Annotated in this window: 49 protein-coding genes, 1 tRNA gene, 1 other RNA gene and 1 pseudogene (1 of these 52 running past the window's edge); 16 read left to right on the top strand and 36 right to left on the bottom strand. The window is 55.6% G+C overall.

Annotated elements, in window-relative coordinates; all coding sequences use genetic code 11:
• The 4 genes from QEP11_RS04045 to QEP11_RS04060 form a co-directional block, all read left to right on the top strand.
• The coding region (locus QEP11_RS04045; RefSeq protein WP_284335341.1) for a beta strand repeat-containing protein at window positions 1–2,592 on the top strand (2,592 nt) is incomplete at its 5' end.
• On the top strand, window positions 2,592–4,094 hold the full coding sequence (locus QEP11_RS04050) for a TolC family protein (RefSeq protein WP_284335342.1): 1,503 nt from the start codon (window positions 2,592–2,594) through the stop codon (window positions 4,092–4,094). The genes QEP11_RS04045 and QEP11_RS04050, both read left to right, overlap by 1 nt.
• The gene (locus tag QEP11_RS04055; protein ID WP_284335343.1) at window positions 4,087–6,285 is read left to right on the top strand and encodes a type I secretion system permease/ATPase; all 2,199 of its coding nucleotides are present in this window, start codon (window positions 4,087–4,089) and stop codon (window positions 6,283–6,285) included. The genes QEP11_RS04050 and QEP11_RS04055 overlap by 8 nt, the downstream gene beginning before the upstream one ends.
• Window positions 6,282–7,478, top strand: coding sequence for an HlyD family efflux transporter periplasmic adaptor subunit (locus QEP11_RS04060; protein ID WP_284335344.1), 1,197 nt, complete (start codon window positions 6,282–6,284; stop codon window positions 7,476–7,478). Before QEP11_RS04055 ends, QEP11_RS04060 begins: the two co-directional genes overlap by 4 nt.
• Window positions 7,479–7,701: 223 nt before the next feature.
• On the opposite strand, the gene QEP11_RS04065 is transcribed toward QEP11_RS04060, so the two are convergent.
• The 8 genes from QEP11_RS04065 to QEP11_RS04100 form a co-directional block, all read right to left on the bottom strand.
• Window positions 7,702–8,184, bottom strand: a complete 483-nt coding sequence (locus QEP11_RS04065; protein ID WP_284335346.1) for a thermonuclease family protein — start codon at window positions 8,182–8,184, stop codon at window positions 7,702–7,704.
• A 215-nt stretch (window positions 8,185–8,399) separates the two neighbouring features.
• Window positions 8,400–8,475, bottom strand: a tRNA-Thr gene (locus tag QEP11_RS04070).
• 18 nt (window positions 8,476–8,493) lie between these two features.
• Complete coding sequence (locus QEP11_RS04075) at window positions 8,494–9,510, bottom strand: class 1 fructose-bisphosphatase (protein WP_284335347.1); 1,017 nt, start codon at window positions 9,508–9,510, stop codon at window positions 8,494–8,496.
• Between the two features lie 61 nt (window positions 9,511–9,571).
• Window positions 9,572–10,564, bottom strand: coding sequence for a tetratricopeptide repeat protein (locus tag QEP11_RS04080; RefSeq protein ID WP_284335348.1), 993 nt, complete (start codon window positions 10,562–10,564; stop codon window positions 9,572–9,574).
• Window positions 10,564–13,251, bottom strand: a complete 2,688-nt coding sequence (gene pepN, locus QEP11_RS04085; protein ID WP_284335350.1) for an aminopeptidase N — start codon at window positions 13,249–13,251, stop codon at window positions 10,564–10,566. Before pepN ends, QEP11_RS04080 begins: the two co-directional genes overlap by 1 nt.
• Window positions 13,252–13,262: 11 nt before the next feature.
• Window positions 13,263–14,367 (bottom strand): peptide chain release factor 2 gene (gene prfB / locus QEP11_RS04090; protein WP_284335352.1). Its coding sequence is split into 2 segments (ribosomal slippage): window positions 13,263–14,285 and window positions 14,287–14,367, totalling 1,104 coding nucleotides; the frame shifts between segments, so codons are not numbered across the junction.
• Between the two features lie 231 nt (window positions 14,368–14,598).
• Window positions 14,599–16,974 (bottom strand): hypothetical protein, encoded by a 2,376-nt coding sequence (locus QEP11_RS04095; protein ID WP_284335354.1) that lies wholly within the window; start codon window positions 16,972–16,974, stop codon window positions 14,599–14,601.
• A gap of 216 nt (window positions 16,975–17,190) precedes the next feature.
• The gene (locus tag QEP11_RS04100) at window positions 17,191–18,219 is read right to left on the bottom strand and encodes a DUF72 domain-containing protein (RefSeq protein ID WP_284335355.1); all 1,029 of its coding nucleotides are present in this window, start codon (window positions 18,217–18,219) and stop codon (window positions 17,191–17,193) included.
• Window positions 18,220–18,386: 167 nt separating this feature from the next.
• On the opposite strand from QEP11_RS04100, the gene QEP11_RS04105 reads away from it, so the two are divergent.
• Window positions 18,387–20,765: a Tex family protein gene (locus tag QEP11_RS04105; protein WP_284335459.1), complete on the top strand. Its 2,379-nt coding sequence runs from the start codon at window positions 18,387–18,389 to the stop codon at window positions 20,763–20,765.
• Window positions 20,766–20,829: 64 nt separating this feature from the next.
• Here the strand turns inward: QEP11_RS04105 and QEP11_RS04110 are convergent, their stop codons facing one another.
• The 4 genes from QEP11_RS04110 to QEP11_RS04125 form a co-directional block, all read right to left on the bottom strand.
• A complete protein-coding gene (locus QEP11_RS04110) occupies window positions 20,830–21,945 on the bottom strand; it encodes an SEL1-like repeat protein (RefSeq protein ID WP_284335357.1) in 1,116 nt (371 codons plus the stop codon).
• Between the two features lie 16 nt (window positions 21,946–21,961).
• On the bottom strand, window positions 21,962–23,398 hold the full coding sequence (locus QEP11_RS04115; RefSeq protein WP_284335359.1) for a DUF4384 domain-containing protein: 1,437 nt from the start codon (window positions 23,396–23,398) through the stop codon (window positions 21,962–21,964).
• A gap of 251 nt (window positions 23,399–23,649) precedes the next feature.
• Window positions 23,650–24,048, bottom strand: a complete 399-nt coding sequence (locus QEP11_RS04120; protein WP_284335360.1) for a hypothetical protein — start codon at window positions 24,046–24,048, stop codon at window positions 23,650–23,652.
• 79 nt (window positions 24,049–24,127) lie between these two features.
• Complete coding sequence (locus QEP11_RS04125) at window positions 24,128–24,610, bottom strand: hypothetical protein (RefSeq protein ID WP_284335361.1); 483 nt, start codon at window positions 24,608–24,610, stop codon at window positions 24,128–24,130.
• A 280-nt stretch (window positions 24,611–24,890) separates the two neighbouring features.
• On the opposite strand from QEP11_RS04125, the gene QEP11_RS04130 reads away from it, so the two are divergent.
• From QEP11_RS04130 to QEP11_RS04140, 3 genes are all read left to right on the top strand, one after another.
• Window positions 24,891–25,643: a response regulator transcription factor gene (locus QEP11_RS04130; RefSeq protein ID WP_284335362.1), complete on the top strand. Its 753-nt coding sequence runs from the start codon at window positions 24,891–24,893 to the stop codon at window positions 25,641–25,643.
• A 14-nt stretch (window positions 25,644–25,657) separates the two neighbouring features.
• Entirely contained in the window at window positions 25,658–26,497 is an 840-nt protein-coding gene (locus QEP11_RS04135; protein WP_284335363.1) for a sensor histidine kinase, read from the top strand.
• A gap of 112 nt (window positions 26,498–26,609) precedes the next feature.
• Window positions 26,610–29,102 carry an AI-2E family transporter gene (locus tag QEP11_RS04140; protein ID WP_284335364.1) on the top strand — a complete coding sequence of 831 codons (2,493 nt, stop codon included), beginning with the start codon at window positions 26,610–26,612 and terminating at the stop codon, window positions 29,100–29,102.
• 32 nt (window positions 29,103–29,134) lie between these two features.
• Here the strand turns inward: QEP11_RS04140 and QEP11_RS04145 are convergent, their stop codons facing one another.
• Entirely contained in the window at window positions 29,135–30,271 is a 1,137-nt protein-coding gene (locus tag QEP11_RS04145; RefSeq protein WP_284335365.1) for an iron-containing alcohol dehydrogenase, read from the bottom strand.
• A 222-nt stretch (window positions 30,272–30,493) separates the two neighbouring features.
• On the opposite strand from QEP11_RS04145, the gene QEP11_RS04150 reads away from it, so the two are divergent.
• Together QEP11_RS04150 and QEP11_RS04155 are read left to right on the top strand one after the other, a co-directional pair.
• Window positions 30,494–31,426 carry an alpha/beta hydrolase gene (locus QEP11_RS04150; protein ID WP_284335460.1) on the top strand — a complete coding sequence of 311 codons (933 nt, stop codon included), beginning with the start codon at window positions 30,494–30,496 and terminating at the stop codon, window positions 31,424–31,426.
• 21 nt (window positions 31,427–31,447) lie between these two features.
• Complete coding sequence (locus tag QEP11_RS04155) at window positions 31,448–32,302, top strand: YbgC/FadM family acyl-CoA thioesterase (RefSeq protein ID WP_284335366.1); 855 nt, start codon at window positions 31,448–31,450, stop codon at window positions 32,300–32,302.
• Between the two features lie 207 nt (window positions 32,303–32,509).
• On the opposite strand, the gene QEP11_RS04160 is transcribed toward QEP11_RS04155, so the two are convergent.
• Window positions 32,510–33,010, bottom strand: a complete 501-nt coding sequence (locus QEP11_RS04160) for a DUF2938 family protein (protein ID WP_284335368.1) — start codon at window positions 33,008–33,010, stop codon at window positions 32,510–32,512.
• Window positions 33,011–33,091: 81 nt separating this feature from the next.
• Between QEP11_RS04160 and QEP11_RS04165 the strand changes: the two genes are divergently transcribed.
• Window positions 33,092–33,514: a helix-turn-helix domain-containing protein gene (locus QEP11_RS04165; protein ID WP_284335369.1), complete on the top strand. Its 423-nt coding sequence runs from the start codon at window positions 33,092–33,094 to the stop codon at window positions 33,512–33,514.
• Between the two features lie 139 nt (window positions 33,515–33,653).
• Window positions 33,654–34,205 (top strand): GNAT family N-acetyltransferase, encoded by a 552-nt coding sequence (locus QEP11_RS04170; RefSeq protein WP_284335370.1) that lies wholly within the window; start codon window positions 33,654–33,656, stop codon window positions 34,203–34,205.
• A 93-nt stretch (window positions 34,206–34,298) separates the two neighbouring features.
• Here the strand turns inward: QEP11_RS04170 and QEP11_RS04175 are convergent, their stop codons facing one another.
• The 11 genes from QEP11_RS04175 to gyrA all read right to left on the bottom strand — a co-directional run bounded on the left by QEP11_RS04175 (window position 34,299) and on the right by gyrA (window position 47,905).
• Window positions 34,299–35,213, bottom strand: a complete 915-nt coding sequence (locus tag QEP11_RS04175; protein WP_284335371.1) for a DMT family transporter — start codon at window positions 35,211–35,213, stop codon at window positions 34,299–34,301.
• A gap of 222 nt (window positions 35,214–35,435) precedes the next feature.
• Entirely contained in the window at window positions 35,436–35,936 is a 501-nt protein-coding gene (locus QEP11_RS04180) for a flavodoxin family protein (RefSeq protein ID WP_284335373.1), read from the bottom strand.
• A gap of 65 nt (window positions 35,937–36,001) precedes the next feature.
• Entirely contained in the window at window positions 36,002–37,159 is a 1,158-nt protein-coding gene (lapB, locus tag QEP11_RS04185; protein WP_284335374.1) for a lipopolysaccharide assembly protein LapB, read from the bottom strand.
• Window positions 37,149–37,454, bottom strand: coding sequence for a LapA family protein (locus tag QEP11_RS04190; RefSeq protein WP_284335375.1), 306 nt, complete (start codon window positions 37,452–37,454; stop codon window positions 37,149–37,151). The genes lapB and QEP11_RS04190 overlap by 11 nt, the downstream gene beginning before the upstream one ends.
• Window positions 37,455–37,536: 82 nt before the next feature.
• Window positions 37,537–37,857: an integration host factor subunit beta gene (locus QEP11_RS04195; protein ID WP_284335377.1), complete on the bottom strand. Its 321-nt coding sequence runs from the start codon at window positions 37,855–37,857 to the stop codon at window positions 37,537–37,539.
• A gap of 101 nt (window positions 37,858–37,958) precedes the next feature.
• Complete coding sequence (rpsA, locus tag QEP11_RS04200) at window positions 37,959–39,641, bottom strand: 30S ribosomal protein S1 (RefSeq protein ID WP_284335378.1); 1,683 nt, start codon at window positions 39,639–39,641, stop codon at window positions 37,959–37,961.
• A gap of 160 nt (window positions 39,642–39,801) precedes the next feature.
• Entirely contained in the window at window positions 39,802–41,838 is a 2,037-nt protein-coding gene (locus QEP11_RS04205; RefSeq protein WP_284335379.1) for a bifunctional 3-phosphoshikimate 1-carboxyvinyltransferase/cytidylate kinase, read from the bottom strand.
• Between the two features lie 9 nt (window positions 41,839–41,847).
• Window positions 41,848–42,750 carry a prephenate dehydrogenase gene (locus QEP11_RS04210; RefSeq protein WP_284335380.1) on the bottom strand — a complete coding sequence of 301 codons (903 nt, stop codon included), beginning with the start codon at window positions 42,748–42,750 and terminating at the stop codon, window positions 41,848–41,850.
• 9 nt (window positions 42,751–42,759) lie between these two features.
• On the bottom strand, window positions 42,760–43,863 hold the full coding sequence (pheA, locus tag QEP11_RS04215; protein WP_284335381.1) for a prephenate dehydratase: 1,104 nt from the start codon (window positions 43,861–43,863) through the stop codon (window positions 42,760–42,762).
• A gap of 137 nt (window positions 43,864–44,000) precedes the next feature.
• Complete coding sequence (gene serC, locus QEP11_RS04220) at window positions 44,001–45,107, bottom strand: 3-phosphoserine/phosphohydroxythreonine transaminase (protein WP_284335383.1); 1,107 nt, start codon at window positions 45,105–45,107, stop codon at window positions 44,001–44,003.
• A gap of 116 nt (window positions 45,108–45,223) precedes the next feature.
• Window positions 45,224–47,905, bottom strand: coding sequence for a DNA gyrase subunit A (gyrA, locus tag QEP11_RS04225; protein WP_284335385.1), 2,682 nt, complete (start codon window positions 47,903–47,905; stop codon window positions 45,224–45,226).
• A gap of 236 nt (window positions 47,906–48,141) precedes the next feature.
• Here gyrA and ompA point away from each other — a divergent pair, with 236 nt between their 5' ends.
• The 4 genes from ompA (at window position 48,142) to ssrA (ending at window position 50,631) form a co-directional block, all read left to right on the top strand.
• On the top strand, window positions 48,142–48,774 hold the full coding sequence (ompA, locus tag QEP11_RS04230) for an outer membrane protein OmpA (RefSeq protein WP_284335387.1): 633 nt from the start codon (window positions 48,142–48,144) through the stop codon (window positions 48,772–48,774).
• A gap of 82 nt (window positions 48,775–48,856) precedes the next feature.
• The gene (gene ubiG, locus QEP11_RS04235; RefSeq protein ID WP_284335388.1) at window positions 48,857–49,570 is read left to right on the top strand and encodes a bifunctional 2-polyprenyl-6-hydroxyphenol methylase/3-demethylubiquinol 3-O-methyltransferase UbiG; all 714 of its coding nucleotides are present in this window, start codon (window positions 48,857–48,859) and stop codon (window positions 49,568–49,570) included.
• Entirely contained in the window at window positions 49,567–50,241 is a 675-nt protein-coding gene (locus QEP11_RS04240; protein WP_284335389.1) for an HAD-IIIA family hydrolase, read from the top strand. Before ubiG ends, QEP11_RS04240 begins: the two co-directional genes overlap by 4 nt.
• 12 nt (window positions 50,242–50,253) lie before the next feature.
• Window positions 50,254–50,631: a transfer-messenger RNA gene (gene ssrA / locus QEP11_RS04245) on the top strand.
• A 134-nt stretch (window positions 50,632–50,765) separates the two neighbouring features.
• Here the strand turns inward: ssrA and QEP11_RS04250 are convergent.
• From QEP11_RS04250 to QEP11_RS04300, 11 genes and pseudogenes are all read right to left on the bottom strand, one after another.
• Complete coding sequence (locus QEP11_RS04250; protein ID WP_284335390.1) at window positions 50,766–51,941, bottom strand: site-specific integrase; 1,176 nt, start codon at window positions 51,939–51,941, stop codon at window positions 50,766–50,768.
• A 410-nt stretch (window positions 51,942–52,351) separates the two neighbouring features.
• A complete protein-coding gene (locus QEP11_RS04255) occupies window positions 52,352–52,696 on the bottom strand; it encodes a hypothetical protein (RefSeq protein WP_284335391.1) in 345 nt (114 codons plus the stop codon).
• 214 nt (window positions 52,697–52,910) lie between these two features.
• Window positions 52,911–53,255, bottom strand: coding sequence for a hypothetical protein (locus QEP11_RS04260; protein ID WP_284335392.1), 345 nt, complete (start codon window positions 53,253–53,255; stop codon window positions 52,911–52,913).
• Window positions 53,252–53,431: a hypothetical protein gene (locus QEP11_RS04265; RefSeq protein WP_284335393.1), complete on the bottom strand. Its 180-nt coding sequence runs from the start codon at window positions 53,429–53,431 to the stop codon at window positions 53,252–53,254. The genes QEP11_RS04260 and QEP11_RS04265 overlap by 4 nt, the downstream gene beginning before the upstream one ends.
• Entirely contained in the window at window positions 53,428–53,607 is a 180-nt protein-coding gene (locus QEP11_RS04270; RefSeq protein ID WP_284335395.1) for a hypothetical protein, read from the bottom strand. The genes QEP11_RS04265 and QEP11_RS04270 overlap by 4 nt, the downstream gene beginning before the upstream one ends.
• A 46-nt stretch (window positions 53,608–53,653) precedes the next feature.
• Entirely contained in the window at window positions 53,654–53,854 is a 201-nt protein-coding gene (locus tag QEP11_RS04275) for a hypothetical protein (RefSeq protein WP_284335396.1), read from the bottom strand.
• Window positions 53,854–54,621, bottom strand: coding sequence for a hypothetical protein (locus QEP11_RS04280; protein WP_284335398.1), 768 nt, complete (start codon window positions 54,619–54,621; stop codon window positions 53,854–53,856). Before QEP11_RS04280 ends, QEP11_RS04275 begins: the two co-directional genes overlap by 1 nt.
• A gap of 470 nt (window positions 54,622–55,091) precedes the next feature.
• A pseudogene (gene ssb, locus QEP11_RS04285) lies at window positions 55,092–55,454 on the bottom strand (single-stranded DNA-binding protein); the annotation flags it as partial.
• Window positions 55,455–55,498: 44 nt separating this feature from the next.
• Window positions 55,499–56,560, bottom strand: a complete 1,062-nt coding sequence (locus QEP11_RS04290) for a coiled-coil domain-containing protein (RefSeq protein WP_284335399.1) — start codon at window positions 56,558–56,560, stop codon at window positions 55,499–55,501.
• Complete coding sequence (locus tag QEP11_RS04295) at window positions 56,557–57,177, bottom strand: lambda exonuclease family protein (protein WP_284335400.1); 621 nt, start codon at window positions 57,175–57,177, stop codon at window positions 56,557–56,559. Before QEP11_RS04295 ends, QEP11_RS04290 begins: the two co-directional genes overlap by 4 nt.
• Window positions 57,158–57,671: the 3' portion of an ERF family protein gene (locus QEP11_RS04300; RefSeq protein ID WP_284335401.1), read on the bottom strand. It continues 302 nt past the right edge of the window; the window shows 514 of its 816 coding nt (coding positions 303–816); its start codon lies off the right edge, out of view; it ends in the stop codon at window positions 57,158–57,160. Before QEP11_RS04300 ends, QEP11_RS04295 begins: the two co-directional genes overlap by 20 nt.

Raw genomic sequence — 57,671 nt, forward strand, 5'->3', positions numbered from 1 at the left:
ACGGTGGACACCACTGCACCGAGCATCACGCTGTCTCTTGCAGTCGACACGGGAACCACTGGTGACGGTATTACTAGCGACGGCACAGTTAATGTGACTGGTCTAGAGCTAGGTATGGGATGGGAATACTCAACCGATGGTGGCGGTAGTTGGGTGCCAGGTACAGGTACGAGCTTTGAGCTCTTAGCTGGAAATTACCCCAGTGGTAATGTGCTGGTGCGACAGACGGACCAAGCTGGTAACCAAAGTGAAATTGCATTGGCTGGCGAGGTCAGTGTGCAGACGCTGTTGGCTGCCAATGATGCTGCAGAGATAGAACTTGGGGGCCGAGTTTCGCAAGAACAGACACCTATTACCAACTCCAATTTGCAGGTCATCGGCTTGCTTGACAACGGTGCAACGACAAACGGCGTTCCCATCACGATTGCAGAAGGCTCAACCGGGGATGTTGTCATCGAGGTAAGCCAAGATGCGTTGCTTTCTGTCGCAGACGCTTTCAATATCGAAATCTACGACGAGACAGGCACTCGTATCTACGTTGCCACTGCGGGCAACAATCCGCTTGTTGGCGATGCGCTTGGGCTGGATATTCTGGGAGTCACTGGTGATGGCACGGTGACGGCCTCTGTGACAGGGCTTGCTCCTGGGGATTACACCATTGTGGTTCGCAAAGGTGAGAGTGCCTTGGGGACCTTGCTGGATGCAGACGGGAATGGAGTTTCTCTGGAGGAACTGGGCGAAGGAGGCGTTGTTCTTGGTGCTGAGAATCAAGCTTTGGTGCTCACTGCTGTAGAGACAGCGTTGAATGGACCTTCATCACCCAGTGGGCTTGGCACAGTTGTTCGTGGGCTCCTTGAAGGGGTGCTTGGCTTAACCACCGAAATTGGAGCCGGTGAACTTGTTGACGTCTTGACTTCAGGTCTTGATAGGCTGGGTTTGACCTCGTCGCTGGATACGGTTCTGGGAGCCGTGGCTGATGCGTTGCTCAACAACACTCTGACGCTGATTCAAAGCACATCAGTGACGGTTAAGGTTACGGAGAATGGCTTTGCCAACGCTGGTGAACCTGTTCAAGGCAACGTTATTGATCCAGATACGACGACACAGGGTGAATCGGGAGAAGATAGCGCGATTCCTGGCAGCACTGTCACCGAGGTTGAAAACTCCAATGGCGACAGCGTCGCAGCTGGTCAATCGATCACGGGTCTATATGGCACCTTGGTCATTGCAGCGGATGGTTCTTACACCTATACGCCCAATGGAGACCCGGCTGCAGTAGGTCAGACCGAGACATTTGTCTACACGATATCGGATGGAACGAATTCCTCACAGGCGAATCTTGTCTTCACCATTGATGGAAGCCGCGTTACCAACGATACAGCGCAGGCTGGCATTGAGTATGACTATGTCACTACGGCTGGCCCTAGTGTGACGGATGCCTTAAGTTATGGCTGGATTCTTGGTGCTCTAGGAATTGTGATACCAACACCTGGAAGCAGTTTGACAGGGGATTCGTTCACAGTTTCTGCCGACACGCTGCAGAACGTCACCCTTAATGTGGATGTTGGTGGCCTGGTTGGCTTAGGTGTCGGCGGGACTCTCTTCGTGGAAGTCAATAACGGGGGAGTGTGGAGCACTGTCAAGTCGTATGACGTAGGCCAGCTGATCGGTTTGTTAGGTCTTGGAGGCACAACAAGCGTTGTGGCCTCAGATCTTGCGGCCGGTGAATATCGAACCAGGGTTGATCTCTCAATCCCGGTGGGCGTTGCGGGCAGTATCTCTGTGGATACCGTGTCTGAGATCGTTCACTTGAATCAGTTTGAAGTGAGCCAGGTTTTCCCGGCTGAGGGCAACCTGTTGGAAAACGATATTCTCATCAGCGGGCAGACTTTGCAGATCAATGACGCAGGCACTTATGTCGATGTTGTGGCTGGTACTGCGCAGACAGTTAATGGTACCTATGGAACCTTGACGCTCAATGCCGATGGCAGCTTCACCTATGAACCGCTGACAGCTGGAAACCTTACCAGCCCAGTGACCGATGTATTTGAGTACCAGTTGGTGAATCCGAATGGGCAGATCGACCAAGGCCAGCTTGAGGTCACTGTTGAGCCTTCCGGTGCGGGCGTCATTTCGGCCTTCTCGGCCATGGCGATGATGCCAAGCGCTTCTGAAATCGTTGGTACATCGGGTGATGATGTTCTCTACGGCACTGCTTTTGATGACATCCTAATTGGAGGAGCAGGAGACGACGTGCTGACTGGCAATGGAGGCAGCGATATCTACCAATGGGAAGAAATCAATGCCAGTGCTTTTGATGGCGGCAATGGCATGGACACCATTGAGGACTTCATGGTCGGCGTGGTCGGTACCGATGCAAATGCCGATGTCATTGATCTTTCCCAACTGCTCGGGACGGTATCGGAGCCTGTCGGAAACTACGTTGATGTGACTTCGTCAAATGGCGATACCGTCATCAGCATTGACCGAGACGGATCAGGTGGAGCCTATGACTTTGTTCAGCTTGCGACCTTGACGGGTGTCACCACGGATCTGGAGTCACTGCTAGCCAACCAGCAAATCATTGTCTGATGTATCTAGGTTCCTTGTCCGTCCGAAAGATCGCGACTTGGTTCCTCCTTCCCGCCAGTGCATCGTCGCTGGCGGGAGGGTGGTCTGTTGCAAGCGATCACAGTGCTCCGAGTCAACCGTTTTTGTTTCAAAGATTCGACGACAGAGCAATTCGCCACACTTCTCCAAACGGTCTGCAACTTTCCACTAGATTGCAGACGGTACCAACACAGGTCACCACCACCTCGGTCTCCTCTTTCTCATTGCCTCATGAAGGCTCTGGAGAGGAGACGCGGGTAATTTCCCTTGATGGCTTATCTCTGTCTGAAGCGATCGGCATTGCCATCGCACATCATCCGGATATCAGCCGTGCCAATGCTGAAGTGGCTCAGCGTAATGCTGAAGTGCAAGTCGCCAAGGCTGCGTGGTATCCAAAGATCGACTATGGCGTCAAGCCCGGCTATGGACGTAGCTACAGCGCTTCATCTTCTGGTAATGCTGGAGCTCTGCGCACGTCTGTCGGGGTCAATCAGCTGATCTATGACTTCGGTGTCACGAGCAATCGCATCAAGGCAGCAGATGCAGCAAGAGAACAGACAGGGCATCAACTGGCTGATGCCATTGAGAGTGTTGCTTACAACACTGCAATATCTTTCGTCGATTTGGCTGCGGCTGAAGACCGGATACTTGCAGCAAAAACGCAAGTTGAAGCACTGAAGGCAACTTATGCCAAGATTGTTGATCGCGTTCGTGCAGGTCTTTCGGTCACTTCGGACAGAACCTTGGCTGAACTTGCGATTCAACGTGCTGAAGCCGAAATCGAGCAGGAAAAAACGAAAAGAGATGTAGCAACTGCGAAACTGGCAGAGCTAATCGGTGTGAGGCCTAAAGAGGTTGCCTCATTAAAAGATACCGTGAACATGATCAGCAGCCTTGACGAACCTGGCGATGATGTTGATCTGCGTCCATCCGTTCAAGCAGCTGATGCCGCTGTGCAGGCTGCAGAGGCCAAGCTCGAGGCTGCGCGTGGTAGCCGTTACCCGTCTATTGGTGTGGGCGCGATGCGAACACTATCGACTGGACCAGCCAGTGCGCTCAACGATACCTGGGTTGGAGTCGCATTGAGTGGCAGTTTCAATTTTGGTGACATGGCAGATCATCAGATAGATGCCGCACAGGCCGCCGCACTGGCAAGCAGAGAGGCACTGGAGAATGAGCGCTTGATCACGCGTAGCGCATTGCAATCCGCGCGCATTGAGGCAATGGGTGCTACTGAGCGCATGGCAAGCTACGAAAAGATTATCAATCTCGCTAAAACTTCCCGGGAACTGTATTGGCAGGAGTACATCCTTAACAAGCGCAGCCTGACGGATGTTCTTAACCCTGAGCGAGATATTTATCAATCTGAAATAGAGTGGATCAATGCACTTGCTGATCGCTCTCTTGCACGCATACGTGCTCATGTAGCGGTGGGGCGTTTTGTACACCAGCTCCGCAATCGCGAAGGAAATATTCATGGCTGACTCCACGAGCCAGAGCACAGCAAGCACTGCTATCAAATGGGTCGAGCCATTGCTGCACGCAGCGCGGCTGCTGGGCCTCTCTGTTTCTCCTCAAAGGGTGCAGGGAGCAGCTTCATGGGCAGGGCATCACAATCCAGAGGCTGCCGTTCTTGACGTTGCTGCTCAAGCAGGACTGTCTGCACAGTTTGTTGAGCTGCCTCTGAATGAGCTGTCTTCCGTGATGCTGCCTGCATTGCTGGAACTTGACGAAGGCCATATTGGCCTGATTACCGCTGCTTCTGCTGGGCGGGCGACTGTTTTGCTCACCCTGGAGGGAAAAACTATTGAGCGCTCTTTGCCGCTCGGTTCAAGTCGCCACCGCCTATTGCTGGTACATGAACGCGCTGCGCCACGTTCTACGCGTGTCAGCGACTATCTTCCAGCCCAACCTAAAGCATGGCTGCGCGATATCTTCACTTCGCATTGGCGATTGCTGCTTGACATGTGCGCAGGCTCGCTATTTGGCAATCTGCTTGCTATCAGCACTGCCTTGTTCGCAATGCAAGTGTGGGATCGTGTCATACCAGCGCGCTCCACCAACACACTGTGGGTGCTTGCTTCTGGCGTAGTCGTGGCCCTGTTGCTGGAGCTTGTTTTACGCACTGTGCGTGTCTCGATTGCGGACCACTTTGGGAAACGAGCCGATCTCAGGCTCTCATCCATGTTTTTCGCGCGCATGCTGGATATTCGTAATGATGCGCGGCCCCGCTCCCCAGGAAGCCTTATTGCTCAGCTGCGAGATCTCGAGCAATTGCGTGAACTGCTGACTTCAAGTGCTCTGGGCGTGTTGATTGATTTGCCCTTCGTGGTGGCTTTTCTTTTCATCATCTGGGTGCTTGGAGACTGGTTGGTGCTGGTTCCTTTGGTCGCGATTCCTCTTTTGGTGCTTCCCGGTGTGTTTGCACAGATTCCTCTCGCACGGTTGTCTCAAGAGGGCATGTCGGAGGCGGCCCTGCGTAACGCAATTCTGATGGAGTCAATCTACCGGGCAGAGGACATCAAGACCTTGCAGGCGGAGCCACGCTTTAGACAGTTGTGGGATAACACGAACCGGGTGAGTGCGGAGATTGGTCTGCGGCAGCGATACCTGTCGGGCTTGCTCGTGAACGTCTCGCAGACAGTGCAGCAACTGGCCTATGTCGGAGTGCTTGTCCTGGGTGTCTATGCCATTCTCGACGGAGATCTGTCGTTTGGCGCGGTCATGGCCTGCTCAATGTTGACAAGTCGAACCATCGCACCGTTGGCGCAAATCCCCGCAGTACTTTCAAGGCTGCAAAATGCACGCATTGGCAAGCAGGGGCTCGACAAGCTGCTTGAATTACCAGTCGATCACGCGACGGACAAAGATGCTTATCACCGCCCGGTGCTACTGGGGCGTTATGAGTTTGAAAATGTGTCCTACAGTTTCGATCCGGATGAAAAGCCTGTACTCACGATCGGGCGCCTTTCCATACAACCAGGCGAGCGTGTGGCGATCTTGGGGAGAGTCGGTGCTGGCAAGTCAACGCTATTGCGAGTGCTTGCAGGCTTGGCAACACCTCAGCAAGGGCGTGTACTGTTTAACGACACACCAATGTCCTTGATCGACGTTGCTGATTTGCGTCGTGACGTGGGCACGGCAATGCAAGAGTCCAGTCTTTTTTATGGCAGCTTGCGTGAGAACCTGCTGCTGGCTCATCCTTTAGCTACAGATGAGCAATTGCTTCAGGCCATGCGCCTGTCATGTGCCGATCAGCTTTTGCTAAAACAACACCATGGTCTTGATCTCATGCTTAGAGAGAATGGAGCAGGGTTGTCTGGCGGGCAAAAGCAATCATTGATCTTGGCGCGTACTTTCCTTCGCTCGCCGAATGTCCTGTTGCTGGATGAGCCAACCGCATCGCTTGATGAAGCAACCGAAAAGACCATCATTGATAACCTGCGGCAGTGGTTGGGGCGGCGTACGCTAATTGTCGCGACGCATCGCTATCCTCTTTTGTCCTTGGTGGATCGCATCATCGTTATTGATGGTGGTCGGGTAGTTCGGGATGGTCCAAGGGAAGAAGTGCTGGCAGCCATGCGTGGCTCCAAGAGTCCCAATCCAGCGCAACAGCAAAATGTTCAACAAGCTCCTCAGACGTTGGTCGCTACAGTCACGAGGACCACAAGATGAACGCCTACATTGATACCCGTGAACCACTTTCCAGCTATTCCCGCAACAGGAATGGCGCTAGTTTTAAGGCGCGCCCGATTCTGTGGATTATTGTCTTTAGCTTTACGATTTTCCTCGTGTGGTCTTACTTCGCCACGCTCGACGAGGTAGCCATAGGCGAAGGAAAGGTCACACCTGCGTCAAAAGGCCAGATCATTCAGAGCCTTGAGGGGGGGATACTGGCTGAGCTTGCAGTGAATGAAGGGGGGGTGGTGGAGCGTGGACAAAAGCTGGCTACGCTGGACCCCGCACTCAGCCGTTCCTCTGTAGAAGAGGCAGCACAAAAAATCATTGCCTTGCAAGCTCGGGCAGCGCGATTGAAGGCTGAAATAGACAATAAGTCAGAGGTTGTCTTTCCACCTGAGTTGCTGGAGGAGAAAGCTGTTATCGAGCGAGAGCAGCAGCTGTTTCGCACTTCAGTGCAAGCATTCAAAGAAAACGTAACACAGCTAAGTCAGCAATTGCGATTGGCCCAGCAGGAAATAGAGATTGCGATCCCGTTGCTCAAAACTGGTGCTACGAACGAAGTCGAAATACTGCGTTTAAAGCAAAAGGCTGCCGAGCTATCGACCAAGCTTGCCGCCACCAAAGGCGAATACCAAGTGGCCTTGAAGTCCGATTACGCGAATACGATGGCAGATTTAGGGCCTTTGCTCAAAGTTCGTGAGGGCCGAGCTGATCAATTACGCCGCACGGTCATTACTTCTCCGGCGCGTGGCATTGTGAAAGATGTGCGAGTGAGCACCATTGGCGGAGTGATTGTGCCGGGCGGAGAGCTCATGGAGATAGTGCCGCTGGATGACCAACTTCTGGTCGAGGCGCGCCTGAGTCCGCGAGATATTGCGTTCATTCATCCAGGCCAAGAGGCGACTGTGAAAATCACAGCGTTTGAGCCCTCAATTTATGGAACGCTAGCTGCAACGGTACAGCATATTTCGCCTGACACCATTGAGGACCAGGTGGACAAACGTGTTTATTACTATCGCGTTTATTTGCTGACCAAGAATTCTTACCTTGAGACGAAAGACGGCAAGCGTCACTCCATCATGCCGGGTATGGTGGCAACAACCGAAATCAGGACGGGGCGAAAAACAGTGCTGGACTATTTGATCAAGCCGTTGAATCGTGCGGCTGAGGCACTGCGGGAGCGTTGACTAAGCTACTTGGGGTTGAATAGCTACGTCTTATCCCACTTCGCAGGGCGTGCCATATGCCACGCCACTGCAGAAAACTATGCTGCAGACTCGACAGAGATGAACACTAGCGCTTGCACTTGCGGTGTTCTCTTTGTCCCAGTTTCTGCGAGAAGAGCTACAAGTTCCACATTGTTCTTATCGAAGATTCATCTCTCAACAATCTTCAAATAAAAAAACTAGCTCATTGTTTGCTTTTGCGCCAGTCCCATGGTGCTGTTGGACTTGGCGTGCTCCAGACACCAAGACGCCGTGCGCGCGCTTCCTGTTCAGCAAATTCATACTGACCACGCTCCTGGATCGATTGCTCATGGGAAAAATGCTGATACCACCACGCCATGCCCATTGTGACCATGGCTAGGCCAACATCCAGTGTTCTATTTGGGCCAGGAGCTTCGTTGGGCTTCACCCAGACACTGCAGACATGGCGCTGGTAGCTGTCAATCTTGTTGCAATGCAGTTCAGCCTCTTTCATATACGCAAGATCGGAAAGTGCCATACGTGCTTGGGTTCCTAATGGCTGCCTGCGTTCTGGTGCATCAATCCCTTGCAAACGAACCTTGATCTGTTGATAAGCGGAAGAAGTGTCCTGTGTGGGGCAGCGGGCAGTCAAGGTGTCGCCATCACTGATCCCGACGATGAGGCAAATTAGAGTAGCTGCAAGCATTTGCTGATGCTAGCTCCAAAAATGGACTTCCCTTGGGATTCGGTTGGTAGAAGCTTTTGAGCGCTGACTTTTGTTGTCTGAGTGGGGCAATAGAAATGAAAAAGGCCTGCAGAGTTGCAGGCCGGGAAATTGGGGGATAAAAGCAAAAAGGGAAATCGCTTCCCAGCAATTCCCCTCCACTTATCACGCGAAACCCGCATGAAATCTAGCAATCTTGGTGCCGGAGACATGAATCGAACACGCGACCTTCTCATTACGAATGAGCTGCTCTACCGACTGAGCTACACCGGCAACATCGCAAGATTATAGTTACTTTTGATCGGCTTCGAGGTGATAGCGCGTCACGCGTTCCACCTCATTTTTGGAGCCGAGAACCACAGCAACGCGCTGGTGCAATTCAGTGGGTTGAATGTCCATGATGCGTTCGCGGCAGTTGGTGGCCATGCCGCCGGCTTGCTCGATCAGCCAGCTCATGGGGTTGGCTTCGTACATCAGGCGCAGTTTGCCTGCCTTGTGCGGTTCACGCTTGTCCCAGGGGTACATGAAAACGCCGCCGCGACAGAGAATGCGGTGAACGTCAGCCACCATGGCTGCCACCCAGCGCATGTTGAAATTCTTGCCACGGGGGCCGTCTTCACCCGCCAGGCATTCGTCGATATAGCGCTTCATGGGCTCATCCCAGTGACGCATGTTGGACATATTGATGGCGAACTCCTTTGTGTCTTCTGGAATCTTGACGTTTTCTTCGATCAAGATGAAGGAGCCTTGTTCGCGGTCCAGTGTGAACATGGCCACGCCGTCACCTACGGTCAGTACCAGCGTTGTCTGGGGGCCGTAAATGCAGTAGCCAGCTGCCACTTGTTGAGAACCGGGCTGCAGAAAGTCGTCGTCATGCACGCCGGGGTGACCTTCGGGCTTCTTGAGCACGCTGAAGATGGTGCCAATCGACATGTTGATATCGATGTTGGAGGAGCCGTCCAGTGGGTCAAACATCAGCAGGTATTCGCCTTGGGGGTAGCGGTTGGGCACCACATAGATGCCTTCCATTTCCTCGGATGCCATGGCTGCCAGATGCCCACCCCATTCGTTGGCTTCAATCAGGGTTTCGTTGGCGATGATGTCCAGCTTCTTCTGCACTTCGCCTTGTACGTTTTCACTGCCGGCGGTGCCCATGACGTCGCCGAGTTCACCCTTGTTCACGGCAAAGCTGATGCGCTTGCAGGCGCGGGCCACAACCTCCAGCAGCAAACGCAGCTGACCGGGGATCAGTCCGTCCACGCGTTGTTGTTCGACCAAATAGCGGGTCAGGCTGATGTTTTTATTCATGTTTCAACTCCTTGATATTCGATGCAGATCTGTAAGAGACAGAGCAGATAAAGCATGTGCCTTACCTATAAAGCCCTGTGGTGCGCTGTTCCAGCTCAGCCAGCAGTTGCTGAGCGCGATTTTGCTGCCCGGCATCATTCTGGGTGTGCGCGTATTGTTCATAGTGGGCCAGCCACTGGCGGGCCTGAGAATCTAGCTTTTGCTCATGGGCGAGTACCATGAGCTGAAAATAGCTGTCGTAAACGGTGGTGTGATCTTGTGCGCTCAAGGCAATTTGCAGACGCAACCTAAGATAAGCCTCTGCCTGTTTCAGGTCGCCCAGCTCGTAGCAATTTTGCGCAACATTGTTGAGCACGCCTCGAATTTGCTGCAACTTGCCCAACGCTTTCAAGCGCTCTTGTGCCACGGGTAGCAACCGCTCATTGACCTGTCTTGCCTCGCGGAAATTTCCTTGCTCATGCAAAACATAGCCCTCGTCTTCGTAGATACCGAGGATTTGTATCTGACTTGGGAAGTCCAGTGCCTGCGCAGGTTTGACGCTTTCATCCCAGCGCATTTCAGCGGGTAACTTGGCAATCTCTTCCAGAGGGTATTGGGTCTGAAAAGCCTTCACCTGCTTGAGCGCTGCTTCATGCAGTCCAGCACTGGCGAGCCAGCGGATACTGGAATAGCGCAAAAAGAAATGGGCGTACTCAAGATCCGGATCTGAAGGTTGGGGTAGTGCCTTCAGTGCCATCAGCGCGGCTTTGCCTGCCTCAGCAGGCATGTCACGGCGGCCATAGACGCTGGCTTGCGTGTAGTAAAGCAGGAAGGTGTCACGTGTGGCAACTCCCGGCTTTTTAAGCAAAGGCTCAAGCGTCTGCAACTCAGCACTCATGGCACTGCCGCTGAAACTGCCGCGTTCGGTGAAGACAGTGGCATACAGCGGTGCAAAGCGTGCTTCAAACCCGGCGTCTTGATCTGAGGCATGAGCAGCCATCAACATGCCAGTCGCAGCAACGGCAAGGGCCTTGAAGCCCTTGGCCGTGCAGTGAGCCAGCATGTTCAGGCGCATCAGTTAGCCAGTGCGCGCGTGACGACTTCACGCACGTCATTGGACAGGTCTGCCTTGGCTGCAACACGCGCAATAGCCTCACGGGCAGCGGTGCGGTAAGGCTCGGCCAGCTTGCTCCAGCGATCCATGGCGCGTGCCAGGCGTGCGGCCACTTGCGGGTTGATGGCATCCAGCTCCATCACGCGCTCGCTCCAGAACACATAGCCCGCTGCGTCACTGCGGTGGAAAGCCCCAGGGTTGGCGCTGCAGTAGCTGAAGATCAGGCTGCGTGCGCGGTTGGGGTTCTTCAGGCTGAAATCAGGGTGTTTCATCAGCTGCTTGACGGCAGGCAGAACGTTGCCACCACGGTCGCAGGTGCCTGCTTGCAAGCTGAACCATTTGTCAATCACCAAAGGTTCGCTCCTGAACAGGGCGTGGAAGCGTTCAAGCGCAGGCTTGGCCAGATCGGCATTGCTATGGACCAGGGCCGACAAGGCGTTGAAGCGGTCTGTCATATTGCCCGCATCCTTGAAGCGCTGGTATGCCTTGCCGGGCCAGACGGTGTCACCCTTGGCCTGCGCGGCCAGGCACAGCATCAGCAAGGCAGTTCCAGACAAAGAACGCTTGCCCGTTGAGATAGGGTCTGGTTGGTACGCGCCAGTGTCTTGGTAGGTCTCATATGTCCATACCCAATCAGCTGAGAGCGCAGTTGCCAGTTGCAGGCGCATGGATTCACGAACCGCGTGAATGCGCTGCGGATCAACTGTGTCGAGCTGCTCGGCCATGTAGGCTTCCGAAGGCAGAGCCAGCACCAGATCCTTGTAGGCAGCATCGAGTGTGTGGCTGCGCAGCACATCACGTAGCGCTTGAATGAATACCTCAGGGAGCACTTCAGCGGATACAGGTCCATCTGTCTGGATAGCCTGCAGGGCGTAGCGCAAGGCCAGGCGTTGGCCCGCCTCCCAGCGATTGAATGCATCGTTGTCGTGTGCCAGCTGTGTCAGCAGCTCAGCATCCGTGAAGTTGTAGTTCAGCACCACAGGTGCGCTGAAGCCGCGCAGCAACGAGGGAACTGGCGCTTGGTTGATGCCTGTGAACACCCAGTGCTGTTCGGACTCGGTCAGCACCAAAGTCTTGCTGGTGCTGGCTGCAGATTCGCCCTCCAGCAGCAAGGGAAGGGCACTGCCATCTTGACCCAACAGGCCCATTTCCACGGGGATGACGAAAGGCTGCTTGTCAGCTTGACCAACCGTAGCAGCGCAGCTTTGCGACAGCGTCAGGGTATAGGTTTGCGCCTGTGCATCGTAAATGCCTACGGCCTTCACGGTTGGAGTGCCGGCTTGGCTGTACCAGCGTTTGAATTGGACCAGATGTTGCGCCAATGCGCTGTCAGGGTTGGCATCTGCCATGGCCTGCACAAAATCATCACAGGTCACAGCCTGCCCATCGTGGCGCTCAAAGTACAGCTTCATGCCCTTGGCGAAGCCTTCACGGCCAACCAGGTTGTGCTGCATGCGAACGACTTCTGCACCTTTTTCGTAAATCGTGACAGTGTAGAAGTTATTGATTTCGATGTAGCTGTCCGGGCGCACAGGGTGCGCCATGGGGCCTGCATCTTCGGGGAACTGTACGGTACGCAGCACGCGCACATCTTCAATGCGTTTGACGGCGCGGGCAGAGGGGGTGCCCGCCATGTCCATGCTGAACTCCTGGTCGCGGAAGACAGTCAGGCCTTCCTTCAGGCTCAGCTGGAACCAGTCGCGACAGGTGATGCGGTTGCCAGTCCAGTTGTGAAAGTATTCGTGTCCGACGACGCTTTCCACGTTGGCAAAGTCCACGTCTGTAGCGGTGGACTGACTGGCCAGCACATACTTGGTGTTGAAGATGTTCAGGCCCTTGTTTTCCATGGCGCCCATGTTGAAGTCGCTGGTAGCGACAATCATGAAGCGATCCAGATCCAGGCTCAGGCCGAAGCGTGCCTCATCCCATGCCACAGAGTGCATGAGCGCGTTCATGGCGTGCTCGGTCTTTTCCAGGTCACCAGGGCGTACAAATACCTGCAGCAGGTGATCGCGCCCAGCGCGGCTCTTGATCTTTTGCTCACGCGCAACCAGCTTGCCGGCCACCAGTGCAAACAGATAGCAGGGCTTTTTGTGAGGGTCAACCCATTTGGCGAAGTGGCGGCCATCTCCCAGATCGCCTTCGTCCACCAGATTGCCGTTGGACAGCAATACTGGGAAGGACTCCTTGTTGGCGCGCAAAGTCACGGTATACATGGCCATGACATCTGGGCGGTCCAGGAAGTATGTAATGCGGCGGAAGCCCTCGGCCTCACATTGCGTGAAGAAAGTCCCTTCGCTCACATACAAGCCCATGAGCTTGGTGTTTTTCTCAGGTGTGCAGGTGGTGAAGATTTCCAGTTCCACGGGGGCATCACCCTCGGGCAGGTTCTCCAGTACCAGCTGGCTACCGTCCATCTTGAACGAAGTGCCTCCACCATTGACCATGACGCGGGCCAGATTCAGTTCGTCGCCATCCAGACGCAGTGCCTGGGTAGGCACTGCAGGGTTGCGGCGAATGCGCATCTTGTTGAGTACGCGGGTCTTGGCGGGGTCGAGGTCGAATGTGAGGTCGACGGTTTCAATCCACCAGGCAGGCGCCTGGTAGTCAGCCCGTTGAATGGCTGTAGCTTGTCCTTCACGCAGCATGAGTGCTTCCCTTAAACGCCTTGCTTGAGCGAGGCTTCGATGAACACGTCCAGATCGCCGTCCAGCACCTTCTGGGTGGCCGAGACTTCGACATTGGTGCGCAAATCCTTGATGCGGCTGTTGTCCAGCACATAGGAGCGAATTTGGTGACCCCAGCCCACATCGGTCTTGGTGTCTTCCAGTTTTTGCTGCTCTTCCATGCGCTTGCGCATTTCAAAGTCATACAGGCGTGAGCGCAGGCGCTGCCAGGCCACGTCACGGTTGCTGTGCTGCGAGCGCCCGTCCTGGCACTGCACAACGATACCGGTTGGAATGTGCGTCAGGCGCACGGCAGAGTCGGTCTTGTTGATGTGCTGACCACCGGCACCAGAGGCGCGGTAGGTATCGGTACGCACATCGGCAGGATTGATGTTGATCTCGATGGAGTCATCAATCTCGGGGTACACGAAGAGCGATGAAAAACTGGTGTGACGACCGCCCGAAGAGTCAAAGGGCGACTTGCGCACCAGGCGGTGCACACCGGTTTCGGTGCGCAGCAATCCGTAGGCGTATTCCCCTTCGACCTTGATGGTCGCGCTCTTGATGCCGGCCACATCACCTGGTGTTTCTTCTTCCACGGTGGCTTTGAAGCCCTTGCGTTCTGCGTATTTCAGATACTGCCGCAGCAGCATGCTGGCCCAGTCGCAAGCCTCAGTACCACCGGCCCCGGCCTGGATGTCGATAAAGCAGTTCAGCGGATCGGCTTCCTGGCTGAACATGCGACGGAACTCCAGCTCCTCGATCAGTGGGCGGAGTTTGGCGGCTTCTGCTTCAATGGTTTCAAGGCCGGCGTCATCGCCTTCATCCTTGCTCATTTCAAACAATTCGGCGTTATCTGCCAACTCGGTGGTGAGCTTTTGCAGCGTCAGCACGACAGCGTCAAGCGACTTCTTTTCTTTGCCTAGATCCTGGGCCTTCTTGGGATCGTTCCAGACGGCAGGATCTTCCAGCGAGGCGTTGACGGTGCGCAGTCGTTCAAACTTTGCATCGTAGTCAAAGATACCTCCGTAGCTCTTCTGTCCGAGTGGACAGATCCTCAAGGGTGGCTTCGATTTGGTTGATGCGTTCGGCTTCCATGGCTAATTCCTGATTTGTTGTTTGAGTGCGCAGTTGGCTGGCCAAACTGCGTAAACCATGATTTTCGCATGTACAGGCAGCTCATGCCTTGAATCAAGCAGATGTGTTGGGGCTAAAGCCTGTCACTGCTGGTAAATACTGTGTCGCAAGTGAGGGTGGCAGGGAGCTTGAAAGAAAACGCCACATCCCAGGAGGGTGTGGCGTCGTTGCTGCGTGTGCAATAGACGTTTGCTAAATATTGCGCGTCGTTGGAAGGTCGCGCTCATCCATTATGAACTCCGCCAATTCCGGGTTAAGTTCATCAATTTCGCTGTTTTCGATTTTTTTCTCAGCGGCAGTTTCAGAAAGCATGAACTCAGCCAACTCTGCATCGAGGTCATAGGTTGCGCTGCTTGGGTCCATTGTTGCAGGACTAGGTACCACGGCTGGCGTGGTTGATACAGGGATCTTGGTGGATGGTTCGTCCGCGTATTCCAGCGAAAGCCCGTCCATCAGCAATTCATCAGGGGCAAAGCGGGTGGAATTGCTAAAGGGCGAATCACTGATTCGAGGCAATGGCTGTAAGGGAGCCTGGGCCGGTGTTGCGCTAAGCAATTCCAAATGTGCATCCTGCATTGCCAATGGCTTTGCTTCAAGTGTTGGGCTGCGTGCTTCGGGGGCGGTCGCTGTCGTTGCGTCTAGCTGTTCTGTTGAGGCGTCATGCCTTGTCTGGTATGGCAGGGCGGACGCCATCGGTGCCTCCGCGGCAAACACCAGTTCCGGCAGCGGCACTTCGGCGGGGGTGGTGCGTTTGCGACCGGGTAGCTCTCCTCGGCTGGAGGCCGGCGTGGTTTGCGCAACGTTATAGAGCATGAGCAAATCGTCAAAAGCCGATAGATCAAAACGTTGGCTGTGGTTCGCTGGATTGCGCACAATCAAGCTGAGCAGCAAAACTTGTACATCATCTGTGGGCCATAGGGCTTCAATTTGTCCCAAAACCTCGGGGTAGCCACTCCAGATGTCATGCCCTTTGCGTGAGAAGCCCAGAAAATCTGGAACCTGCACATTAAAGTGCGTCTGGAATTTTTGGCGTACCTGCTCAAACTTGTCTGTTCGGCTGAGGCGATAGAGCAATTGCAATAGTTCGATATAAGCCAGTGGCGAAGAGGCTTCGTGCTCCGCGATATGCGCCTGCAATATCTCTATGGCTTGGTCATTTTCTCCAATAGATGCGTAGAACTCAGCTTGTTCTTGTACATCAAACAAGGCTTGCGCCGTGAGGACGTCCATCGCGGATTTCGCGGCTGTCGCTGCAGGGGGGGCTGGCGTGTGTGTTTCCAGTTCCTCAAACTCTGCGTATAGATCTTCTGCGAATTGGGTGGGCAGATACGTGTCTACACTGCTCCAGCTGTCTTCCTTAGCCTTGGAAGAAGACGGCGGCACAGTCTCTGGTGCAGACGCTACGTCCATAGCCGCTGCAGGGGCAGTCGCAGGTGTATGCAGTGAAGCTGCAGGTGTGTCATGGGGGTCAATAGAAATGGCCTGTTGGGAGTCATCCACGGCCAATACAGTGTCCGCCCATGCGCGCTGTGCGGTTTGGCGCTCTTGTTTCATACGTTGCAGTAGCCATGCGATGGTCGCAAGTGCCGCAGCCAGCATTACCAACACCAGATAGACCCAAAGAGGCAGTGCCTGGTTTTGAGCTTGGGCCAGCTGGTTTTGCAGACTTACGATCTCCGTGCGGTTGTTGACCAGCTGTGTCTGCAAAGCCTGAAACTGCTTTTCCATGGCTTCCAAGCGTGCGGCATTGGCCTTCAGCACCAGCTGAGTGTTGGGGTCAATGGCTGCGCTTGGGAGCAAAGCTGGGTCTTGAGCGGCAGTGCGTTGTGGATCTGCTTTATCCACTGTTTCTGTTGTCGCTTCAGGTATGTCCAACCCTTCAATAGGCTCTATTCGCAACCGTGGCCTATCGTGCCCAGCTATTGCCGCAGCGCTTGCCGTTGCCTCCGTTGTGGGAGCAGCGTTGCTGCTTGGGCGCATTGACTCCGGTTGGCTGCTTGCTGCAACTGCCGCTGGCGGTGCTTGCGGGGCAATGACAGGGGGGGACGCGGCTGCGGAAGCCGTGGGGGCTGCTCTTTTCACTGCCACAGCACGCTTGGCACGGCGTGGTTTTTTCTTGACCGAAACAGGTTCTACTGCAGTTCGCGAAACTACAGGCAATGCGCCTACTTGAATTTTTTCGAGATCAATCGGTTGTACCGATGCGGCCAAGGTGCTCGGTGGATCAGCAAAAAAGGTATAGCTGCGCGATACGCTGCCCGAGCAACCGGCATGCAGCTTGATAGTGATCAGTGGCTCGTACACAGGGGTGGTAGTTTGTACGCGCACAGATGTTGACGTCGTCGTTACCTTGATCTGGCTGCTGCGCAGCGCTGTGTCGCCCATCCAGACGCCCGCTGCAATACAGCTGCTATCGGCAGTCTGGCCCGGATCAGGTTGCACTTTGAAAACCAGGTCAACAGGTGCTCCCAGGTGAATACGCCCCTGAGAGTTTCCCAGAGATAAAGCACTGGCTTGTGATGCTGCAGCAACACCACTGGCGATGAGGAGGAGGTCGCGAAGTTTCACAATAAATTTCTTTGTTGCCTAGTGTTGTGACAAGTGCTTAGCGCGGCACAAAAGTGCAAGCACCTTTAACGACTGGTTGTTGTTTATTTTTGTAAGAATGTGAAGAATTGTGCTGCTCCTGTCATTGCGTTGGGGCAAGCTGAGGGCGTGTGTTGCCTCAGTGGAACTGAATGTCAAACATTCATAACTTATAGGAAGATGCGGTTTTGAACAGGATTACAGCTGGCGCAACTGCTTGGCGAGCGCTTCGATGGAGCGGGGAGCACAACCTTCTGCATCATTGCTTATTGTTACAAATGCGGTTTTGCCAGCGCCAGTTATGCCTTGAATGGTGCGAGCGAGGATAGCTCTAGTCTGTGGGTCAGGGCTGCGCATGGCATCGAAGGGCTTGTGTGCTTCCTGTGCTGCGGCGTAGCCAAAAGGGCCAAAGCTGGTGTTGAGATTCCAGCGACAGACCAAGGGGGTTGGCCACAGCTGGCGTAACAAGGGCAGTTGCTGCGCAATGGGAGGCATCTTTCCGTGCAAACCCAGACACATGGTGGCCCCGTTGGCTTGCAAGACTTGCACAAAGCGTGCTCCCAAAAGCTCAGGGTCACGAACTTCTACTGACACAATAATTTCGGGACTATGCGCCAAAGCCTGACGCGTAGCAGCCAGCAAAGCGCCGAGACGCGAAAAAAGCCAGCCCGTGCGGTTAAACAGATCCAAGGGCAAAGGGCTCAGTTGGTACACCAGTACGCCCAATTTGTTTCCCAGACCTTGCAAGCAAGGCATGACAAACTGCTTGAGCGCCAAGTTCGCATCGAGAAATGCTGGATTGGGTTGCTGACCTTTGCCTTCTTCATCGCGCACGAGTGCATCCGTCACCACATTGGGGCACTTCACCACGAAGCGAAAGTCATCGCTGACCTGCGCAGCCATCTGCGCGTATTGCTCCGCGCTTAAAGGGCGCCAGAAAGTACGATCCACACAGACGGTACGCATGAGGGGGTGCTGGCTCAGTGTTGCCAGTCCCTTGCGCGAAAGCACGCTGGCATCGTAGTTGCCATCCCAGACCAGACCTTCCCAGCCAGGGTAAGACCAGGTGGAGACGCCCATGCGAAGCTCTGCGGGCATGGCACTGGCGAGGTCAAGCAAAGCCGTTGAAGGTGTAACAGCTTGCACGCCCGCTGGTTTTTTGCCGGCCCTGGCAGGCGCCTGCGCAGGTTGGGGCGTGGCATCGGTGCCAAACAGATCATCTTGCATGCTTGCAGCAGTTTGACAGATTGCAGCATGCGCCGAAGCCATTGAACAAAGCAGGCTTTACACAGCAAGTGGATATGCATTTGCTTGCAGGCGCAGTGCAGCAAGTCCTGGTGTCTATGGCACACTTGCCCGTTTTCGGAGAAACAGCGCCGTGGGGCGCGCAACGCATGCAAAAAATCATTGGGCAGATTGCCGCAGAGATCAAAGTCAGTGCGCAGCAAGTGAGTGCTGCGGTGGAGTTGCTGGATGGTGGTGCCACCGTTCCTTTTATCGCTCGTTATCGCAAAGAGGTGACGGGTGGCCTTGACGATGTGCAATTGCGTGAGCTGGAAGCGCGTCTGTCGTACCTGCGTGAGCTGGAAGACCGGCGTGGTACCGTGCTCAAAGCCATTGATGAGCAGGGCAAGTTGACCGATGCGCTGCGTCTGGCGATTGCCAATGCGCCCACCAAACAAGAGCTGGAAGACATTTACCTGCCCTTCAAGCAAAAGCGCCGCACCAAAGGGCAGATCGCCAGGGAGTTTGGCATTGAACCATTGGCTGACAAGTTGTTTGCCGATCCATCCCTGGACCCGCACAAAGAGGCAGAGGCTTTTTGCAAGCCTGCCACGGTGCTCGATGATGGCAAGCCCGGGCCAGACTTCAGCACCACATTTGCGGTGCTTGATGGTGTGCGCGACATCCTGTCCGAGCGCTGGGCAGAAGATCCGGCCCTGGTGCAGAAGCTGCGCGAATGGCTGTGGGAAGAGGGCTTGCTGCGCTCCAAGAAGGTTGAGAGCAAGAACGAGGCTGACCCTGAAGTGGCCAAGTTCCGCGACTATTTCGACTATGACGAACCCATTGGCCGTGTGCCTTCGCACCGCGCACTGGCGGTGTTTCGTGGCCGTGCACTGGAAATCCTGGAAGCCAAACTGGTGCAGCCGGTGGAGCCGGAAGTGGGGCAGCCCAGTCTGGCGGAAGGCAAGATTGCCTTGCATCTGGGCTGGAGCCATGCAAAGCGTCCGGCCGACGACCTGATTCGCAAATGCGTGGCCTGGACCTGGCGCGTCAAGCTGAGCCTGTCTACCGAGCGTGACCTGTTCAGCCGACTGCGCGAGGATGCTGAAAAGGTGGCGATCAAGGTGTTTGGGGACAATCTGCGAGATTTGCTCCTGGCTGCACCTGCTGGCGCACGCACGGTGATGGGACTGGACCCCGGAATCCGTACCGGTGTCAAGGTCGCCGTGGTGGACAGCAATGGCAAGCTGGTGGATACGGCCACGGTGTACCCGCACGAACCACGCAAGGACTGGGATGGCTCCTTGGCGGTGCTCGCACGCCTGGTGGAAAAGCATGGCGTGAACCTGATTGCCATTGGCAATGGCACAGCCAGCCGCGAAACAGACAAACTGGCTGCCGACTTGATCAAGCTGGCGGCCAAGGCAGACAAAAAGATCGAGAAAGTGGTGGTCAGTGAGGCGGGTGCTTCGGTGTATTCGGCCAGTGAATTTGCCTCGCAAGAGCTGCCGGATATTGATGTGAGCCTGCGCGGAGCTGTTTCGATTGCACGCCGCTTGCAGGACCCATTGGCGGAGCTGGTCAAGATTGATCCCAAGAGCATTGGCGTGGGCCAATACCAGCACGATGTGAACCAGAGTGAGCTGGCACGCCAGCTGGATGCGGTGGTGGAAGACTGTGTGAACTCGGTGGGCGTGGACCTGAACACCGCATCGGCTCCGTTGCTGACCCGTGTCTCAGGGCTGAGCGGATCGGTAGCGAAGTCGGTGGTGCGCTGGCGTGATGCCAATGGTTCCTTCAAAAGCCGCAAGCAGTTGATGGAAGTGTCTGGCCTGGGTGCCAAGACTTTCGAGCAGGCCGCAGGTTTTCTGCGTATCCGTGATGGTGAGAATCCGCTGGATATGACGGGCGTGCACCCTGAGACTTACGAGGTCGTGGAGAAAATCATTGCCACGACGGGCAAGTCCGTGGAACAGCTCATGGGACGCAGCGAAGTGCTCAAGGGCTTGAAGGCCGAGCAATTTGTTACCGAGAAGTTTGGCGCAATCACGGTCAAGGATATTCTGGGAGAGCTGGAAAAGCCTGGTCGTGACCCACGCCCTGACTTTGTGGTGGCGCGCTTCAATGATGGCGTGGAAGACATCAAGGACCTCAGGGAAGGCATGATTCTGGAAGGCACTGTCAGCAATGTGGCGCAGTTTGGCGCATTTGTGGACCTGGGCGTGCATCAGGATGGCCTAGTGCATGTCAGCCAGATGAGCCACAAGTTTGTCGAAGATGCGCGGGAGGTGGTGAAGACCGGCCAGATCGTCAAGGTCAAGGTGCTGGAAGTGGATGTCGATCGCAAGCGCATCAGTTTGACTATGAAGCTCGACGCTGCGCCAGCACGGCGCGATGGTCCGCGTGACAACCGCTTCGAGAGTGCCGGGCGTGGGCATAGCTCAGGAGGCAACCGCGGTGCTTATGCACAGCCACAGCGTCGCAATGAGCCCCAGGCGCAAAACGCCATGGCCTCTGCATTCGCCAAGCTGCAGGGCCTGAAGAAATAAGAGCTGTGCCATGCCAAAAATAAAAAGGCAGCTGTGCTGCCTTTTTATTTTTCATATTTGTACGTCATGGTGCCTTGCGCCAGCGTGGATCAATATAGTCATGCAGCGGTGTAGGGTCGCGCTGGAGGTTGACCGGAGCATTAGGCACATGCAGGGGCGTCACACCGTCCTCCGTGACATCGGCGTACGCCAACTGCTGCATCCACGCAATATCTATGTTGCCATTTTCCTGAGGGCGTGAATAAATCAGAGCCAGCATCCGCTTGGCCTGCGTGCTGCCCATGTCGGCCGCGCGTTTGTAAAGACGGATGGCTTCCGTGTAGTTGGCCGGAACACCCTCACCACGGTGGTAGACGCGGGCCTGGCGAAAGGTTTGCCAGGCTCCTCCTGTCTGTCCTGTTGAAGTGTGGGTGCGAGTGGTCTGGCTAGACTGCTCTTGAAGCACCTTGATATTGCGGCTGGCAGCTTCGGAGTGAGGCGCCGCCTGCTGGAACTGCGCCATTGCCTCCTTGACTTTGCCCTCTGCGGCAAGTTCCAGCCCCCATTCCACGCGCGCATGGGGATCATTGGCTTTGACGGCGCGCTGCAATGCCTGCTCTTTGTGGCGTTGCACATTCCCGGCAGTGACTGGCGCTGTGGATTTGAGGGCAGCATTCGTATCCAAAGGTGCAAGTGCATCAATGAGCAGCCATTCAAAGTAGGCGGCCCGGCCGGGAGCACTGCGGCGTAGCTCCTGCAGCCACTTCTGTGCTTGTGCAGGACGAGGTGCATGACCACATCCATCCATCGCACACCAGGCAAGGCCGGCTGCAGCCAGCGGGTGGCCCAGTGCATGCGCGCGTTCAAACCATCTGTTGGCCTCTGCAGGGCCTAGCGGCATATGCAATCCATGCAGTTTGAGCAGACCCAGCTGCCATGCTGCTTCGGCCTGCTGTTTGCGCTCCCTGGCGGAGGCTGAGGGCGTAGCTTCCGCCAGCTTTTGCAAGCTGGCTAACGGCGCGGGCGGAGCAAGGCTGCCAGCATCCAGGTCAACAGAGGGGCTGCGCAACTGCTCTCTGTCGATATGCGGTGGCATTTGCGCTTCCTGCACACTGATGACCGCCCTGGTTTGTGCGTGGGCGAAGATGACGCCCTGGCACATCATCAAGTGGGCAAGGCAAAGGAAGGTCAGACTGCGCATGATGAGCTTGCCTGTGTCAGGGACGCGAAGCCCCGGGAGCGGGTGCTACCACTTGCCACTGCAAAGTGCTCTGACCCACAGCGTGGTCACTGCCTGCTGCCTGGCGCAATTGGCTGCCAATGTCTTCCAGCGAAGTTGCTCCCTGCAAAGGTCTGAACGCAGCTTGTTGCAGGTTGGGCGGCAATTTGTCTGATAGATCGCTGGGACTTGCAAAGCAACCCACCCGTTCTTGTCCTGGTGCTCCGGCATCAATGACAAAGCCAGGGGTGGGGCTCATCCAGTCAGGAATACGAATCGCCTGGCTGGCAGGCACCCAGCCTGAGTTGTTGGTGGCGTTTGGCAGCAGGCGGATGACTTCGTTGTGGCCATTTTCCATATAGCAATAGAGATAAGACGTACGGGAGACAGTCGCTGAAAGGAAGATCTGTTCGCCGGACGTGAAGTGCTCGCGTCCCTGCATGATGTTTTCAATCTGCATGTCGATCTGCACGGGTTCACCGGGCTGGCTTGCTTGGGCGCTGGTGCTTGATGAGCCGCTGGTGTTGGCCCAGCCAATGCGTTGTAAATGACCATCAGTGGTCAGGCCGACAAAGTCGCGCAGTGCTCGCTCATAAGTCGGAAAATCCACAATGCCCGTGACTACCAGACGCTCGTCTGCCTGAAACTGCATGAGTGCCTGGCGTAAAGTGCGCTCATCTGGCGTTTCACTAGACAGATAACCCCGTCGTAGCAGGGAGCGGCGGATCAGGTGGCTGCGGTTGGCTGGTCCCGCCTCTTCAAACCACTCACGCATCTGGCGGATGAATTCTGGGTGTGTCTGCTCCAAAGTCAGGCATTGCCAGTAAGGCACGCGTGCCCATTTGCCCAGCAGCTCCACCATGGCCAGTTCCACCAATGTCCGAATGGCCGGGCCAGAGCCCTGCGTATAGTCGCGGCCCACATTGAACTGCACACCGTAATTGCCGATGCGGCCTGATAGATCCAGGCCTTGTCCACCGCTGCCAATGACGATCTCGTTGGCGGAATCCAGGCCCGGAATAATGGTTCGGCTGCGAAAGTCTCCCAGATGCATTTCCATGCCGATGACCGTTGAGCGTTTGTTTTGGTTGTAGCCTGTCTCCAGACGTGAAGCAGAAGTACCGACATCAAAATTGTTGCTGGTGACTTGCTGGTCTACAAAGGCGATAGCGCCCGATACATACAACGCAGGCCGTTGTAGACGAATCTGGTTGTTGTTGAGCAGCAAGGTGGTGAGGTTCTGCACCGTGTCTTGCTGGGCAATGTTCACCTCATAGTCCACAAACCGGAATGCATTGCTGACGCGCGACATCTGGGAAAGGGCAGTGACGACCATTTCCTTGGTGGCAACTGCAATTCGGCCTGAATAATCCGGAATGGATTTACTGGTGATGAGCACCGTCCCCATGCCGGTTTCCCGGAAAAGATGGTCCATGCACATCAAGGAGTCGGAGAAGCTTGAAAAAGAGCGCGTAGGACGCACCGCGGGGCGATTGATCTCGGGTGCTCGGGCATGGTAAGCAGCATCTTTGGCCGGGCTCAGGGGCGTACACCCAGCAAGCAGTCCTGCTGCGCTGAGAAAAGCGCCAACGCATTGCATTCTCAGTCGCATCGGAAAAACTGCCCGGTGTAGATTTGTCATATTTTCCTCGCAACCGTATTCTTTGTAGGTATCCAGCAACTGTATTAACGGCAGACGTTGATCAGATCGCCTCTCAAAACCACGACTTGGTCCTTGGTTCCTGAAACTTGCGAACCCACATTGCTGCCAACGTCTTGGATACAGGTTTTTCGATTGGCTTGGGTTGTCACTTGCCTTGTGACATCGGTATCGGTGTATATGTCGTCGGTTCTGTCTGTGAACGTCTTGGCTTCGTAGCGCACGATCTTTGCTCTGAGCGAGGTCGGAATTTCGGTATTGGAGTCCAGACCCTGAGATTTGGAGGATGCTCCAAGTGGCAACTGCAGATGTTCCACGGGTTGCTGCAGCTGGATCGTGTCTTCGCCAGGGGCTGACCAGCTGGCGCTGGCTGTGAACAAGCCCAGTCCAGCCATCCATATCCGGTAGGTATTTAGCGTATGCATGATGTGCTCCTCACCATAGAACTGTTAGTAAAGGAGCATGCTCCTTTACTAACAGGCAAAAGTCTGGATGGGCTGCAGATTACTTGCAGGTCACGCAGGCATTGTTTGTCGAGAGGTTTTGAACGGCGCTGGCATTGGAGGCTGCGTGGTTGACAACGCTGGAGCGTTTCAGACTTACAAACTGGGTCAGTGCAGCCGTGTTCTTCACATCGCCAAGGTTGCTCGCCAGATTCTGCGAGGCATAGGAGGAGCCATCCGCGTAGTTGGAGATAGCAGAATCTCTTGCGCTGGTGATTTGCGTCAGTTGGCCCTTCACGCTAACTCCTGCGGTATTCGAGGAGATATTTTGGCGGGCGGTAGCGTTGTCGAATGCAGTATTTGTGGCGCTGGACCAGCTCAGTGATGTCGCCTGAACGGTGGCGGCATCAATCTGGATGCCCGCGGTATCGTTCTGTCCTCCGCTGGAGCCACCGCCGGGCTTGCCGGAGCCTTGGCCAAAGCTTTCAGCAAAAGAGGTAGATGCCAGCAGGGTCAAAGCGACCATAGCGATTGTCTTTTTCATGATTGCACTCCTTAGATTCAATGTATTTCATGATTTGTCTGGCAGAGAACGCCTCTGCCAGCAGGCCTGAAGTCAGTTTCGATGGCCTGAAGCCAGTGTCTCGTTATGTCAGTCAACAGCCAATCCTGTAAATTTGGTAAGTAGTCGCATCATGGATCGGCTATGCTTGGGTTGAAACTCATAGCAAAAAACTTTTGACTTTGTATTTTTCTTAGAAAAAGTAAATATAAAAATAACTAGTTTCAAAGTGTAAATACTGCAATTATTTTGAAGGACGGCAATGATTTCCAACCAAGAAGGCATTTCGCAGCCGCAACAATGGGAAGGTGTTGGGAATGGCAGCACAGCCATGCCCATGCAGTGGCCGGGCTTTATGGTGGGGCAAAGGGACAAGCCCATTCGCGTGTTGCTGGTGGATGACGATGCACATGTAAGACGCGTGGTTGAGCATGAATTGATGGCAGATCAGCGCGTTTTGCTGGTGGGGCAGTCAGGAAGTCTGCGCGAGGCCAAGCGCCTGATGCGTCGTGAAGCATTTGATGTTCTGCTGGCAGATTTGAAACTGGAGGATGGAACCGGTTTCGACTTGCTCAACCTGCAGCGTTCTCTGCGACCGGCGGCTGAAACCATCATCATCTCGGTGATGGAGGGAGACTCGCAGCTGCTGCAGGCTATTGAGCACGGTGCTGCTGGCTATCTGGTCAAGCATTGCTGGTTCGGCAGTTATGTGCAGGCCGTGTTGCAGGTCGCTAATGGTGGTGCTTCCATCACCCCCCATGTCGCCCGACGGCTGCTGGAGAGGCTGCGCGGTAATGCGGGAGAAAGCAAGCCTGTGGAAAGCGCCCAGCTATCGAGCCGTGAGCGAGAAATCCTGCGCCATGTCGCCAGTGGTTACACCAGCCAGGAAATTGCACTGCAACTGCAGATCACGACGCTGACAGTCAACAGTCATGTACGCAATATCTATCGAAAGCTGCAGATAAAAAGCCGTACTCAGGCTGTACGCGCGGCTTTGCTGCACGGCCTGATATAGCCAAGGTGTCTTCCATGGTTGCGCCAGACATGCGTGTGGTAGGGGGTTGTGCAGCCTTGCTACTTTGTAACTTCACGGTCTTGCTGTTTGGGTTGTGGCTGCTGGGCGCTGATGTAAGCCATACAGAGTGGGTGAACTGGCTGCTGGTCTTGTCGGTGCAATGCCTTGGCATCGGCTTTGTTTATGTACTGTTGCGTCGCGCGTTGCGCTGGCAAAAGCGGCGACTGGTACGAGTTTCCGGTGAGGTCAAGGCTGAGCGCATTCGTATTGCCCAGAACCTGCATGATGGTGTGTGCGCACACCTGTTTCAGGCGCAGGCGTTGCTCGATGCACCGCAAAACGACTATGTGGCCATACGCCACAGCATTGAAAATGCCATGTGGGCGCTGCGCGCTGAAATGGGCATGCTCGACGATGCGGATGCAAGCTTGGTGGAGCGCCTCGCCTCCATCCGTTGCCGGGTACAGCCCTTGCTGGACATGCGCGGTATTCGAATGATGTGGCAGATGCCCGTGCAGGATGTGGATCAGAGCCCGTGCGGCAACCAGGGGGTGCAACTGGCCATGTTGGCGCAGGAAGCGATCAGCAATTCCCTGCGGCACTCGCAATGCAGGGTGCTGGAAGTGAGGCTCTCACTGGCCTCCGGCAGCGGAACGCTTGTGATCGCGGACGACGGCTGTGGCTACTTCAATACCCGGGCACAGGTCTTGACGGAAATGCCTGCGCTGGATGGTGGACGCGGTATGACCAATATGCACAAGCGCGCGCGGTTGGCGGGGGCTCGCATGGAAATTATTGAGGGAGAGCTGGGACAAGGTACCCGCATTGAGGTTTCTTGGCAGTCTGCAGCCTAGAAAACCTCCGTGAAAAGACTGCAAACTCATGCGTACCCAAGCGTAAAAGGATGACAAGTAGCGCTGCCGCATGGATGCGACTCTAGGGCCGCTTCTTCCAACCTTCGCAGCTATGTCTTCCGAGCAGCAGTCATCTCACATCACTTCCATTCCTCCCAAAGTACCATCCGCCGAGCCTCAGCCTGGTGGTGCTGGGCATGACCGCCGCACGCAGGTACGTTATGCCCAGGTGCAGGATGCGAGTCTGCAATCCCTGGCAGACATCCTGCCCGGCATGCGCTGGCTGATTGGTTTGCTGATTGCCAGTGTCATCATTGCGGCTCTGTATTTCGGGCGCGATATTCTGATTCCTCTGGCACTGGCGGTGTTGCTGGGATTTTTGCTTGACCCCGCTGTCACGCGGCTAAAGCGTTGGGGGCTGCCACGCATGGCTGCAACCCTGGTAGTGGTGGCATTGGGCCTGGGTGCGCTGACCGGTATGGGGTTTTATCTGGGCAAGCAGGTGCAGAGCCTGAGTGCTGATTTGCCTACCTACCAAAATACCATCAAGCAAAAACTCAAAAATCTGAGAGCGCTCAGCAAGGGACCCAGTGCCTGGGATGGGGCGCTGAAAACCTACAGTACTGTGGAAACCGAAATCAGCAAAGCAGCAGCCGAGGCTTCGCGCGGGGAACCCAAGATTCAGAAAGTGGAGGTGGTGCGAGAAGAGCCCAAGCCGCTGGAAGTGGTCATGCAATGGCTCGATAAAGTCAGTGAGCCTGTAGCCATGATTGGCATCGTGCTGCTGTTTGTGATTTTGATTCTGCTGGACAGGGACGACTTGCGCGACCGCTTGCTGCGCTTGATGGGGGGCAATTTGCATCTGGCCACCGATGCGCTGGATGAAGCTTCTGACCGCATTGGCAAATACCTGCGCATGCAGTTCATTGTCAATGTCACATATGGCATTCCCATGGCCCTTGGCCTCTGGATTATTGGTGTGCCGGGAGCGATTTTGTGGGGAGTGCTGGCCACCATCATGCGCTTTGTGCCATATGTGGGGCCGATGATTTCTGCCGTATTCCCCTTGGCCTTGGCCTTTGCCGTGGCGCCTGGTTGGGACATGTTGTTGTGGACCTTGGGCTTGATCCTTTTGCTGGAGCTGATCAGTAACAACGTGATTGAGCCGTGGCTGTACGGCTCCAGCACAGGTCTGTCCACCTTGGCAATCATCATGGCAGCAACCTTCTGGACGGCTTTGTGGGGACCGATTGGGTTGATTCTTTCCACCCCTTTGACTGTGTGTTGCCTTGTGCTGGGGCGCTATTTGCCGGGCCTGCAATTCATGGAAGTGCTGCTGGGGAGTCAACCGGTACTGGATGCTCCGCATCGCTTGTACCAGCGTCTTTTGGCAGACGATGTCAACGGTGCCATTGATCTGGCGCAGGATGAGATTGCAGAGCGTTTCCCTGCCAAAGCCACTGAAGCCGATAACGCTGATGCAGTGATGAATTTCTACGAACAGGTCGGTGTGCCAACGCTGAAGCTGGCCTACAAACACCATACTGAAAATGCCACAGCAGAGCACCGCATGCGCCTGTCCAGTGGGATGGAGGACTTGCTTGAAGACTTGCTGGAAGACTATTCCGCTCAGGGCGTGCATGTTGCAACGGCATTGCGCGGCCGGGTGCATTGCGTGGGAGTGAGGTGGGAGGTCGATGCATTGGCGGCAGACATGGCCATGCACAGCTTGCGCTTGCATGGTATCCATGCAACCAGTGGCGTGCACGCCATTACAGCTGCTGTAGGGCCGGAGGAAACAGCAGGCTGGGCAGATGTGCAGTGGCTGGTGATGTCTACCTTCCACGCCCAGCCGCAGGCAATGGTGCGTCAGATGCTGCGCCGTGTGCGTCGCCGTTATCCACATATCCAGGTGGTGTTGGCGCTATGGAATGCAGCCCCGGAAGTGTTGCAGGAAACTGTGGTTCAGCGCATGGGGGCAGTGAGTGTGGTCACCAGCATGCAGGAGTTGCTTCTACGCATGCAGCAACTGATTTCACCGGAACAGGTGCGGCAAGGGTATGTGGCGGCAGAGCTGCCCGAAGGAGATTCCGAGCGCGTGCAGTTTCTCCAGCACAGCGGTGCTTTAGCCCCCGAGCTTTTGCCTACCTACAAAGAAGCGGTGTTGAAGGCGGCCAATGCCTTTAATGTCAAGTATGCGCAGGTGTCCTTGGTGGATCACGACTGGGTGCATACACCCGGAAGTCTGCTGGTGCGCAGCAGCGCACCGGAAGGCAGGCCAGGTTTGCCGCGCGACATCTCGATTTGTTCTTATGTTGTGCGTGACGGTGAAGACTTGGTGGTGGAGGATGTTGCGCGCGATCCGCGTTTTGCAGACAACCCGGTCTTGCTGGAGGCAGAGGTGAAGTTTTACGCTGGTGTGCCGCTCAAGAGCAAAAAAGGGCAGGTGCTGGGCACGCTGTGCATCATGCACGATGCGCCACGGGAAATCGATGATGATGAGCTGGGCGTATTACATGATATGGTCAAAGAGCTGATGGGCACCTTGCGCGAAGCGCATCAAAGCAGTAGCGCGCAGTCACCCAATGCCGATGCAGCCAGCTGAGGCTATGGTTGACATCGGACTTTGCCTGGGCCTTACATGGAACTGAGCAGCATCTCCTCGTAATCCTGTGCACTGGCTGCGCGTGGGTTGGTGCTGTGGCAATGGTCTTTGAGGGCACCATCGATAAGCTTGTCAAAACATGCTCTATCTACACCCATGGCGGCCAAGCCTGTGGGCAGTCCCAGGCGCGCATTCATGTCTTTGATGGCAGCGGGAATGTCGGTGGCGCTGACCAGCCCCATGGTATGGGCCATTTTCTCCAGTCTCTGTTCGCGCTGCACCGACTCGGATTGTGCATTGAACTGCACCACGGCCGGCAGGAACATGGCATTCAGTGTGCCGTGGTGCAGGCGGGGTTCAATTCCGCCCAGACTGTGGCTCATGCTGTGAACACAGCCCAGGCCTTTTTGGAATGCCATCGCTCCTTGCATGCTGGCACTCATGAGCTGGCGACGTGCTTCGGCATCTTGCCCATTGCGGGTCGCACGCTCGATATGCGCCCAGCCCCGGCTCAAACCATCCAGTGCAATTCCGTCAGCGGGTGGGTTGAACACGGCGGACATAAACGTTTCCATGCAATGCGCTATGGCATCCATGCCAGTGGCAGCAGTCAGCACGGGAGGGAGCCCATACGTGAGCTCAGGGTCGCAAATGGCAGCCTTGGGCACCAGATTCCAGGAGTGAAAACCCAGTTTGCGCTGGTCATCAACGATGATGACGGCGCCTCGTGCCACCTCGCTGCCAGTGCCGCTGGTGGTGGGCACGGCAATGATGGGGGCAACCGCCTCGGTGATCTTGGGAGAACCTCCTTCAATCGTGGCGTAGGTTTTCAGCGGGCCAGGGTGGGTGGCTGTGATGGCGACCCCTTTGGCGCAGTCAATGGCGCTGCCACCACCGACAGCAATCAGGCCGTCGCAGTTGCTTTGCAGATAAAGTTGCGTAGCAGCACGAACTGCAGCTTCCGTGGGATTGCTGGGAGTGGCATCAAACACCGTAACGGGGAGATCGCCCAGGGCATCCAGCGCTTTTTGCAGTACACCCGCAGCTTTGACACCAGCGTCGGTTACCACCATGGGGCGGGTTATGCCTACACGCTGACACTCCTGGGCCAGCAAGCGTACGGCACCGTAGTCAAACTGTATTTGCGTGACGTAATTGATAAAAGCCATAACCGTCTCCAAGCCCTCAGAGGATCAAACGCAGGCATCTTCGCCAACTGTTCGCGCATAGGCTACCTTGAGAACCCTGAGAAAAGGTTGAACCACGTCACACATGGGACAAGCCACAGGCCAGCAACTGGCTTGCTAATGCTGCATGATGTGCAGCTTTGTGATTGTTGCTTGCGTGCTGTGACCGAAGAACTCGAACTCAACCATCCTCTGAACCCTGCCATGCGCGATGTGCTGCGCCGCATGGTGCGTGCCAATCGTCCCCATCTGCATACGCTGACGCCGCAGCAGGCTCGTGCAGCCTACGAGGCAGGGGCAGGGGTACTCGAAATTGCCAAACAAGAACTTCCGCGCGTAGAAGATATCCAGATTCCTTCCCGGGATGGCGCGTCGCTGTCAGCCCGTTTGTATGCGCCAAGCACAGCGACTGCTTTACCGGTGCTGCTGTACTTGCATGGAGGCGGTTTCACCATTGGCAGTGTGGCCACCCACGATGTGTTGTGTCGCCGTCTGGCTTATCTGGCGGGTTGTGCCGTGGTGTCACTGGATTACCGATTGGCACCGGAGTACAAGTTTCCGACTGCTATTCATGATGCCTGGGATGCGCTGCAATGGCTGCACACACAGGGGAAGGCGCTGGGGCTGGATACAACGCGCATGGCAGTGGGAGGGGATAGCGCAGGCGGTACCTTGGCTGCAGCATGTGCCTTACAGGCGCGCGATGCCAAGCTGCCTTTGCAACTGCAATTGCTGATCTATCCCGGCACCTGTGCCCACCAGGATACGGACTCACACTTTCGCTATGCGCAGGGTTTGGTTTTGGAGCGTGAAGGCATTCACTGGTTCTTCAACAACTACATTCGCAATGAGGCTGATCGTGAAGATTGGCGCTTTGCGCCGTTGCTTGCGACGGATGCGGAAGGTGTTGCTCCGGCCTTTTTTTGTTTGGCAGAACTGGATCCGCTGGTTGATGAAGGTGTGCAATACGCCGACATGCTGCGCATGGCGGGCGTGCCGGTGGAGCTGGAGATCTACAAAGGCGTTACACACGAATTCATCAAAATGGGGCGAGCCATTGCCGAGGCGCGACAAGCCCATACCGATATGGCGGCAGCCCTGCGTGCTGCCTTGGGCACATCGCCCGCCAGCGTTTAAACGAATGTTAGAAAGAAGCATATGCGCCCTCAAGATTTTCGCTGCCGCCACAGATTGACCGTGCGTTGGGCTGAAGTGGATGCACAGAAGATTGTTTTCAACGCCCATTACCTGATGTATGCCGATGTGGCTGTGACAGATTACTGGAAGCAAATGGCCATGCCTTATGCCCAAAGCTGGGCCAGCCTGGGTGGCGAGTTGTTTGTGAAGAAGGCCTCGGTGACCTATCACGCCTCTGCGCAGATGGGTGATGTGCTGGATGTGGGCATCCGCTGTGTCAAGCAGGGCAACACATCACTGCAATTTGAAGCGGCCATCTTCCGTGGGCAGCAGTTGCTCAATACCGTGGACTTGGTGTACGTGTTTGCCGATGCCACACAAACTCCGCGAGCTGTGCCGCAGCAGTTGCGCGATATGCTGACGGCGTTTGAAGCTGGTGAAGACATGGTGCAGCTCCAATCGGGCAACTGGAATGATCTGGGCCGTTTGGCTGAGCGCTTGCGCATGGAAGTGTTTGTCAAAGAGCAGGGTGTGCCGCGAGAGATCGAGATTGACGAGTTCGATACCATGTGCCGCCACGTTGTGATGACCAATCGCTTGGGGCATGCTGTGGCGACGGGGCGCCTGGTCAGCGATGCCCCAGGCGTGGCACGCATTGGTCGCATGGCAGTGGCCCGCGAGTTGCGCGGCAGTCGCGTGGGGCGACAGGTGCTGGATGCATTGATTGCCGCAGCTCGAGACCGGGGTGACAAGGAAGCAGTGTTGCATGCCCAGGTTCATGCGCAAAACTTCTATGCCCTAGCGGGCTTTCTGCCCGAAGGTGAGGTGTATGACGAAGCGGGCATTGACCACATTACCATGCGCTTGAAGCTGTAGTGGTTGATTCAGCGTCTTGCACAAAGGCACATTGGATGTGAGCCCGGCTTTAGTCCTTCATGGCTGAAAGCTTTTTGTCGGCTGGCTGCAGGTTGCATGGACTGGACCGCATGGACGAGCATGTTGCTACTGCAGCGTCTTCTGCTGTCAGGTTGGCAAGCGCAGGGGTTCACAGCAGACGAGTTTGGCGAGCATAGCTGGTGCAGTTTATTCAATCACACAGTCACATAGCAAGAGTGCATTGAATGCTTTGGCACATAAAAGCAGACTTGCACCAAATACCAGATGCGTTGCCAGGCTTACACAGCGTTGCAGCCAGGGCTGCGCAGTTTTGGCAGCAGCCATGCCAGCGCCCAGGGCGGGTTGCATGACCAGCCATGGCATGAGCACCGTAGCGGCACCAAAGGTCAGTGCTTGCAGCAGCTGCGGCTGAGCATCAGTGACTGACAACAGGCATGCGGCCAAGACAATGCCTGTTAGATAGTGCAGCGCCCATCCCAACAGCTTTTCATTTCGGATGGGCTGCGATTGCTGGATCGGTGTGTGGAACCATGTTCCGCTGAACCAGTGACCACACCATCGCCCCAGCATCGCGTAATCCAGCGTGGCAATGCCTAAACGTCGTAGCATGTACGACCACAGATCCATGCACATGGTGGCACCTATGCCAACAGCTGCAATACATTTCCACCAACTCCAATCACACATAAAACCCCCGTTTTCCAATTCCTAACTACAGTGTTTTTGTACTCTAGAGGTTCAAGTGCACTTTAACGCAAGGGTGTATGCATGGATATTTCAGAAGTGGTCAAACGAACCGGCTTGGCCGCATCAACGATTCGGTTTTATGAAGAAAAGGGTCTGATTCAGTCTGTTGGCAGACATGCGCAGCGTCGTTTGTTTGGCCCAGATATTCTGGATCGGCTGGCCCTCATCATGTTGGGCCGTGCTGCAGGCTTTTCGCTACAGGAAATGGCGGCTATGCTGAATGCTCAAGGTGAGCCTGAGATTGATCGGCAGATGCTGCTGCGTAAAGCACGTGAGCTGGATGCCACCATTGGACGCTTAAAAGCAGTGCGTGACGGTTTGAAGCATGCCGCCAATTGCCCTGAGAGCAGTCATCTCGTTTGCCCCACGTTTCAGCGATTGATGCGAGCCGCCAGTAGTGGCGATATGGTTGCGCTGACTCCGGGTCCGAACAAAAAGCTGTGAAAAATGGTCAGCTTCCATGTGGGGCTGGAGGATGGGTAGTGTCGGCTGCCACGGGCTTGTCCGAAACATACCGTTTCTTTCAAGCTGAAATGCGGCAGTTCAGGCAAACCGTGTTACCTCTGTGAACGAAGAAATTGACATGATCCACATCCATACCTTGGAAACGCCAAGATTGCGGCTTCGACAGTGGCGCAGTGATGATTACCCGATTTTTGCGCGTCTGAATGCTGATGCTGAAACCATGCGCTATTTCCCCGCCACGTTGAGCACCGCTCAAAGCAATGCCATTGCGCAGCGTTGCCGGGAGTTGATTGCGCAACGAGGCTGGGGCTTTTGGGCAGTCGAAGAAAAATCCAGTGCTTCCTTTCTTGGATTCATCGGTTTGCATGTGTCGGAGGATCACTTGCCGTTTTCGCCTTGTGTGGAGGTGGGCTGGCGCTTGTTGCGCAGCAGCTGGGGGCAAGGTCTTGCCACTGAGGGGGCCAAGGCAGCGCTGGAATTTGCCTTCCATCAGCTGCAACTCAAAGAAGTCGTGGCTTTTACCGCGCTGCCGAATTTGCGCTCACAGCGTGTCATGCAAAAACTGGGAATGACACGTGATGAGCAGACATTTCAACATCCCGCTGTCCCTTTGGGACATGCGTTGCGCGAGCATTGCTTATATCGTGCTGTGCCCCAGCCGCTGCCTTAGCTGGCGTGCCCTAACATGCCTTGCGCAGCGTTGTATTGCAGAGCCCATGCCTGTTGTGAAAGAGCCGTGTCAAAGTACCCCGTGCAGTGGCACCTAACCGCGTGCACGTCCCCAATTCATGATTCCGGTGCCTGCTATGGCCATCGCTCCACCCAGCAGCATGGGTGTGTCAATACGCTCTCCCAGCAAAAGTGCTGAAATGAGTACGCCAAACAGTGGCACCAAGGTGATGTATCCAGATGCTGCGCCTGCGCCAAGGGATTTGACGCCGTCAAAGTACCAGGCGTAAGCCAGCGCAGTGGCTCCAAATGCAAGAAACAGCAAGGCTGCCCAAGCTGTTGCCCCGCTGTGGGCTGCGTCGATCAGTGCTTGTGGCCCTTCGACGACCAAACTGCCCACCATGAGCATGAGTGCACCGATGGAGCTCGTGACGGCGGTTGTGGACAACGCATCCACGCCGGTAAGCATCCAGCGTCCGATCAAGGTATAGAGCACCCAGCACACCACGCAGCCAAGAATCAAAAGCTCACCAATGCCCACGGCTCCTTGGAGAAGATCCAGTGGGTTACCGTGTGAGAGCACCACCATGGCCCCCGCGATAGCCATCGCAATCCCAACGACAATGATGGTGTTTAACCGTTCTTTGAACAACCATGCAGCCATGAGCAAGGTGACCACTGGATTGAGCGTAATGACTAACGCAGCCTTGCCTGCGGGCAGGTGCTGCAAGCCTGACAAGAAGAACGCGGCATAGCCGAAGACACCAGTAGCACCCGCTGCGGTCATGCCGAGCCAGCGTTTGGCGCTCCAGGTCTTTAACTGGCCGAGGCCTCCGGCCCAATACATCCATGGAATCAATACCATGGCAGCCAACAAAAAACGCAAGCAGGAACCTGCGAGAGGTGACATGGACTGCGCAATGATGCGCCCTGCAGGCCAAGATGCTCCCCATAGCACGGCCATCCCAATAAGCCGCAGGTGCGGGCCAAAGCGCTGATTCTTTTGCATGGAGCATGACTATGCACCATCCATGTGATGGTGCGGTGTAATGACAGTCTCTTTCGCATCATTGCAATGCGAGAAAAAACTGTTCTGGCTGCATAAAAATAAAGCTCGCATGCACTGCTTTGGAGGGCTATTTATTGGTGCTGCCTGCATGCATGGAGTACGTCGTTGGGTTGCGCCTATGCGGGCAATCACGTGGCTTTGAACCCGGTTTGGCATCGAGCGTCAGAATATTCCAAGTGCCAAGCCGTTGGCCAGGGCAGCACCCAGCTCGGAGCAAGCAGCGAGCGAAGTGCTGTCTATGTGCTTGGGGGCAGCAATGGCTTGAGGGGTTTGTGCATGGGTGCACACAATCAACGGCTCTGCCACTGCTTTCAAACGCCAGCCTGTGGCGATACGCTCAATCTGGCGGGCTGCATTGCTGCCGTCACTGCCAGCACAAACCAGCGTGCAATAAGGCCGACCATTGATACGATCCAGCACCTCGTAGTAGCTGCGATCGAAGAAGTCTTTCAGCATGCCACTGATGGCTGCAAGGTTCTCTGGTGTTGCGAAAACGTAACCATCAGCCGCCAGAACATCGCTTGGACCGGTGTCAGCGGCGCGTAGCAAGCGCACCTGCAGATCACTTTCCTGCGCGGCCCCTTGGGCCAGCGCTTGCACCATTTGCAAAGTTCCGCCGGTCTGGCTGTGGTAGACGATGAGCAAGATTTTGGCGCTGGTCATGGTGCAAGCATACGCGGTTTGCCCAGAGCGCCATTTCCCTTGTTGCTGCCGTTAGGCCGGACTTCTTACAGCTCCTCGACGCGGCGGGCAGGATAGCTGTCCCAGCTTTGGCAGCCTGGGCAGTGCCAGAAATGCTGGCGGGTTTCAAATCCACAGGCGGCGCAGCGGTAACGGCTCAAGGGTTTGCTCGCATGTTCCAGTGCTTTTTGCACAGCAGGATGGTGTTCTTTGTGCTCCAACTTTTCACCAGCCAGCCACTTGGTGGCAGCCACCAGAGATGGTTCCTTGTCCAGGTGCTTGACGTACCAGTCACGGCTTTCACCTTCACTTTCACTGGGTGTGGTGTTGAGTGCCACCAGCGCATCCAGCAAATCCAAGGAGGGTGATTGCTCATAGCGGCTGCGCAGCAGTTGTGTCGCAGCGGTCTGCTGGCCGGTGGCGGCAGCCACTTCCAGCATCAATGGGGCTGCCAATGGCAGGCCTTGCGGGGTAGCTTGTGCCAACTCCTGCAAAGTCTTCCAGGCATCGCTCGATTGGTTCAGACGGTGCTGGATGCGCGCCAGCTCAATGCGTGGACGTGGAGTCTGCGGTGCAATGCGCACGGCTTCATGCAGCAGTTGATGGGCAGTGTCCAGTTGTGCATGGTCAGCTTGTTCGGCTGCTTGCTCACAGAGATAATGCGCCAGTCGGCCACTGAAGTCACCCTGCTTAGAAGTCTGCATGCGTCGGGCAATGTCTGCCGCTTGAGCCCAGTCGCGTGAGCGCTCGTAAATCGCCAGCAGTGCCAGGCGTGCTTCGGCTTCATAACTGGAGCCTTCCAGGCGGCGCAGCGCTTCTTCCGCGCGGTCCAGCAGACCTGCCTTCAAAAAGTCCTGGGCCAGCCCATGCTGGGCACGGTCGCGGTCTTCCTTGGTCAGATCGGCACGCGAGAGCAGGTGCTCGTGCACGCGTACGGCACGGTGGTATTCACCACGGCGGCGGAAAAGATTGCCTAAAGCAAAGTGCAAATCGGCTGTTTCCGGATCGTTCTGTACGGCTTCAATAAAGGCGTCAATAGCTTTGTCTTGCTGTTCGTTGAGCAAGAAGTTCAGGCCTTTGAAATAGGCTTTGGGTGCTTGGCGATTGTCTTGGCGTACTTGGCGCAAATCCATGCGCGAGGCCAGCCAGCCCAGCACAAAGGCCAGCGGCAAGCCCAAAAGAATCCAGCTGAGATCAAAGTCCATGGATGGTCGGAGGGAGTGGGTCAGAAGTGGTGTTGCTGGTGGCGTCTGCATCCTCTGAGGCTGCAGGTTGACTCAATTTGGCAGCGGTGCTGCGCTGCTTCCACCAGCGAGGCACCATCACCAGCACACCTGCAATCAGGCCACCAACAAATGCGGTCAGAACCACAAGCACCAGCGGCGCTTGCCAGAACGTGCCAAAGAAAAAGTGCACGGTGACGGCTTGCTGATTGTTGAGCGCAAAGGCAAACAGGGTGAAAAAAATGGCTGCCTTGAGCAGCCACAGCAGGTATTTCATGCGAGCCCTTCCTAGTTGCCTTGAATTTTAGGCGCACAGGAGGGCTTGCGGGTAATCAGTGAGTCAAAGAAAGCAGAGGCCTTCAATTGGTAGTAGCTGCAGGTACAGCCTTGTCTGTGTGAGGCTGGAAGTCAACGGCTTCACGCAGAGCTTTGCCAGGCTTGAAATGTGGAACCCGTTTTTCCGGGATATGGACCGATTCACCGCTGCGTGGATTGCGACCAATGCGGGCAGGGCGGCGGGAGACGGAGAAACTTCCAAAACCACGAATTTCAATACGCTGGCCTTGCACCAAGGCATCGCTGACGGCGTCTTGAATGGTTTTAACGGCGTGCTCGGCATCACGCTGGGTGAGCTGGGCAAAACGGGCAGCCAGCTCTTCAACTAAATCAGATCGGGTCATAGCTCAATCATCCCAAGCAGGACTTGGAAAAAACGACGGGCGCCCTGAAAGCGCCCGCCGGGGTCTTTGCAACCGCTTAGAAAGCGGTTTTTAAAGACTTTTTACTTGTCGGCGTCCAGCTTGGCGCGCAGCAGAGCACCCAGGCTGGTAGTACCGGCATTTTCCTTGGAAGACTGTGCCGACAGGGAAGCCATGGCTTCTTGCTGTTCAGCCATGTCCTTTTGCTTGATGGACAACTGGATGTTGCGGGTCTTGCGATCCACGTTGATCACCACAGCAGTCACTTCGTCGCCTTCCTTCAGCACGGAGCGTGCATCTTCCACACGGTCACGCGACAGTTCGGAAACGCGCAGGTAACCAACGATGTCGTCGCCCAGGTCGATTTCAGCACCCTTGGCATCCACAGTCTTGACCTTGCCGGTCACGATCTGGCCCTTGTCATTCACAGTTGCGAATGTGGTGAAGGGGTCGCTGTCCAGCTGCTTGATGCCCAGGGAGATGCGCTCGCGCTCGACGTCCACGCCCAACACGATGGCTTCAACTTCTTGACCCTTCTTGTAGTTACGAACGGCTGCTTCGCCAGTTTCGTTCCAGGACAGGTCAGACAGGTGCACCAGACCGTCGATGCCGGCAGCCAGGCCCACGAACACGCCGAAGTCGGTGATGGACTTGATGGGGCCCTTCACCTTGTCGCCACGCTTGGTGTTCTGAGCAAATTCTTGCCATGGGTTGGCCTTGCATTGTTTCATGCCCAAGGAGATGCGACGCTTGTCTTCGTCGATTTCCAGAACCATGACTTCGACTTCGTCGCCCAGAGACACGAGCTTGGAAGGAGCGATGTTCTTGTTGGTCCAGTCCATTTCGGAAACGTGCACCAGGCCTTCGATGCCGGGTTCCAGTTCCACGAAGGCACCGTAGTCGGCGATGTTAGTAACCTTGCCGAACAGGCGAGTAGCCGAAGGATAGCGGCGAGCAACGCCCATCCATGGATCGTCACCCATTTGCTTCAGACCCAGAGACACGCGGTTCTTCTCGGTGTCAAACTTCAGGATCTTGGCAGTGATTTCTTGACCAGCTGTCACCACTTCGGATGGGTGACGTACGCGACGCCATGCCATGTCGGTGATGTGCAGCAGACCGTCGATACCGCCCAGGTCCACGAACGCACCGTATTCGGTGATGTTCTTGACCACGCCTTGAACGATAGCGCCTTCCTTCAGGGTTTCCATCAGCTTAGCGCGCTCTTCGCCCATGGAGGCTTCCACCACAGCACGACGGCTCAACACAACGTTGTTGCGCTTGCGGTCCAGCTTGATGACCTTGAATTCCATGGTCTTGTTCTCGTAAGGAGTCAGATCCTTGACGGGACGTGTGTCGATCAGCGAACCGGGCAGGAATGCACGGATGCCGTTGACCAGAACGGTCAGGCCGCCCTTGACCTTGCCAGAAGTTGTACCGGTGACAAACTCGCCGGATTCCAGAGCCTTTTCCAGGGACAGCCAGGAAGCCAGACGCTTCGCTGTGTCGCGGGACAGGATGGTGTCGCCGTAGCCGTTTTCAATCGAGCCGATAGCCACGGACACGAAGTCGCCAACTTGAACTTCGATTTCGCCCTGGTCGTTCTTGAATTCGTCGATTGGCACATAGGCTTCAGACTTCAAGCCAGCGTTCACCACCACGAAGTTGTGCTCAACGCGCACGACTTCAGCGGTGATAACTTCGCCGGGACGCATTTCAGTGCGTTGCAACGATTCTTCAAAGAGGGCGGCAAAAGATTCAGACATGTAGTTCCTTGTCCATTTACAGGTTTCCGACAGCACCATTGCTGCACGTTTTTATGGCTGTAAACGGAGGATGCAGGTAAAACCTGCGGGTTAAAGGTTAGACAGCCGCAGAACCAGTGCACATCAAGCGCGGATGTGGCCTGCGGGCCAAGTTGCCACCTTATGCGCTGCGCGCAAAAGGCTGGCGTTGCTCCCACCAGGCCAACACTTGCTGCACGGCTTGTTCCACCGTGCCTTCTGAGTTGTCAATGTGAAGAGCATCTTCTGCGGGTTTGAGAGGAGAAGCAGCACGATTCATGTCGCGTGCATCGCGGGCCTCAAGATCCGCAACAAGGTCTGACATCCTAGCAGAAAGTCCCTTGGAAATCAATTGCTTGTAGCGACGCTCGGCACGGCATTGGGCAGTGGCGGTCAAATAGACCTTCAAAGCCGCGTCCGGGAAGATGGTGGTGCCCATGTCGCGACCGTCTGCGACCAAGCCGGGCAGCTTGCAAAAATCACGCTGAACTTGAAGCAAAGCCTCGCGCACAGGCGGGAAAACAGAGACTTTGGAGGCATTCATGCCTGCTGCTTCAGTGCGAATCTCCAGGGAAATATCTTCACCGTCCACCAGTACGCGCTGATCCGGGGTAAAGCTTATGACCTTGCTGCGTACAAGGTCGGCAATGGCTTGGGCATTGCTCTCGGTCAGAGTCAGTCCGGCTTTTGTCGCTATCAGACCAGTGATTCTATACAGTGCGCCGGAGTCCAGCAGATAAAACCCAAGGCGCTCGGCAACGATGGCGGCAATCGTGCCTTTGCCGGACGCAGTAGGCCCATCAATACAGATTACCGGGGCAGGATGGGAAGGCTGGGTCACGCTGAACAAAGCTTCGAAATAGTCCGGGAAGGTTTTACCGACACACTTCGGATCTTCAATGCGTATGGGCAGGCCTGCCGGGTTGAACGCAGCCAGCGAAAAGCACATGGCTACGCGGTGGTCGTCATAGGTGTGGATGCTGGCAGCTTTCCAGTCCTGGGGCGTAGCAGGTGGCGTGATGCGGATATAGTCCGTGCCTTCTTCCACTGCGGCTCCAAGTTTGCGCAGCTCCTTGCTCATGGCCGCAATGCGATCGGTTTCCTTGACCCGCCAGCTGGCTATGTTGCGCAGTGTGGTTGTGCCGTTCGCATATAGCGCCATGGTGCCCAGCGTCATGGCTGCGTCGGGAATGTGGTTGCAGTCCAGGTCAATGGCTTTGAGTGGCCATGCACCACGACGGACGTGGAGCCAATTGGGACCGCTTTCCACTACCGCTCCCATAGCCTGGGCAGCTTCCACAAAGCGGATATCACCTTGAATGGAGTCTTTGCCGACACCCATTACTTTAATGCCATTTTGCCCGTCAAGACTGGCAGAAAGTGCGCCCAGTGCTATGAAATAACTTGCAGATGAGGCGTCTGCTTCTACATAGGCCTCATCAGGTGACTGATAGCTGCTGCCGGCCGCGATGGTGAAACGTTGCCAGTTGTCGTTGTGCACCACAATGCCAAAGCGTGCCAGCAACTCCAGCGTGATGTGGATATAGGGCCTGGAAATCAGTTCGCCAACGACTTCAATGTGCACGGGCTCTTCCTTGGCGATCAAGGGGAGCGCCATGAGCAGGGCCGTAAGGAATTGGCTGGACACATCGCCGCGCACGCGAATGGGCTGGGTCCGGTCCAGTTGAGACAAGTTGGCAGGGCGGATGCGCAGTGGCGGGAAACCTTCGTTGCCCAGATAGTCGATCTGGCAACCCAGCTGGCGCAACGCATCCACCAAGTCGCCGATGGGGCGCTCATGCATGCGCGGCACACCCGACATTTCAAAGTAGCCGTTCAACAAGGACAGCGCCGCTGTCAGTGGGCGCATGGCTGTGCCTGCATTGCCAAGAAACAGCGCGTGCACCTGGCTTGAATTCAGTTGTGCGCCCAAGCCCGTAATGCGCAGGGGGTGTCCGGCAATTACGGAACTGGGTTCTACCACGCATCCAATTTGCTGAAGAGCCTGCAGCATGACGCGGGTGTCGTCAGAGTCCAGCAGGTCATGAATGGTGGTTGTACCTTGGCTCAAGGCTGCCAGCAGCAGGACACGGTTAGAGATGCTCTTGGAGCCCGGAAGTTGCACGCTGCCGCTGGCTGTGGCCAGGTGGGGCAGGTCAAGAAAGGCAGTCTGATACATGTGTAAAGTTTAGGCGACGGTGTCAGTGACCGGCGCTGGTGTAGGGCTGACTTGATTGAAGCGACATTGCGCACGAGCAGCGCTGGCCAGGGTGATCATGTCTTCCAGGGCTTGCGCATCCCCAGCTTGCAGCACCTGCTCAAAGGCTTGCACTGCTTGCTTGAATTGCTGGGCTTGAGCCAGTACTTCAGTCTTGTTGGCCAGCAAAATATCGCGCCACATTTTTGGCTCGCTGGCTGCAATGCGCGTGAAGTCGCGAAACCCGGGGCCTGCAACACTTAAATAGGCGTCGGTATGTTCCTGGTGCGTCACGCTATGCATCATGGCGAATGCCAGCATATGCGGCAGGTGGCTGATAGCGGCAAATGCGGCGTCATGTGTTTCAGGTGACATGACGCGTAACTCGCAGCCCAAGGCTTGCCAGAGCGCCTGGGCCTTGTTCAGATGGCTGGTGAGTGTGCGTTCGGTAGGGGTCAATATAACTTTGGCGCCACGATAAAGTTCGGCATCCGCATGATCCACACCTGCTACTTCCTTGCCTGTGTTGGGGTGGCAGGGGACAAAGCTGGAAATTTTGCTGCCTAAGGCGCGGCGTGCTGCCTGTACCACATCCACTTTGGTCGAACCCACATCCATGATCAGCATTTCAGGGGTCACCAATTGCTTGATGGAACGAAGCGTGTCTTCGGTTGCGCCTACGGGAACGGCCATAAGCACCAAGTCAGCACCGGCTGCTGCCAACAGGGCGGAAGGCGCTTCCAGATCAATCACACCCATTTGCAGTGCACGGGCTGTGGTCGTGGGTGATTTGCTGTAGCCGACTACGCGTTTGACCAGACCTGCCTTTTTCAAAGCCAGAGCAAACGAGCCTCCCATCAGGCCGCAGCCAATCAGACCTAACTGTTCAAACATGAAACTCCCTTATTCCGCTGGGGTAGGGTAGGTGCCCAACACCTTGTAGAAGGCAGACAGGGTCTGCAGCTCTTGCAAGGCTTGCGCAACGTTGGGCTGTGCAGGGTGACCTTCCAGATCGATATAGAAGTAATACTCCCATTGACCAGTGCGAGCAGGGCGCGATTCAAATCGCGTCATGGAGACGCCGTGCTTTTTCAGTGGCACCAGCAGATCATGTACAGCACCAGGGCGATTGGGCACAGAAATGACAAGGCTGGTGGAGTCATTGCCGGTGGGGGCAGGAGTGGGTAGTGTGTCAGGCAGACAGATGACTGCAAAACGTGTGCGGTTATAGGCGTCGTCCTGAATGGCGTGGCTGACGATGTGCAGCCCAAACTGTTGTGCGGCGCGTTCGCTGCTGATGCCTGCCCAGTTGGGGTTCAGTGCGGCGAGACGTGCACCTTCGGCATTGCTTTCAACGGGGCGAAGCTCGGCGTGAGGCAGGTGTTTGCTGAGCCAGGCGTGGCACTGCGCCAACGCCTGAGGGTGCGCAGCCACCACCTCTATGCCTTGCACTGCGTTGCTAGAGCGCAGCAAGTTGTGGCGAATCAGCATGCTGACCTCGCCCACAATGTGGCATGGCGTATTGCGGAACATGTCCAGCGTGCGGTTGACCACGCCTTCGGTTGAGTTCTCTACGCCCACAACGCCATACTGCGCACTGCCTGCGGCCGTGGCATGGAACACTTCTTCAAACGTGTTGCAGTACAGGAAATCTGCTGCCCCGCCGAAATATTGCACGGCAGCTTCCTCGCAGAAAGTGCCTTCAGGACCCAGGACTGCCACACGTTGCGGAGATTCCAATGCCAGACAAGCGGACATGATTTCGCGCCAGATGGCGGCCACATGAGCACCTTTGAGCGGGCCGGGGTTGTTGTTTTTGATCTTCTCGATCACCTGTGCCACGCGGTCGGGGCGGAAGAAAGTAGAGCCTTCCTTTTTCTTCAGCTCACCCACCTGCTCGGCCACATGGGCGCGCTGATTGACCAGTTCCAGCAACTGTTTGTCCAGAGTGTCGATCTGGTTGCGCAGTTGTAGCAACTCGGGGGTGGCTTGGGGTTCTGTGCTCATGGCATCCTCTAAGAGCTGAACTGCTAGCGTGGTGGCATCTGCTTCAGATCGATATCTTCGAATATGCAGATGATGTTCTCGCTGGCAGCTCCGATTTTTTAATTCTTGAATCCGTTGCGACGGCTAGGCGCGCCTGATCAGGCGCTGGTACGTTCGAACTCTTGCATATAGGCCACCAAAGCTTGCACGCCAGCCAACGGCATGGCGTTGTACAAGCTGGCACGCATGCCACCCACCGATTTGTGGCCCTTGAGCTGCAGCAGGCCTGCAGCCTTGGCACCGTTCAGAAATGCCTCATTGCGGCTTTCGTCGCGCAGGAAGAAAGGGATGTTCATGCGTGAGCGGTATGCGACATCCACTTTGTTGACGTACAGCTGTGAATTGTCCAGATAGCGGTAGAACAACTCCGCTTTTGCTTTGTTGCGCGCTTCCATGGCAGCAATGCCGGTCAATGCGCCTTCAGTCTGGCGCTTAAGCCACTGGAAGGTCAGCCCTGCCATGTAGATTCCCCATGTGGGGGGGGTGTTGAACATGGACTGGTTGTCTGCGACGGTTTTGTAATTGAAGGCCGAAGGACAGGCAGGCAGTGCATGACCTAGCAGATCTTCACGCACGATGACGATGGTCAGTCCTGCAGGACCAATATTTTTTTGTGCGCCGCCAAAGGCCAGGCCCACACGGCTCCAATCCAGCGGGCGCGAGGCCACGTTGGACGAAAAATCAATCACCAAAGGTGCGTTGCAGCCCAGGGCTTTCAAGTCAGGCAGTTCCTGGAATTCAACGCCGTGGATGGTTTCGTTGCTGCACAGATGGACATACTGTGCATCGTTGCCAATGTTCCAGCTGGAAGCCTCGGGTACGGTTGTAAAGCCCGAAGCTTCGCCCGAAGCAGCCAATCGATTATTGGCATACTTGCCAGCTTCTTTGTGCGACTTTTGGCTCCAGCTGCCGGTAACGACAAAGTCCACGGCGCCACCCTTGGATAGATTCAGCGGAACGATGGCGTTTTCGGCCAGTCCGCCGCCTTGCATGAACAGAATCTTGAAATTCGCGGGTACGGCCAGCAGCTCACGCAGATCGGCTTCAGCGGCTTCGTAGATGCTGATGAATTCTTTGCCGCGATGGCTCATCTCCATCACGCCCATGCCCGAGTCACCCCAGTTGAGCATCTCGTCGGCAGCTTGTTGCAGAACTTCTTCAGGGATCGCAGCGGGGCCTGCGGAGAAATTGAATGGGCGGCTCATTGTTATTGCAGTCAAAAACATGGGCTAGGACGAAATGCATTCGCGCTAGCAGCTATCAAAAAAGCGATCTTAGGTGAAAAAACACCCCACGGCTTGCGCGGTGGGGTGTCGTTCTTTTATTGCTCGGTGTTGGTGTCCGGTGTTTCGCTGTTGCCGGTTTCCGTTTCGCCTTCACCGTCTCCTGCTGCGGCATCGTTTTCTGCAATGCGCTGCAGACCAATGAGCTTGGCGCCTTCATCCAGGCTCATCAGTGTCACGCCCTGTGTGGCACGGCCCATTTCACGGATCTCTGCCACGCGGGTGCGCACCAGCACGCCCTTGTCGGTGATGAGCATGATTTCGTCTTCGGCACTGACCAGCGTGGCTGCAACCACCTTGCCATTGCGCTCGGATTGCTGGATGGCAATCATGCCCTTGGTGCCTCGGCCATGGCGGGTGTATTCGCTGATATGGGTGCGCTTGCCGTAGCCGTTTTCAGTAGCTGTCAGCACGCTTTGGCTGCCAGGCTCGATGTTGCCGGTGCCATCATCGGCTTCGGCTACCAGCATGGCGATCACGTTTTGGGTTTCGTCGATGTTCATGCCGCGAACGCCGCGTGCGTTGCGGCCCATGGGGCGCACATCGTTTTCGTCAAAGCGCACGGCCTTGCCACCGTCGCTGAACAGCATCACGTCGTGCTTGCCATCAGTCAGTGCAGCGCCAATCAGGTAGTCGCCTTCATCCAAGCCTACGGCAATGATGCCAGCCTTGCGAGGGTTGCTGAACTCGGTCAATGCTGTCTTCTTGACAGTGCCCATGCTGGTGGCCATGAAGACGTAGTGATCTTCAGGGAAGCTGCGGTTGTCACCGGTCAGTGGCAGCACGACGTTGATCTTTTCACCTTCCTGCAGCGGGAACATGTTGACGATAGGGCGGCCACGCGAGTTACGCGAACCAGAAGGCACTTCCCAGACCTTGAGCCAGTACATGCGGCCACGGTTGGAGAAGCACAACAGGTAGTCGTGTGTGTTGGCAATGAACAGCTGGTCAATCCAGTCGTCTTCCTTGGTTGCGGTGGCTTGCTTGCCGCGACCGCCGCGCTTTTGGGCGCGGTATTCGGACAATGGCTGGCTCTTGATGTAGCCGGTGTGGGACAGAGTCACCACCATATCGGTAGGTGTGATCAGATCTTCGGTCGACAGATCCTGGGCGCTGTACTCAATGGTGGAGCGGCGTGCGCCTACCTTGCTTTGGCCAAACTCGGCTTTCACGGCACTCAGCTCATCGCCAATGATGACGGACACGCGCTCTGGCTTGGCCAGGATGTCCAGCAGGTCTTCAATGGCAGCCATGATGTCGCGGTACTCGGCAACGATCTTGTCTTGCTCCAGGCCGGTCAGGCGCTGCAGACGCATTTGCAGAATTTCCTGCGCTTGCGTCTCAGACAGTCGGTACAAGCCATCCTGACCGAGGCCAAACTCTTTCTCCAACGACTCGGGGCGGTAGTCGTCAGCGTTGACGGAAGAGCCATCTTCGCGAGTGCGGGTGAGCATTTCGCGCACCAGCTTGCTGTCCCATGACTTATCCATCAGCGCTGCCTTGGCCACAGGTGGTGTGGGGGCGTTACGAATGATTGCAATAAAGTCGTCGATGTTGGCCAGCGCAACAGCCAGACCTTCCAGCACATGACCGCGGTCGCGGGCCTTGCGCAGCTCAAACACCGTGCGGCGAGTCACTACTTCACGGCGGTGCTGCAAAAAGACCTGAATCAGATCCTTCAGATTGCACAGCTTGGGCTGACCATCAACCAGAGCCACCATGTTCACACCGAAGGTGTCTTGCAACTGGGTCTGCTTGTACAGATTGTTCAGCACCACTTCTGGTACCTCACCCCGCTTGAGTTCAATCACCAAGCGCATGCCAGACTTGTCAGACTCATCCTGGATGTGGCTGATGCCTTCGATGCGTTTTTCGTGCACCAATTCAGCCATGCGCTCTTGCAATGTCTTTTTATTGACCTGATAGGGTAGCTCGTCAACGATGATGGCTTGGCGCTGGCCGCGATCAATGTCTTCAAAGTGCACCTTGGCGCGCATCACGATGCGGCCGCGGCCTGTGCGATAGCCTTCCTTGACGCCATTGATACCGTAGATGATGCCGGCAGTAGGGAAGTCGGGCGCGGGCACGATTTCCATCAGGTCGTCAACGCTGGCATCTGGGTTGCGCAGCAGGTGCAAGCACGCATCTACCACTTCGTTCAGATTGTGCGGAGGGATATTGGTGGCCATGCCCACTGCAATGCCCGCAGAGCCATTGACCAGCAGGTTTGGCAGGCGCGCAGGCAGGGTCAGGGGCTCGCTCTCGGAACCGTCATAGTTGGGGCCGAAGTCCACGGTCTCTTTGTCGATATCGCCCAGCATCTCGTGGGCGATTTTGGACAAGCGGATTTCGGTATATCGCATGGCCGCTGCGCTGTCACCGTCGACCGAGCCAAAGTTTCCCTGGCCGTCGACCAGCATGTGGCGCAGTGAGAAGTCTTGCGCCATACGCACAATGGTGTCGTATACCGCGCTGTCACCGTGTGGGTGGTATTTACCGATCACGTCACCAACGATACGCGCCGACTTTTTATAGGGCCGGTTCCAATCATTGTTGAGCTCGTGCATTGCATACAGCACGCGCCGATGCACAGGCTTCAAGCCGTCACGCGCATCAGGGAGGGCGCGTCCCACAATCACGCTCATGGCGTAATCAAGGTAGCTGCGGCGCATCTCCTCTTCAAGGCTGATAGGCAAAGTTTCTTTGGCAAACTGGGTCATGTAGTTGTGCAGGGTTATGCAATGACGACGAAGTGGACCATTTTAGATGCAATGCAATGTTGCTAGTTGACAACAACTAATCGGCATTACGCTTTTGTCCTACCTTCAGCCAACGCTCCAGCACGCCATTCGAATATTCCGTATGGCACAATGATTTCAGCGTTCTTGGTGATGGTCACTGATGACGTCCATGAATTTCGCAGCTCGACTGCGGCTTAATCCCCAAGAGGAGAACCATGAAGAAACTGAACAAAGTAGCGATCCTGTTTGCAACCGCAGCTCTGGCAACTGCTGCTGGCGCCCAAGTTAAGGCTGCTGACGGTGGTAAGACTATCGACAACTGGCAAAACGGCACAGGCGAGCTGGTCTGGAAAAATGGCACGAATGAACTGTGCTGGCGCGATGCTAACTGGACACCTGCTACAGCTGCCGAAGGCTGCGACGGTGCTCTGGTTAAGGCTGTAGAAGCTGCTCCTGCTCCTGCTACCCCTGCTGCACCAGCTCCCGTAGCTACAGCGTCGAAGGTGACTTTTGCTGCTGATGCTTTCTTTGACTTCGACAAGTCCGTTCTGAAGCCAGAAGGCAAGGCTAAGCTGGACGATCTGGCATCCAAGGTTCAAGGTATCAACCTGGAAGTGATCGTTGCCGTGGGTCACACCGACTCCGTGGGTTCCGATGCTTACAACCAGAAGCTGTCTGAGCGTCGCGCTCAAGCTGTGAAGGCTTACCTGGAAGGTAAGGGCATCGACAAGAGCCGTGTGTACACAGAAGGCAAGGGCGAGAAGCAGCCTGTTGCTGACAACAAGACCCGTGAAGGCCGCGCACAAAACCGTCGCGTGGAAATCGAAGTGGTTGGTACCCGCAAGTAATTCTTAGAGATTACTTTTAAAAGAAAGCCCCGTTCACGGGGCTTTTTTGTTTCTCCAAGCAAGTCGTAGCACAATTGCTTCCATGACCGATTCGATCAATGTCGATCCAGCTGAGCTGGAAAAATTCTCAAGTCTTGCCCATCATTGGTGGGATATGGACAGTGAGTTCAAGCCTTTACATATGATTAATCCGCTGCGTTTGGGGTGGATTGATGAGCACATATCCCTTAGCGGTAAAGATGTGCTGGATGTGGGCTGTGGCGGAGGTATTTTGGCTGACTCCATGGCACGCAAAGGTGCAAATGTATTAGGCATTGACCTCGCAACGAAGTCATTGCGCGTGGCGCAATTGCACGCGCTGGAAACAGGTACTCCGCATATCCAATATCGTGAAGTGGCTGTTGAAGCGTTGGCAGTGGAACGTCCGGCGAGCTTTGATGTTGTGACCTGCATGGAAATGCTGGAGCATGTACCGGATCCTGCATCTGTGGTACGAGCCTGCGCCACCTTGGTTAAACCTGGTGGCAGGGTGTTTTTTTCGACGATCAATCGAAATGTCAAAGCCTTCGGTCTGGCAATTGTGGCGGCTGAATATGTGTTGAAAATGCTACCCAAGGGTACGCATGAGTTTGATAAATTTATCAAACCCAGCGAGATGGCTGCATTTTGTCGACAAGCGGGTTTAGTGGTCACGCACTCCAAAGGCTTGCAACACAATCCATTGACCGGGCGTTATTGGCTAAACGAAGACTGCAGCGTGAATTACATGCTTGCCACTCAGCGACCAATCCAATGAGTTTGCTGCACGATAACATTGGTGCTGTCCTGTTTGATCTTGACGGAACCTTGCTGGACAGCGCTCCTGACTTAGGTTTTGCGGCTAATCAACTGCGTTTGGTACGGGGGATGGAAGCGCTGTCGCAGTCTCACTATCGCCCTTTTGTCGGTACAGGCGCGCGAGGTATGTTGCGAATTGCACTGGGTGTGACAACAGAGGCAGAAGATTTTGAAGCGCTGAAAGAAGAGTTTTTTGTGGCCTATGAACGATGCATGGGTCGGCACTCTAGGCTTTTTGCGGGCGTTCCTGAACTTTTGAACGCTCTACAAGAGCGTGGCATTGCCTGGGGCGTGGTTACCAATAAGTCTGAGCGCTTTGCCTTGCCGATTGTTCAGGGCCTAGCTGAGCTTTCTGCGGCGCACACTGTAGTTTGCGGTGATACAACGGCGTATTCCAAGCCTCATCCTGCTCCCTTGATTGAGGCGGCCAAACGCATTCATATTCAGACAGAGCGTTGCATATACGTCGGAGATGATGAGCGAGATATGGTGGCAGCCCATGCTGCAGGCATGAAATCTGTAGCAGCAGCCTATGGATATCTTGGGGGCGTCGAGTCCGTGGATGTATGGAAACCGCATGCCATCATCAAATCACCCAGCGAACTCACGCAATTGCTAGGATTGAATTAGAATATCGTTTATGGGGCTGTCCTGGTTTCGACGTGGGTTCGGGATCAGCGTGGTGCATGTCGAGCTTGAGTGATGCTCGTAAATCTCCATTCAAAAAACTAACTGCAAACGACGAACGTTTCGCACTCGCCGCTTAAATCCGGTGAGCCTTGCAACAGCACGCTGATGGGCTGGGCAAAGGGGTAGTAATACCTCTCGGCTGCAAGGGAATTTTCATCAGCTGGCTTTGTACCGGGCACCTTGGTACCGAGCGAGATCCAAGGGGGCTGGCCTTGTTAGTAGCGTGTGTCTGCGCGGCTGACAGGGCGAGATTTAAATCAGAACACTAAACATGTAGATCTGCCTGACGAAGGCTTGCGGACGCGGGTTCAATTCCCGCCAGCTCCACCATCCACTACAAGGCCACACAATGAGAAATCACTGTGTGGCCTTAATTTTTGCCCGTTTTCTTGTGCTTAGTGGTGCTGCATTCACACCGATTTCACACGAGATTCACACCGGAATTCGCACGGTATTCGCACCGATCACTTTGCGAGTTGGGCTGCTGGCTTGGGCTTTTGGAAGTCTTCACGAATGAACTTGCCATAGGTTCTGAAGACCATCTCCACATCCTCATGACCCAGCTGGCTAGCTATGTACCAAGGATTGGCACCAGCAGTCAGCATGGTTGAGGCGTAGGTGTGCCGGATTTGATAGGGATTCCGGTACTTGATCCCGGCACGCTCCATGATGGGCAGCCATGCGGTCTTACGGATTTGGGCATCTGTAGACCATGGCGCCAAGGTGCGTGGGTTGAGAAAAACACGCTGGCCACGTTTGATACTGATGGGCTTTTGTGCGATCAGAGCCGCTACAGCATCTGCATTTAGATCCACAACTCGCAGCCCTGCAGCGGTTTTGGGGCTCTTGATCACGCCTGCGACCTGGTTCAGTTCAATCTTGGCGGTGGCATTCTCAAGGTCTATGTGCTTCCACTCAAGAGCTTGAAGCTCTCCTGGACGAAGCCCTGTGTTGAACCAGAACTGAAAAGTGGGGCGTTCATCATCCCGGCAGGCGGCCAAAATGGCCTCACGCTCTGACTGCGAGAATGGCTCAATAACGTAATCGCTCGACTTGCTGTTCTGTCGTATCAGCTTAGCTAAAGCGATTTGGTCGAATGGATTGCTTACGACAAGCCCATCATTGAGCGCATCCTCGAACATGGAGCGCAAAGGGGTGAGCATGTTTCTTATAGCCTTAGCGGTGCAGTCCATGTTGCTGATCCAGTCTCGCAGCAGGGCGGGAGTGACCTCGTGCAATTCCATGCCGTGCCAGCGCTGCATACGCTCGCCTGTCAGGCTTTTTTTGTAGCCAGCAAAAGTAGCAGGTGACATCTTGCCGTTTTCAACCTGCTTTTGATAGAGCTGCAGTTGCTTATCAAGCAGCTCTTCCATAAGGCTAGAGTTGACGGTTTTCTTTTGGGCTTTGGTGCTTTCGGGGAAATACTCCTGGTAGACGAACTTCCCATCGGCAATTCGCCTCAGTATTTCGCCGCGAAGGTTGGCGGCGTACTGTATAGATGCCTTGTTGATCGGGCAGGGCGGCAGCAGCTCACGACATTGTTTACCTTCCCAGGTAAAGGCCACTTGGATACGTGGCCCTGATGCCATTTGCCGAATTAATACGCCTGTTGGCGTTGGGAAACTTGGTTTCTTATCCATTTGTCAGCTTCCTTCACATTGACATAAAGACGCCTCGCAATCACTGCGCAATGAGTTCCGTCAAGCCATACGCCTTCTTTACGACGCTGATGGACCGCATTCGGTGTGGTACCTGTTAGCTCTTGGTATTTGGAAGCCAGAACCCACTCAGGCTCAATTGAGGATCGCGATTCAGGTGTGTCATTTTTGACAGTTGTGTCGTGGTGTTTCATAGTTCACCCAATAAGAAAAGCCCCGACTTAGCGGGGCTGTGGTTCATCAAAATCAGGAATGGGGGCGCGGCGGTCGCGACGGGTTCGTTTTCGCTTGCTCATTCGTAGCCTTCCATACTCTTGTGGGTGATAAAGAACCCCCAGGCGAGTACAACAAGCGCGATAAAACCGATCATTGCAAGTGCGCGGATGATCCATTCAATTAGCATGTGTACCTCCTTCTGGTGGCTGGGGTGCTGCAGCGAGCATGGCTTGGTACTGCGGCAAGATGGTTAAGCCTGTCTCCCCATCCCACTGCATGAGCGCGCAAAGCATGGCGTCGGTTGGCACCTCTGGCACCGGCTTCCACCCATCCAACACTGCATGAGCGCGGCGCGCTGCTTGCCATGCTGCAAACGCTAGGTCGATCTCATAGCGCGCATAGTCGCCTTCCTGATTGCGAACAAACAACCATTCGAGCGGCACGAGTTGCTCCCTCAAATGCTGCTGAGCCACTATGACCGCCTCAAACTCAGCGCGCTCTTGCTCTGTTGTGTGTGTCATCCCTGCTCCTTTGCTGGATAGTCCTCAATCTCCGGCACACCAAATGAGCACGGCTGGCGATAGTCAGGCCATTTACGACTCGGGTGCATATCAAGCCAAATAAAGCTGCCACACACGTCTATCCAGTGGCGTTCCCACCTCCCTCCGTACCAGCGGCGATACCACTTGAAACGCTGGCCGAGATGGTGCCTAAATGGGAATGAGCGAAATAGATTCATCCCTGCTTCTCCTGGTTGATGCGCGTTGCACGTAACTCTGCGCCGGGTGGGGCGATTAATAGTCCATTCGGGTCGCTTTTAACATCTAGCGGATGACGGGGCTTGCCGTTGAACGGGTTGAAAAGCAGCGGTGCGCGCTGTGCCTGCGCTGCTGCAAGACCCGCGGAGTGCTGCACTTCCTTTCGCAGCATTCCCTCCAGCTCCTGCACGCGTGCATGCAGGCGCTTGAGTTGCGAAGCGATTTCAACCCTCTCTGAAAAACTAAGAATTCCTCGCTTGTTATCCAGCGCTAAAGATGACAACCGAAGCGCCTCTGGCTGCTCTGTGCTTGTGTGTGTCATTGCTTGCCTTTCAGGTTCTCGGCGATCTTCATTTGCTCGCACTCCGGGTGGTATTTGTTGGCAACGTAGTGGATGCCGTTGTGCTCGCTGCGGCGCGCGTACTGCTGGCCCTCGTGGATCGTGGTTTCGCACCACGCGCAGCGGTAGTCTTTGGGGGCTGTGCGGAGGCTGCTCATGGCTTCTCTCCCTGTAGTGGGCGAGCTGCGCTGGTCAGTCGCCACCTGATCTGCCGCACATACGGATAGCTCGGCGCACGCTCGACCAGCCCTTCGCGCGCCATCTTTTCCAGCTCTCGGCGCACAGGCGCGGCATTTCCACGGAAGCCGATCACGTTGGCGATTACGTAGGTCATTTCCCCTCGCAATCGGTACTTGTCGCTGAGGACTTCAATGATCTTTTCACGCATCGCGATCCCCCTTGGCTGCTTGGGTGGCGCGCAGCGCGTTTTCTGATTGAACTCGCAGTGCGTGGCGCGTATGCACATCAACTGGCGTGCCGCAGCTGTAAAGTGGCTTGGGCTGTGAAAGCCATTGAATTCGCTCGCGATGGTTAGCCAAGTTTTCGGCTTCTCGAGCCTCCTGAATTGCCTTTGCGTCCATCACGCACCTCCCTGCTTGGCTTGGGCTGCAATGGCGGCTTCCCGCTTCAATTCACGACTGCACACCGGGCATGCATACCGCGCCTGCGATGGCTCAGGGGTCAGCAATTCATGGGCGCTAGTGGTGAAGTTTTCACACAGGGATTGGCCCGCTCGGTAGTAACACTCGATAGGGCTGCCAAACTTGGCTAGCCACCCCGATACCTGCTTGGCCGCAATGGCAGCATCTACTGCCGCGTCTAGCTCTGACTTTGGGGCGGGTTTGCCACTCAGACGAAGCCCCCAAATCCCTCGACTTGTCTTTGACGCGCAAAAAACTCCAGTCTCAACCAATGCTAGATACCGTGCTGCATCCTGCTCCAGCCCCTGCGGGGTGGGGTGGGTGGCAAGCGCCTCTTGCGTCAGACGCATCACCTTTTGCATCCAGCGGTGCAACACGTCATGACTTAGACCAAAGCTAAGAGCCTCTTCTAACGCGCTGTGGGCCATGTCATCAACGTCAGGTAAATCGACTTCCTGCTGCCCCACTAGCGGTGCTGCTGGCTCTGCAATCTTGTGCAGGCACTGGCCCTTGCGCAGAGATTCAAGCTCTGCCCGCAGGTTGCGAACTGTCAGCTCATAGGCGCGCAGCTCTTGCATGTGTTGCTCGGATTCGGTGCAGTCGCGGCTCTGCATCTTCCGCACAGCCTCGTTGTAGCCAAGCACCCACATGGCTTGGTCGTTCGTATTAAGAAGCTGTGGTGCGTCTTGGATCGCTACTGTCTGCATGTCTGTCTCCAAAATGAGAAAACCCGCACGGTGGCGGGTCTGGTGTTGAACAATTGAATACAAACTACTTGGTAAAGCTTGATCTAAAATTATTGTTAATTCACTTCTTTAGTAATTAAAAATGAAAAAGTTCATGGGCTTGTTTCTGCTGGCTTCGGTCTTAACCGGATGCGCTGTTCACACCCCAAGCGGGTCGGTAGTGGTCGACCCAAGCTTAGGTGGACATGGTCATGGACATGGTGGCTTTTGCCCCCCGGGTCAAGCGAAAAAAGGCAATTGCTAATTCAGTTTCTTATGAAAAGCCCGCATCTGCGGGTTTTTTTATGTGCACTCTCAGGTGCTATTTTCAAATTGACTTAGCTTTTTGAATACAAGATTCAGAATTGTGTGAAGTAGCTATTCGTCGGCAAAGTGGCGCTTGTGGCTGCTGATGGCACGCGGGTGCCGCTGAGTCTGAGTTAGTTGTAGCAATCGCCGTAGCCATCTGAGGATTCCGGGCGGCTGCCCAGCATCTGCATGTTGTCAGCGCGAATCTCAGTTGCGTAGCGCTCTTGACCAGTTGCTTGGTCTGTCCACTTCCGGGTCCGAATCGCGCCTTCCACGTATACCTGAGAACCCTTCTTCAAAAACTGGCCAACGATTTCGGCCAAGCGGCCACCAAAAGTGACCTTATGCCATTCGGTGGACTCTTTGTTCTCGCCGGTGTTCTTGTCGCGCCAGCGGTCTGTCGTGGCGATGGTGACGTTGGCGACCTGATCTCCACTGGGGAAGGTGCGCATCTCAGGATCTCGCCCCAGGTGCCCCACGATGATGACTTTGTTCACGGATGCCATATCTGGCCTTTCATAGTCCCGCCACCTGTCGAGGCGGGTGTGGGTTAATAGTGGATGGCAATGTTTGATACTTTTCCCTGGGCAATCAAAGTAACGGCCAGTTTTGCGCATTCCTCTGACAAGCCACCATCGATGAAGTCGCGCATCGCTTGGCGGTTGAATGCGGCGCGGTGCTCTTTATCTGCTTCGCGGCGCTTTGCCTCGGCTTCTGCGGCAGCTTGCTCTTTGGCTATGCGCTGGCGCTCTGCCTCGGCGGCTGCTGCAACGCGGGCTTCGGCGTCTTTCGCGGCCTGCACTGCGCGCTGCTCGGCTTCCAGCTTTTCGCGCTCAGCCTTTTCGGCGGCCAGCCTCAGCTCCAGCTCGCGACGTTCGGCGGCTGCTTTGGCCTCGGCTTCTCGCTTGATGGCGGCTTCATGTTCAGCCTTGGCTTGGGCTTCTGCCTCTTGCTTGGCGCGTTCAGCAGCTTCACGGGCAATGCGCTCTTCTCGCTCTTTTTGCTCGCGTTCGGCGGCTTCGGCGCGCAGGCGGGCAAGTTCCGCCTGCTCAGCCTCGTAGGCTTGACGTTTGACCAGGGCAGTGTTTAGCGATTCCAGTGCAGCAGCTTTTGCGCGATGCGCTTCCGATTCGTACTCTTCCCAGCTTTCATTGACTGGCAACGATTCCAGCTCGGCAATCGCGCCAGCTATGTACACGGCCTCTTGATGCTCGAACTGAGCAGGACGACCATTGATCCGTGCTAGGGCATCGCGGTGCTTCTGAATACGCGCCTCTTCGGCTTGCTCCCACTCGGTCAGTGGGCGGCGAACATCATCCTTCCACTGATCCAGAATGTCGCGCATACGCTTGCGCTCTGCGTCGATCTTCTTTGGCACATCCTTCAAATCAGCCACAAGCTTTTTGCCAACATCGTCCAACGCTGTCTTTGAGCGTGCTACTTTATGAGCAATGGAAGCGATGGCATCGCGGCCCTTCTTTGTGCTTACATCAGGTGTGAAGGCGTCAATCTCAGCCTTAATTCGCTCTAAGTAGGGGTCAAGCCCAGCAGGAGTTGAGAACACTTGCAGGGCAGTTTCTGCTGGTGGAAGAGTTACGAGTTCTGTAGTCATGCTGCGTTCCTGAAATTCTTGATAAGGTCAACTTCTTCCAGCACTTCTTTGCTGAAGGTCTTGATGGCTTGCTCCAGCTTGACGATGTAGTCGCTGTCGCGTTTGATGCGCCGCACAATCAGCTGTGCGTTCTCCGGGAAGTCCGGGTGGAAGCTCACGAAGTCCCACCAGTCGCGTCCAGTTACCCACATGCAGCCTTGGATCTGTGCTGTGTAGGTGCTTGGTTCTGCTGGCATGGATAGGTAGGTGGCGTGCGTGCTAGCCTTGGGGCACTTGATTTCGACGCCGCCATCAGCATCAATCAAGCCATCTGGCGAAACCCCGCAGGGCAGGGTGTCGTGCAGGCAAAAGCCCACCTCATCCACAAAGTTACCGCTGTAGGCTTCATACAGGGCGCGGGCGATGGGTTCTCGCTCCGTGCCAATCTGCATGTCCGCGCTGGTAAATGCTTCCACTTGCTTGCCAGTGACAATCTCCAGCGCAAGTTGCACGGCGTAGGCTTTGCGGGTTAAGCCATTGCCGCCAGCCAGCACATCTGCAAAACGGCTTCCAGTGGCTTTGCCCAGGCGGGCAGCGAACCATTCAGGCGATTTTTGTTCAGCCGTGATGATCTGCATTTGAGGCTCCTTGTTTGGCAGCGTGTGCCAAGTCCAAGCGATGCTGTGCAACCGCCTCTTTGAATTTGGCGTGCGCAGCTAGATTCTTAGCGAATTTGCTGTTGTGGTCTTTCCAGTACTGCAAGGCATCCGCATCAGTCTTGGTTGTGAGTGCGGCAGCAATGTAGCCATCCGCTTCAGAGTCGGCAGAACGATCAGGAGGCGGATTCCCGTCCGTGTCATCGCCACCTTCAGCCACGCCGCAGATAGCCTTCAGCGTGTAGCGCTCCAAGTAGGTCTTGGTGCTTGCGCGTGCCTGCAGTGCATTCTTTGCGCCGCCAGTGTCTGGAGCACCGCCCATGCTTACGCTTTCGCTATGTCCAGAGACATGCTTGAGGGTGCATGTGACCTCCATCCAGTCCTTGTCATCGCGGGTTAGCTTCCAAGAAGCGCTTAGACCGTGACTTGACAGGGCAGGGGTCACCGCGTCAACAACATCATGCAGTTCAGCGTAG

It is taken from the genome of Comamonas halotolerans (assembly GCF_030162935.1).
Lineage (GTDB): Bacteria > Pseudomonadota > Gammaproteobacteria > Burkholderiales > Burkholderiaceae_C > Comamonas > Comamonas halotolerans.

Bases quoted from the DNA above. Each gene is read 5' to 3' on its own strand.
- QEP11_RS04050 (WP_284335342.1), top strand. From the start codon at position 2,592: ATGTATCTAGGTTCCTTGTCCGTCCGAAAGATCGCGACTTGGTTCCTC.
- QEP11_RS04055 (WP_284335343.1), top strand. From the start codon at position 4,087: ATGGCTGACTCCACGAGCCAGAGCACAGCAAGCACTGCTATCAAATGG.
- QEP11_RS04060 (WP_284335344.1), top strand. From the start codon at position 6,282: ATGAACGCCTACATTGATACCCGTGAACCACTTTCCAGCTATTCCCGC.
- QEP11_RS04065 (WP_284335346.1), bottom strand. From the start codon at position 8,184: ATGCTTGCAGCTACTCTAATTTGCCTCATCGTCGGGATCAGTGATGGC.
- QEP11_RS04075 (WP_284335347.1), bottom strand. From the start codon at position 9,510: ATGAATAAAAACATCAGCCTGACCCGCTATTTGGTCGAACAACAACGC.
- QEP11_RS04080 (WP_284335348.1), bottom strand. From the start codon at position 10,564: ATGCGCCTGAACATGCTGGCTCACTGCACGGCCAAGGGCTTCAAGGCC.
- pepN (WP_284335350.1), bottom strand. From the start codon at position 13,251: ATGCTGCGTGAAGGACAAGCTACAGCCATTCAACGGGCTGACTACCAG.
- QEP11_RS04100 (WP_284335355.1), bottom strand. From the start codon at position 18,219: ATGCAAGATGATCTGTTTGGCACCGATGCCACGCCCCAACCTGCGCAG.
- QEP11_RS04105 (WP_284335459.1), top strand. From the start codon at position 18,387: ATGCAAAAAATCATTGGGCAGATTGCCGCAGAGATCAAAGTCAGTGCG.
- QEP11_RS04110 (WP_284335357.1), bottom strand. From the start codon at position 21,945: ATGCGCAGTCTGACCTTCCTTTGCCTTGCCCACTTGATGATGTGCCAG.
- QEP11_RS04115 (WP_284335359.1), bottom strand. From the start codon at position 23,398: ATGGACCATCTTTTCCGGGAAACCGGCATGGGGACGGTGCTCATCACC.
- QEP11_RS04120 (WP_284335360.1), bottom strand. From the start codon at position 24,048: ATGCATACGCTAAATACCTACCGGATATGGATGGCTGGACTGGGCTTG.
- QEP11_RS04125 (WP_284335361.1), bottom strand. From the start codon at position 24,610: ATGAAAAAGACAATCGCTATGGTCGCTTTGACCCTGCTGGCATCTACC.
- QEP11_RS04130 (WP_284335362.1), top strand. From the start codon at position 24,891: ATGATTTCCAACCAAGAAGGCATTTCGCAGCCGCAACAATGGGAAGGT.
- QEP11_RS04135 (WP_284335363.1), top strand. From the start codon at position 25,658: ATGGTTGCGCCAGACATGCGTGTGGTAGGGGGTTGTGCAGCCTTGCTA.
- QEP11_RS04140 (WP_284335364.1), top strand. From the start codon at position 26,610: ATGTCTTCCGAGCAGCAGTCATCTCACATCACTTCCATTCCTCCCAAA.
- QEP11_RS04145 (WP_284335365.1), bottom strand. From the start codon at position 30,271: ATGGCTTTTATCAATTACGTCACGCAAATACAGTTTGACTACGGTGCC.
- QEP11_RS04150 (WP_284335460.1), top strand. From the start codon at position 30,494: ATGCGCGATGTGCTGCGCCGCATGGTGCGTGCCAATCGTCCCCATCTG.
- QEP11_RS04155 (WP_284335366.1), top strand. From the start codon at position 31,448: ATGCGCCCTCAAGATTTTCGCTGCCGCCACAGATTGACCGTGCGTTGG.
- QEP11_RS04160 (WP_284335368.1), bottom strand. From the start codon at position 33,010: ATGTGTGATTGGAGTTGGTGGAAATGTATTGCAGCTGTTGGCATAGGT.
- QEP11_RS04165 (WP_284335369.1), top strand. From the start codon at position 33,092: ATGGATATTTCAGAAGTGGTCAAACGAACCGGCTTGGCCGCATCAACG.
- QEP11_RS04170 (WP_284335370.1), top strand. From the start codon at position 33,654: ATGATCCACATCCATACCTTGGAAACGCCAAGATTGCGGCTTCGACAG.
- QEP11_RS04175 (WP_284335371.1), bottom strand. From the start codon at position 35,213: ATGCAAAAGAATCAGCGCTTTGGCCCGCACCTGCGGCTTATTGGGATG.
- QEP11_RS04180 (WP_284335373.1), bottom strand. From the start codon at position 35,936: ATGACCAGCGCCAAAATCTTGCTCATCGTCTACCACAGCCAGACCGGC.
- lapB (WP_284335374.1), bottom strand. From the start codon at position 37,159: ATGGACTTTGATCTCAGCTGGATTCTTTTGGGCTTGCCGCTGGCCTTT.
- QEP11_RS04190 (WP_284335375.1), bottom strand. From the start codon at position 37,454: ATGAAATACCTGCTGTGGCTGCTCAAGGCAGCCATTTTTTTCACCCTG.
- QEP11_RS04195 (WP_284335377.1), bottom strand. From the start codon at position 37,857: ATGACCCGATCTGATTTAGTTGAAGAGCTGGCTGCCCGTTTTGCCCAG.
- rpsA (WP_284335378.1), bottom strand. From the start codon at position 39,641: ATGTCTGAATCTTTTGCCGCCCTCTTTGAAGAATCGTTGCAACGCACT.
- QEP11_RS04205 (WP_284335379.1), bottom strand. From the start codon at position 41,838: ATGTATCAGACTGCCTTTCTTGACCTGCCCCACCTGGCCACAGCCAGC.
- QEP11_RS04210 (WP_284335380.1), bottom strand. From the start codon at position 42,750: ATGTTTGAACAGTTAGGTCTGATTGGCTGCGGCCTGATGGGAGGCTCG.
- pheA (WP_284335381.1), bottom strand. From the start codon at position 43,863: ATGAGCACAGAACCCCAAGCCACCCCCGAGTTGCTACAACTGCGCAAC.
- serC (WP_284335383.1), bottom strand. From the start codon at position 45,107: ATGAGCCGCCCATTCAATTTCTCCGCAGGCCCCGCTGCGATCCCTGAA.
- gyrA (WP_284335385.1), bottom strand. From the start codon at position 47,905: ATGACCCAGTTTGCCAAAGAAACTTTGCCTATCAGCCTTGAAGAGGAG.
- ompA (WP_284335387.1), top strand. From the start codon at position 48,142: ATGAAGAAACTGAACAAAGTAGCGATCCTGTTTGCAACCGCAGCTCTG.
- ubiG (WP_284335388.1), top strand. From the start codon at position 48,857: ATGACCGATTCGATCAATGTCGATCCAGCTGAGCTGGAAAAATTCTCA.
- QEP11_RS04240 (WP_284335389.1), top strand. From the start codon at position 49,567: ATGAGTTTGCTGCACGATAACATTGGTGCTGTCCTGTTTGATCTTGAC.
- QEP11_RS04250 (WP_284335390.1), bottom strand. From the start codon at position 51,941: ATGGATAAGAAACCAAGTTTCCCAACGCCAACAGGCGTATTAATTCGG.
- QEP11_RS04255 (WP_284335391.1), bottom strand. From the start codon at position 52,696: ATGACACACACAACAGAGCAAGAGCGCGCTGAGTTTGAGGCGGTCATA.
- QEP11_RS04260 (WP_284335392.1), bottom strand. From the start codon at position 53,255: ATGACACACACAAGCACAGAGCAGCCAGAGGCGCTTCGGTTGTCATCT.
- QEP11_RS04265 (WP_284335393.1), bottom strand. From the start codon at position 53,431: ATGAGCAGCCTCCGCACAGCCCCCAAAGACTACCGCTGCGCGTGGTGC.
- QEP11_RS04270 (WP_284335395.1), bottom strand. From the start codon at position 53,607: ATGACCTACGTAATCGCCAACGTGATCGGCTTCCGTGGAAATGCCGCG.
- QEP11_RS04275 (WP_284335396.1), bottom strand. From the start codon at position 53,854: ATGGACGCAAAGGCAATTCAGGAGGCTCGAGAAGCCGAAAACTTGGCT.
- QEP11_RS04280 (WP_284335398.1), bottom strand. From the start codon at position 54,621: ATGCAGACAGTAGCGATCCAAGACGCACCACAGCTTCTTAATACGAAC.
- QEP11_RS04290 (WP_284335399.1), bottom strand. From the start codon at position 56,560: ATGACTACAGAACTCGTAACTCTTCCACCAGCAGAAACTGCCCTGCAA.
- QEP11_RS04295 (WP_284335400.1), bottom strand. From the start codon at position 57,177: ATGCAGATCATCACGGCTGAACAAAAATCGCCTGAATGGTTCGCTGCC.